Source organism: Burkholderia sp. Ac-20384, assembly GCF_017104605.1.
Taxonomy (GTDB): domain Bacteria; phylum Pseudomonadota; class Gammaproteobacteria; order Burkholderiales; family Burkholderiaceae; genus Burkholderia; species Burkholderia lata.
The window spans coordinates 1-57,321 of the sequence record NZ_JAAGPE010000020.1 but is presented as its reverse complement, the minus strand read 5'-3'; the positions used below and the strand labels follow the sequence as shown (position 1 = coordinate 57,321).

Sequence of the window (57,321 nt, the reverse complement as noted above, 5' to 3'; positions counted from 1 at the left end):
AGCGCCGGAAGCGGAACGGGGAGCGGCGCTCCCCTGCCGGCTACGCGCCGTGGATGCCGTCGTGCACGAGCGTATGGAAGTGGTGCACGAGATGCTCGCTTTCGTTGCTGCGCTGCGCATCGATCACGTAGCGGCCCTGGTTGTAGCCCACCGAATGCAATCCCTTCTGCACCGAGATGTTCAGGCGGATGTCTTCCGGGCCGAGATCGGTGTTCATCCAGTCCATGCACGCCTTGGTCACCTCGGGCACCGCGTCGTGCGTCGAGTAGTAGCCGAAGCGCAGCAGCGTCTTCTCCGGTTCCAGCGGGATGATCAGGAACGTGGCGAGGAATTCCGAGTACGGGAACGTATAGAACGTGTTGTGCGGCCAGATGCCGATGTTGAAGAAGCACTCGTCGGGGTTCTTGTCGCCGAGCGGTACGCCGTAGGCGGCGGTCGCGTCGCGGTTGGCCGGCGCGATGTAGGTCCACCACTTGTCGTGCTGCGTGAGCCGGTAGCCGGCGAAATCGATCAGGCCGGCCAGTTCGACGTGATGCGGGCCCGACAGCGAGAAGTGATAGCCCTCGATCGAGTTGTCCATGATGACCTTCCAGTTCGCCGGCACGATCACGTCCTTCTCCTCGATCAGCCGGTATGCGTCCAGCTTCGGGAACACGCGTTTCATCTCCGCGTCGGCGCCGGGGAACAGGTCGCGCATCGACGGCGCATCCGGATCGAGATTGAAGTAGTAGAAGCCACCGAATTCCTCGACGCGCAACTTCGGGATGTTGTAAGCCGCGAGGTCGAAGTCTTCGATGCGATCGGTGCGCGGCGCGCCGCGCAGGCTGCCGTCTGCGCCGTAGCACCACGAGTGGTACGCGCAGCGGAACAGGCCCTTCTGCTCGCCGCGCCGCGCTTCCACGAGGCGATTGCCGCGATGCTGGCACACGTTGTGGAAGGCATGGACCTTGCCGTCGCGGCCGCACGCGGCGATCACGCTCTGGTCGAACACATCGGTCATCACGAATTGCCCTGGCGTGCTCAGCTCCGAGGTGTGTCCGATCACGTGCCATGCCGACATGAAAATGCGATCGCGCTCGGCCGCGAATACCGCGTCGTCATAGAAATAGCGCGACGGCAGCGTAAGCGCGCGTTCCGGCCGTTGCTGCATCCAGCGGTCGGCAGCGACGATGTCTTGCTTCTTCACAACGGAGATCGGTTGCATGGGCGGGGTTCCTGTTTCTGTCGTTCGTCGAAGGAGCGGCGGCCCGGTTTGCCGGCCGTCCGCCTTGAAGCGAACTTTATGGGGCCCCGCCGGCCCGCACTTGATGGTTCGCGACGTCGCGACGTCGCTGCCGCCGTCGCCGCGATCCGTCACGATTCAACGGCCCGAAGATTTTTTTGCGTGATGTCGATTTCGTCGCCGCCCGCCCGTCGTATCGTTGCAAGCCCGAGAAGGCCACGTTGCACGGCCGGCATGCCCCTCAACCATTCATCGAAGGAGAAACGACCATGCGCGTCCTCGTCATCGTCAAAGCCACCACCGATTCCGAATCCGGCCGGATGCCCGACCCCGAAATGATTGCCGCGATGGGCCGGTTCAACGAAGAACTGGCGCAAGCCGGCATCCTGCTCGCCGCCGACGGGCTGCACCCGAGCATGCGCGGCAAGCGTGTGCACTTCGCCGGCAAGAACCGCACCGTCGTCGACGGCCCGTTCGCCGAAACGAAGGAACTCGTCGCCGGCTTCTGGCTGTGGAAGGTGAAATCGATGGAAGAAGCGGTCGAATGGGTCAAGCGCTGCCCGAACCCGATGCCGGGCGATTCCGACATCGAGATCCGCCCGCTGTTCGAGGCTGAAGACTTCGGCCCGGCCTTCACGGAGGCATTGCAAGAGCAAAAGGCACGGCTGAGCGCGCAAGCCGAGGCCGGGAAGCACGCGTAAACCGGAGCGGCGCCGGACGGTTGCAAGACCGCCAGGCGCCGCCCCTACCCGCTGCCGCGTGCGGGGCTTACGCGCGTTTGCGCGGCACCGCGAGCCGCTCGACCGCGCCGCCGGTCACGTCCCTGAACATCCCGGCATTGCCGTACGCCCGCGCGGCGAGCATCGCGCCGTAGACCAGCGAGACGAACGTCGCGGCCTCGGTCTGCACCGACACGCCCGGCTGCACGATGCCGTCTTTCACCCCTGCCTCGAGCACACGCACCAGCCACGCGGCGAGGTCGTCGAAATGCGCCTTCACCGCCCGCGCGACTTCGTCGGGCAGCGCCGGCAGCTCCGCGCCGAGCATGCCGGCGACGCAGAACGGCGCGCTGTCGTCCGCGATGCAGCGTTCCCAGTAGCCGATGTACGCGCGCATCTGCACCAGCGCGTCGGCGCCGCTCGACTCGAGTAGCGACATATCCGCATCGAAATTCGCCTGTGACTGCTGCAGCACCGCGACCGCCAGATCCGCCTTCGTCGGGAAATGGTGGTGGATGCTCGCCTTCCGGATGTCGATCGCGTCGGCGATGTCGGCATAGCTGAACCCGCTGTAGCCGCGCCGCATGATCAGTTGCCGCCCGGCTTCGAGAATGCGGCCCGCGGTACTGTCCCCCGTTATCGTCATATCTACCTACCATCTAGTCGGATGAAAAACAGGGATAGTTTACCGCCCTGAGATAGTCTTTTCCAGCCGCGGTTTCTCCTTGCCGCTCACCCTACCTACTAGTAGGATGATCACATCGACAGAACAAGACGCCTGTCGATATCCGACGGTTTCCTACCCTGTCTTCCTTCTGGAGAATGAAAATGAAGCGCTCGTCCCAACTTCGCCGCATCGCTGCCGCACTCGCCATTTCCGCCGCCGCATTCGGCTCGCACGCCGCCGTCGCCGCCCCCGTCAAGAACGTCGTGCTGGTCCACGGCTACTTCGCCGACGGCTCGGGCTGGCAAGCCGTCTCGAACATCCTGACGCGCGACGGCTACAAGGTTTCCGTCGTCCAGCAGCCGGAAACGTCGTTCGACGACGACGTGAAGGCGACCCGGCGCGCCATCGACGCGCAGGACGGCCCGAGCATCCTCGTCGGCCACAGCTACGGCGGCGCGGTGATCACCGAAGCCGGCAACGACGACAAGGTTGCAGGCCTCGTCTACGTGGCCGCGTTCCAGCCCGATACCGGCGAAAGCCCGCTCGACCTGACCAAGAAGACGCCGCCCGCGACGAAGGCGATCAAGGCCACCGAAGACGGCCACCTGTACTTCGACGAAGCGTCGTTCCACGCCGACTTCGCGGCCGACGTGCCGGCCGCCGAAGCGAAATTCATGGCGATCTCGCAGGTGACGCCGGCCGCGCAGTCGTTCGGCGTGCCAATCACGCACGCCGCTTGGCGGACCAAGCCGAGCTGGGCCGTGGTCGCCATCGCCGACCGCGCGATCAACCCCGAGCTCGAACGCTTCATGACGCAACGGGCCGGCAGCAAGACGATCGAACTGAAGTCGAGCCACGTTGCGTACATCTCGCATCCGGCCGACGTGGCGAAGCTGATCGAACAGGCCGCCAAGGGCGCCGGTAAGGAGTGATCCAACGGATTGCCCGATTCCGCCTGTTGACGTCCTCCCTCCGAGTAACGTATCGTTTTGACACGTTACTTGGAGAATTCTTGCCGTCATGCATTCCCGTTTCGACCGTTTCCGCACCACGCCCCTTGGCGTCCAGCTCGAAGCGCTGATCGTGCAACCCGCGCACTACGTCGAATTCGCGGCGCTGTCGCGCGTCGGCGTCGCCGCGATCGGCGCGATTCAGCACGAGATCGCACTGAAATTCCCCGAAATCGAAACCGACACGACCGCCCGCCAGTTCTGCGGCGCGATGGTCGCGGAAGTCATGCGCCGCCACGGCCACGACGTCGTGCAAGCACGCGGGCGGCTCGGCGGCACGCTGTTCAGCTACGGCGCGGTGTTCAGCGCGTATCCGCAGTTGCTGCCGTTCGCCGACGTCGTCGCCGCGCTGGCCCGCCTGCCCGATCGGCTCGCCGCGTATGCGGCGCACGTGCCAGCCGCGCTGTGGACACGCCGCCCCGACGGCACGGGCTTCTCGCTCGTCGAGCATGCGTGCCACCTGCGCGATCTCGACGCGGTGTTCGCCGAACGCATCGACGCCGTGCGCACGCTCGAACTGCCGGTGATCGCATCGGTCGACGGCACCGTGCTCGCCACGCAACGCGACTATCTCGCACAGCCGCTTGACGTTGCCGTCACTGCATTCCGCAAGGGCCGCGCGGCGCTGTGCGCGACCGCGGCCGCGCTGGCGCCCGCGCAACTCGCCCGCTGCGGGTTACGGGACGGCATCCGCCGCATGTCGCTCGACGAACTCGTGCGCGAGCTGCTCGACCACGATCGCACGCACGTGCTCGAACTCGACGAACTGCTCGCCGAACTCGAATTGCCGCCCCTTCCTTCCGCGCCCGCCCCATGACCCAGCCCACGCCCGTCGTCTTCATTCACGGTTTCATCGGCACGCTCGACGTGCGCGGGTGGAACGGCCCGCATCTCGCCCCCGACCTGCTCGGCTACGGCGCGCATCGCGCGGTACCGTTCGATGCGATCACGCTCGCCGCGCAGGTCGAGCACCTTCGCCGCACCGTCGATACGCACTTCGGCGCGCAGCCGGTCGATGTCGTCGGCCACTCGGTCGGCGGCGCGATCGCGATGCTGTTCGCGCATGCGCACCCCGGACGCGTGCGGCGGATCGTCAACGTCGAAGGGAACTTCACGCTCGACGATGCGTTCTGGTCGGCGTCGGTCGGCCGCATGACGCCCGCCGAAGCGGACACCATGCTCGACGGCCTGCGCGCCGATCCGCACGGCTGGCTGCGCGGTGCGATCGACGCGCCGTCGCCGGGCCTGCTCGACGATGCCCGCCGCTGGCTTGCGCATCAGCCCGCATCGACGCTGCGCGCGATGGGCCGCTCGGTGGTCGCAACGACGGGCGAGTCCGGCTATCTGCAGCAGCTCGCACAGGTGTTCGAGCGTCACCCGGTCTGGCTGATGGCCGGCGAACGCTCGCGCGCGGGCTGGCACGTGCCCGACTGGGCGCTCGCGCAGTGCGCCGGCTTCGACACGATCGAACGCTGCGGGCACTTGATCCCGGCCGAGCAGCCCGATGTGTTTCGCGCGGCGCTCGAGCGCATCGTGTCCGCGCCGCCCGCCTGACAACCCGTAGGATTCGCCGAAATATGGTTGAAAGGCACGGTTGCTAGAGTCGCCCGAACAGGGTTTCCCGGCGCCCGGCGCCGGATGGGGTCGACACATGCGAGGATCGATGTACCTGGCACGCGCCTTCTGGCTGCTTCTGCTGGTCGCCATTTCAGGCCCTGCTCTCGCATTCCATGCGCGGGTCGTCGCGATTCCCAGCGCCGCGATGAACGAGACGCTCAAGGCAACCGTCGTGCTGCCCGACGCTTATGCGCGCGGCACCCGCGACGGCGACCGCTATCCGGTCGTCTATCTGCTGCACGGCTCCGGCGGCGACCACACCGACTGGACGTCGAACACGCACATCGCCGCGCTGGCCGACCGTTACCACGTGATCCTCGTGATGCCCGACGGCGGGCACGAGAGCTGGTACATCGACAGCCCGTTCGACTCGGGCAGCCGCTACGAAACCTTCATCGGCGACGAAGTCGTGTCCTACGTCGATCTGCACTTCCGCACGATCGCAACGCAGCGTGCCCGCGCGATCACCGGGCTCAGCATGGGCGGCTTCGGCGCGCTGCGCATCGCGCTCGACCGGCCCGACACGTTCGGCGCGGTCGGCAGCATCAGCGGCGCGGTCGATCCGCGCTGCTGCGCGGACGAGCCCGGCATCGACCACGTATTCGGCGACCCCGGCCGCCACCCGTCGTTCTGGAACCGCAACGTGATCGTTGCCGGCGCCAGCGCGTTCGTGCGCGCGCATCTCGACCTGACGATCGATTGCGGCCGCGACGACGCGTTCGTCGGCTCGAACCGCACGCTGCACGAACGGCTCGTCGCGCTCGGCGTACCGCACGACTATGCGGAGCGACCGGGCGGCCACACGTGGGATTACTGGTCGAATGCGATCCGCTACCAGATGCGGTTCTTCGCGACGTCGTTCCAGCACGGCGGCTATGCGTACCATCCCGCGCCCCATGCGCCGGGAATGACACGCGCGGGCTGATGCGCGCCCCATCGCCGCGCCGCAACGCGGCCCGGCGAACCCGGTGGTACGATGCGCTGGCATCGACCACCCGACACCTTCCATGCCGCGCGACAACTTTGCGGACCTCCTCGCCTTCATCGCCGTCGCGCGCGAACGCAGTTTCACGCGTGCGGCCGCGCAGCTCGGCGTCTCGCAATCCGCGCTCAGCCATACGATCCGCTCGCTCGAAACGCGCCTCGGCGTGCGGCTGCTCACGCGCACGACACGCAGCGTGGCGCCGACCGAAGCCGGCGAACGACTGCTGCTGAACCTCGCACCACGCTTCGACGAAATCGAGGCCGAACTGACGGCGCTCGCGGAACTGCGCGACCAGCCCGCGGGCACCGTGCGCATCAACGCGACCGACTTCGTGATCCGTACGCTGCTGTGGCCGAAGCTTGCGCCGGTCCTGCGCGACTACCGCGACCTGAAGGTCGAGTTCGTGAACGACTACGGGCTGTCCGACATCGTCGCGGAACGCTTCGACGTGGGCGTGCGGCTCGGCGACCAGGTGGCGAAGGACATGATCGCCGTGCGCATCTCCGCCGACATGAAAATGGCGATCGTCGGCGCGCCCGCGTATTTCGCGGAACGCGCACGCCCCGTGTTGCCGCAGGATCTGGTCGCGCACGACTGCATCAACCTGCGCCTGCCGACGCACGGCGCGCTGTACGCGTGGGAACTCGCGCGCGGCGGCGACTCGCTGCAGGTGCGCGTCGACGGGCAGGTCACGTTCAACGGCACCTACGAGACGCTCGATGCGGCGCTCGCGGGCTACGGGCTCGCCTATGTGCCCGCCGAACTCGCGGCACCGCATGTCGCCGCCGGCCGCCTCGACAGCGTGCTCGACGACTGGTGCCCGACATTCCCCGGCCATCACCTGTACTACGCGAGCCGGCGGCAGTCGTCGCGCGCGCTCGCCGTGATCGTCGATGCGCTGCGCTATCGCGCATGAGTCGACGAGGCGCCGCCCATGCGCCGCGATTCATGAATCGGGTCGATAAGTGCATGCGGATTGCCGGGGATTATCGATAGACGCATCGCTGGCTACCATCGACGGTGTTCCCCACCTACCCCGGAGCCCTCGATGTCCGAACCGACTTCCCCTGCACGCAAGGCATTCGGCGCCATCGCCCCCGCCCTCGCCGACTACACCGACAACGTGCTGTTCGGCGACGTCTGGCAGCGCCCCGGCCTGTCGCCGCGCGACCGCAGCCTCGTCACGGTCGCGAGCCTCGTGTCGCTGTATCGCGTCAACGAACTGCCGTTCCACCTGAAGAAGGCGCTCGACAACGGCCTCACGCGCGACGAGCTGGTCGAAGCAATCACGCACCTCGCGTTCTACTCGGGCTGGCCGACCGCAAGCTCGGCGCTGACGATCGCGCAGCGCGTGTTCGACGAAGCCGGCGTGTAAGCGCAGCGTCCCCTCATTCAACCGGCGGGCACGCGCCCGCATGGAGCGTTCATGGATTACCGCTATCTCGGGCGCAGCGCGCTCAAGGTGTCGCCGCTGTGTCTCGGCGCAATGATGTTCGGCGGCGAGACCGACGAAGCGACGTCCTCACGGATCATCGACAAGGCGTTCGACCAGGGCATCAATTTCATCGACACGGCCGACGTCTATCACGCCGGCCGTTCGGAAGAAGTCGTCGGCCGCGCGATTGCGTCGCGTCGCGACAGTTGGGTCGTCGCGACGAAGTTCGGCTTTCCGGCCGGGCCGGACGCAGAGCCGAACCGGCAGGGCCAGTCGCGCAAATGGATCGTCGAATCGGTTAACGCGAGCCTGAAGCGGCTCGGCACCGACTACATCGACATCCTCTATTTCCATCGCGCGCTGACCGATGCGCCGCTCGACGAAGGGATGCGCGCGATCGCCGACCTGATCCGGCAAGGCAAGGTGCGCTACTTCGGGCTATCGAACTTCAAGGGCTGGCGCATCGCCGAGGTCGTGCGGCTCGCCGACCAGCTCGGCATCGATCGCCCGGTCGCAAGCGAACCGCTGTACAACCTCGTCGATCGCACGGCCGAGGTCGAACAGCTTCCGGCCGCCGCGCACTACGGGATCGGCGTCGTGCCGTACAGCCCGCTCGCACGCGGTGTGCTGACCGGCAAATACGCGGTGAATGCGCAGCCGCCCGCCGATTCGCGCGCGGGCCGCGGTGACCGTCGTATCCAGCAAACGGAATGGCGACCCGAATCGTTGCACATCGCGCAGCAGGTAGCCGCGCATGCTGCCGCGCGCGGCACGACGTCGGTTGCGTTTGCACTCGCGTGGGTGATGAAGAACCGCATCATCAGCTCGACGATCGCGGGGCCGCGCACCGAAGCGCACTGGGACAGCTACATCGATGCGCTGAAGCTCGAACTCGGCCCGGACGACGAACGGTTCGTCGATTCGCTCGTGCCGCCCGGGCATGCATCGACGCACGGCTATACCGATCCCGGCTATCCGGTCGAAGGCCGCAAGATCTGAAGTCGGAACGGGATGAGTGAATGAGATGCCGGGCGCGATGCCCGGCATGAAGATGAACGCGCGTCGCCCGACGCGCGAAGATGTGGAGAAGCGGCGGGATCAGTTGTCTTGCGCGGTTGCGTCGGCGCTGACGACGCGATCGAAGCATTCCTGTGCACGCGCCAATTCGTCGAGCGCGCGATCGAGGCGCGACATCGCGCGTGCGTATTCGGCCGACGAAACGTCGTCGTCGCTTTCGCCGCGCACGGCGCGAAAGGCCTGATCGACATTGCGCGTGGCTTCGACGAAGCGCTGCGCGGCCCGGGCTTCCCGCGAACAGATGTGGGTCGACATCGACACTTCTCCCTCAGGGTTGCAGTGTGAAGCACGCCGACGCTCAGTGTGCGTGGTGCGCATGTCGGCGGCGTGAACCACGACCCATCGAGTATCGATGCATCGGCCGCCGCGCAGCGCGCTTCGTGCCGATTGTCTCTCTGCGCTCGCCGCTCCGCTATGGCGAGATTGCAACAAATTCTTGCGCGAGCTGCTGCGCGCGTTTCGTCACGCGCGCCCGATACGCGGATGCGCGAGGCCCGTGAACGCGGCCGCTTCACCCGGCGACAGGTCGAACAGGTCGCCAGTGAGGTCACGCGGATGCTCGGCGGCCGGCCGATTGCGCAAACGCGCCACGTGCGTGGGCGCAACATACGCGGCCGCCGTTTCGATCGGCGGCACATCGAACAGATCGCGCGTGACGCCGCGCACGTCGTCCGTCGGCGAACGGCCGCGCAAGCGCGCGACGAGCTCGACGAAGCGATCGAAATCGCCCGCGCGCGTCGCCTTGTTCACTTCCGCGAGATCGCGCGCCTTCAACACGCACGGCTGCGCGAGCCGCACGAAATACGGTGCTTCGAGTTCGACCGACAGCGCAAGCGGATAGCTCTTGCCCGTCTGCTCCTTCGCACGCCCGACACAATCGACCACGGCCGCCCCCTGTGCGGCGCCGAGCGACTTGCCGGTGCTCACGCTGCGCAGGTGATCGGGAAACACGCGCAATTGCGTGCCGACCGTCAGCGCGGTGGATGACGCGCACACGAGCGCGTAGTGCTGTTCGCGGCGCCGGCCCGACGGCAACGTCGAGCGGCTGGCGATGAACGTGTGCGGCGGCAATGGCCGCACCTGCCCGCTCGCGTCGACCCATGCATTCCACAGCAGCATGTCTTTCCGCTCGCCTGGGCGCGGGCGCGACGCGACCGGCGAAAACAGCGCGAGCAGCGAGCCCGTGCGATGCGCGGCGACTTGCGCGCTGCTGCCGAGCGGCTGGTTGATGCCCCACAGAAAACGCCCGCCCCCGAGCCGGCGCTCCCATTCCTTGCGGAGCACGACGGTCGGCAGTTCCTCGCCGGACTCGGTACCGATCTTGGTCCAGCAGAACGTGGGTGGGAGGTGTTTCAGTGTCATCAACTATCTCGGGATACAGCCTCGCTGGTGACAGCAAGCCCATTCAACAGCCGTAACTGTATAGGTATAATGCATCGCATGGAAGCCCCGGACCAAGATTTTCCCGTTCAAGACCTGTTGCGCCGCTTGATGGCAGATACACGCTCGTCCAGCGAAATAGCGCGACTCTCCGGGGTCAGCCAGCCGACCGTATCGCGCCTGAGGCTGTCGAACGGGCACCGGCTGCGCCGCAGTGCACCATTCAATAAGCTATGCAGTTTCTATGGTATCGATACCGGGCCGTCGCGCCGCCAGTACAACGACCTGCTGCGCGACGCGATCGTCGACGCGTGGGATGGGTCGGACGAGCACGGGCGCGCGCTGCTGGTCGTGATCCAGGGGTTGAAAGGGCTGCAGGCGAAGGCGGATGATGGGTGATGGGGTGGGCGGGGGTGCTCCGCGCCCGCGGCTACGGCAAGCGCCGGAAGAGACGGCGCGTCGGAAATTGCGACGGATGTTGCCTGACGCCCCGCAAGCGACACGCAGAATTCTCGAAAGCCGCCACTCAACCGAACCATGCGTTGGCTTCGATGTGCAGCATCAGCAATCGACGCAGGCTGAATCGGTGCTGCCATCCCGGCCCGCAAACCAGGCAACTTGCGCCCTCTCGTCAATCGAGATACTTGCCGAAATATTCCTTCACGGCAGCTTCGTTGTATTTGTCCTCTCCACGCCAGTGCTCCATGAAATGCCAATCGTGCCTGCCTCGCGAGGGCCTGTCGTAAGACGACGGTCGCAGAATATCAACGCAAGCCAGAATTTCCATCAACACGTCGCGTTCGCTTTTCGTCGATTTGATGACCGGCGCCAGGTTGTCCCTCAGCGCACTCGGGTGGTCACCTGGCTGGCTTTGAGCGATCACTGACAGCATCGATTTGAGAATGTCGATGTCGGCCCGCGTGGGCTCCGAAATTTCTTCGCGCAGGAATTGCTGCAAATCGAACAGCGTATATATCCGGCCGCCGAGACGCACGCCGCCCCATTTGATGCGCTCGAAATTCAGTACGTTCAAGTCCACCTCTTCATACTCCCGGGATCCATCGCAGACGCCGCAACGATAGGAGGTGTGGGTGATGACACCGTTCGTGTAACCGTGTCCGCTCACTTTCGGAACGTATTCATGTGGCGGCGACAATCGTTGCGCGCACACGAAAGAAGCCAACGCCGAACGCCATTCCAGCCGTCGCGTCGAGAGGCTGCTCAAAAATGCCCTGGCTACGGCATCCTGCGCAACCTTGGGCAGGATTTCCTTGATCGCCGAAATGCTCTGGTCGTGCGTCAGCGTGACGGGGGAGAACATCACGCCTTGTTCCTTCGCATAGGCAAAATCGGCGTCGCTGATGCGCCTGTCCTTTCTGTCTACCCACCCCTTGCCGCTCCAGTAGGTTCTGACCAGGATGTTTCTTGCCTTTTTATCCATAAGACGCCTCACAAGTGGACTGCATGAATCAGCACCAGTGGACTGGATAGCTCTCGTCCGGATGACCGCAACTGGCCGAATGCAGCCCCGCGCAATCTGCGCAAGTAACCCGTTCCCGCACACGACTCACCCCAGCACCGACTCCCTCAACCACTCGCGCGCCATCGCCGTACATAGCGACGGCCGCTCCAGCGTCGGGAAATGACCACATCCGTCGATCGCTTCAAATCGGGCATGTGGCATCACGCCGGCGATACGCCGGCCGACGTCGACGGGTACGAAGCGATCCGCGGCACCCCAGACGAGCAACGTAGGTACCTTGCTCGATGCAAGCGTCGACCAATGATCCACGCGCGTCAGCGTGGCGTCGGACTGCCGGGCAAACACATCCGCGCCGGCATCGCGGGCCATCTGCACGAATGCGGCCCGTGACGCGCCGTCGTGTGCCGGGATCGCCTGCTCGGCAAACTCCTCAATGACTCGTTCGTGCTCTCCGGCGCGAATTCGTCGGCTAGTGGCACGAGCGGCGTCCGGATCCGGATGAACGCCGGGCTGACAGTTCATCAGCCAGAGCCCGCGAACACGGTCCGGCGCTCTCGCGAGCACTTCCATCGCGAGACACCCGCCATATGCCGTACCAACGAGAATGAACGCACCGCTTGTCGATGCCAGGAGCTGATCGGCACTCTCGGTGAAGGTTGCATGCGCAAGTACCTTCACGGTCGGCGAAGCAAGATCCTTCAGTGCTTCGACCTGATGCGCATACATGCGGCCGTCGCACGGCATCGCGGGTAGAAATATGAGCGGTAGCAACATCAGGATGATTCAGGCAGGTAGTGGATCGCGTTTCGAAACCATCCAGCGTAATCTCAGTCGACTTCAAGTTTCTGAGCGCAAGCTCATCAACAACGACATGTACTGTGCAGAAGAAAATCGACTTCACTGTACATTTCATCCCGCTTTTACCTAAAACACAATGCCCATCAGGCTCGGGATCGGAAAATCCGGAAAGGCCTTCTGCATGCCATAGATGGGTACAAGACGATCAAAGAAATCCGGCCCGCTCGAGGCATCACGGCGGCGATAAAAACTGGACGCCAATTCGATGAACACATCCGCTGACCAGCTTCCGTCGTCGCTTGGCGCTGCCACGTTTGCTCCATTCCTCATCGCAAGTATCGCGCTCGCAGCCGCATACGGTGCCAGCTTCCTCCTTTCCGAGCATCTGCGTCAAAGCGGCCTGGATTCTTCAATGGCAGGCGCGGTGATCTCGACCGGCATCCTGACCATGATCGTCAGTTCTCTCGTCGCCGGATGGGTAGCACAACGAATCGGCTTGATGTCGACCATCGTGGCGGCGGCTGCCGTCATGGCGCTTTCCATGCTCGCGTTCAGCCTGGCAGCGCACGACTTGAGGATCGCGTTTATCGGCGGCCTGCTTCTGGGAATGGGATGGTCGGCCTTTTACATACTCGCGCCGCTTCAGATCATTCATCACCTCAGGCCCTCAGCGCGAATCAAATACCTGACCTTGCTCTCGGGCGGTCAGATGGTCGGCCTGGGTCTCGCGTCACCGATCGGCCATTTCGTCGCCAGCCGCTTCGGGTCGTACGCCATCGTCTACGCAGGCCTGGCGTGTCTCTGCGTGATCGCCGCCGTCGCATTTTCGATTGTCCGACAACGGACGGAACGCATACCCCATCCGCAGGCGGATGCAACCGGACTGACCGCCGCGCGGGTCGCCGAGATCCTGCGCCATGTCACCCGGCTGCCGATCATCATGATCGGACTCGCCGCCTGCGTCTTCTCCGCGTTGTCGAATTTTCAGGCGATCTACGCGGAATCGCGACACCTGTCGCCCGATACCTTCTTTGTGACATTCACGCTGACGACCGTCTTCTGCCGATTCACGCTGGCGCAGACGATCAGCCGATTGCCGGTCCGGAAGCTCGCATTCACGCTGTTCGCGCTGACGCTCGTGGCGCTGGTTCTCTTCGTGTCCAATCCGGGCAGCGAAATCCTGTACGTAATCGGCTCGTTCATCTTCGCGATCGGCTACGGACTCAGCTATTCCACCTTGAACGGCATGGCGGTCAATCTCGCCAGCGAAAAGGGATTGTCCGCATCGGCGAGCTCGCAAGTCTTCACGATCGCCTACTTCACGGGCCTGTTCGGGTTTCCGTATGTAGCCAGCGTATTGGTGACCCACGGCGGCGTGAACTGGATGATCGTCGCAACGATCGCCGTCGTCGTCGTCAACTTGCTGATGCTCACTCACACGAGCCTTCGCCGCGACACCGCGCAGATCGCGGCACGCTGACCGCGAACGCGCGCTACGAATACAGATGCTGCGCCTGTTGCTCCAATCCGATCGCCAGCGGCCGCCGATCGATATGCCCGCGATATGGGTCGGACGCGCACGGGCGCGCGCTGCCGGTCGTGATTCAGGGGTTGAAGGGGCTGCAGGCGAAGGCGGATGATGGGTGACGGAGTGGGCCGGGGCGCAGCGCGCCTGACCGTCCGCTTCGACCGGCGATGTTTCCTGCCGAGCGGCATGACGAGCGTGTTCGAAACCGCGCCGATGTACACGAAAGACGCGCGCGCGATCGCGATCGATCGCGTGTTTGAGGTGACGTCGCTCGAGTTGCGGTGAAGTGTGAGCACGCAAAGACGGGATACCGGTTCCGTCGGATGAGCTACCACCCCGTTTCCGTGATCGAGAAACGCAGAGATCCGCCGTTCACGGCACCGACACGACCCTCACCTCGACTCGGTAGCAAAGGATTCCCGCTCGACCTGCGAGACACATTGCCTGGCGGCATCTGCAACGCGGCTCTTCTGTTGCGCCGATTTTTTGCACCAATACAGAGCCGCGGCCTTGTCCCTGACCAGGCCCGATTCGCCCCATTCGTAGGATTCGCCCATGATCAGTTGCGCGGTGGCATCGCCCTGATCCGCCTCTTTGCGCGTGTGCGCTACCGATTTTCCATACCAGTATGCCGCCTGCTCAGAATCCTGACGCACGCCAATGCCGAGTTCATAGTCCGTCCCCAGTCGCCGTTCGGCAAGCGCATCCCCCATCTCCGCACCGCGTCTATGCCAGGCGACCGCCTCGACGTGGTCCCTTGGTATGCCAAACAAGCCGTTACGATAGAGTTCTCCGATCTGATTTGCACACCCTGCATTTCCGTGATCAACGGCCTTCTTCATCAGTGCCACGCCCCAAGAAACATCCTGAGGCTGGCCGTGTGTACCTATCACATATCCCAGCCCGACGATGCATTCGCCTTCGGCGTCGCCTTGATTGGCGGCTTTCTGAAACCAGACGTTGGCTTGCGCCTGATCTTTGGGCATGGCGAGTCCCGACTCATAGAGTTTGCCGAGACCGATTTCCGCACGTGAGTTGCCTTGTTCGGCAAGCGGACGCCAAAGTGCGAGCGCGGTTGCGTAGTCCGTACGCTGAAACGCCCTAGCGGCATCTTCAACCGGATCCGCAACGGCAGTGCCGGCGACTCCCAGGATCAGTGCGGTCGACACGATCGACCGCGTGTGCCGTGAAAAGCGGCGCAGGGATTGCAAATCAAGGTGCGTCATGGTCACTCCGACATCGCTGAAACGGAAAACCGGAAAAGACGGCAGCAACGGAGACATTGCCTGCCCCTACTGCTCCAACCCGACCACCAACGGCCGCTGATCGCTCCGCCCGTGATCGTCGACCACCCGCACCGTGTAGTTGCCGGCCGTCCGCGGCTGCCAGAACAGCGCATCGCCCGGCGCACTGCGCCCGACAAACGCATCGTTGACGAACCAGTACAGCGCATGCGCGCTCGCATCGGCCGTCGCGTTGAACGCGATGCGCGTCTCCTCGGTACGCGTCACGCGCATCGCATACGTACTGCCGCGCAGCGGCGACGTGATGCGCGGCGGATCGCCCTCGACCTGCCCGGCGTCGCGGCAGTCCGCGTTCTGCGGCGGCCGCCGGCGCGGAATGCCGGCCTGCACGAACACCTGTTGCAGATCCGACGGCCAGAACTCGAAGATCTCCGTATGCGTGCGCTTGCCGTCGTACGGCGGGCACGCGGCCTTCCCTGTCGCATCGTCGATCACGACCGGCCGGTGCACGGTACTCACGCGGATCGGCGACGTGCCCGGCATGAACCACGTCCAGCCCTGCTGCGGGCACCACTCGTTCGGCAAGTCGCCGCTCGCGAGGCAGATCCGCACGCGCTTCAGCTTCGGCGGCACCGCACGCGGCGGCTCGACGAGCGTGCGCTCGGCATTCAGCGCATCGACAACCTGAAAGAACAGCGGTGCGGCCGCATCGACGCCGACGAACGCCGTGTTGGTCGAGTTGTCGAAATTGCCGACCCACACGACCAGCACGTACGGGCCGAACACGCCAGCCGTCCACGCATCGCGGAACGACCACGACGTGCCGGTCTTCCAGTAGACCGGCACGCTCGATGGCTGCGCGCCGCTCGTCTCGTCGGGGCGCAGATGCTGGCGCAGCATGTCCATCGTCATGTAGCTCGCCTCGGCGCTGAGCAGACGCCGGCCGGGCAGCGCCGGTTCGTCCGCGCGCAACCGCAGCGGCCGGAACTCGCCGCGATTCGCGAGCATCGCATAGAGCGCCGCAAGATCCTGCATCGTCACTTCGCCGCCGCCGAGCACGAGTGCAAGCCCGTAGTGCTGCGCGCTCGCGAGCCGGCGCACGCCGGCTTCCTGCAGGAACCGGTACAGATCCGGCGACTTGAGCTGCGACGCGACCCACACGGCCGGCACGTTGCGGCTGCGGTTCAGCGCATCTGTCGCGGTGATCGGCCCGAGGAAGTGGCCGTCGAAATTCTCCGGCGCATACGGGCCGAATGCGGTCGGCACGTCGCGCAGTACCGTCTGCGGGTGCAGCACGCCCTGATCGAAGCCGAGCGCATAGATGAACGGCTTGAGCGTCGAGCCGGGTGAACGCCGCGCGAGCGTGCCGTTCACCTGCCCGTCGATCGTGCGGTCGAAGAAGTTCGCGGAGCCTACGAGCGCCTTCACCCCCATGTCGCGCGTATCGACGAGGATCGCCGCCGCGTTGCGCACGCCGCGCGTATCGTTGCGTGCGACATAGCGTGCGATCTGCCGTTCGAGCGTGTGCTGCAGGTCAAGATCGAGCGTCGTCACGAGCCGCGCGTCGGCGTCGCTGTCGTTCGCCGCCGCGCTCGAGGTCGTACGCCACGCGCTGCGCGCGGCGAGTGCCTGGTCGACCGCATGCGGTGCATCGAACGGCAGCGCGGACAACGGCCGCATCGCAAGCGGCAACGCGAACAGCGGCTTGAACGATGCATCGCCCGGATGCTTCGTCAGCCAGCGCGCATACAGCCGGTTGCGCGACGCGGCCAGCGCGCGGTTGATTTCATCCTGCCCGCCGCGCACACGCCGCGCCGGGTCCTGCGGAATCACCGCGAGCGCGAGCGCCTCCGGCAGGGTGAGCGCGTCGGGCATCCGGTCGAAATAGACGACGCTCGCGGTGCCCGCGCCTTCGACGTTGCGGCCGTACGGCGCATCGTTCAGATACGCTTCGAGGATCTGCCGCTTCGAATAGAAGAGTTCGAGCTGCACCGCGCGCGCAACCTGCTCGAGCTTGCCGGCCGGCGTGCGCGTGTTCAGCCGCCACAGCGAGCGTGCGAGCTGCATCGTCAGCGTCGAGCCGCCCTGCGGATTGCCGCCGCGCACGTACGTGATCCACGCGCCGCGCGCGAGCCCGTACGGGTTGAAGCCGGGATGCCACCAGAACCAGCGGTCCTCGTGCAGCATCACGGCTTCGACGAGTTGCGGCGACATCCGGTCGAGCGGCACCCACAGCCGGTAGCGGTCGTCCTTCGCGAGCGTGAGCCGCAGCACGCGACCCTGTGTGTCGGTTACCGCGACCGACGACGGCTTCCAGTCGCGCAGCGGCGGATGCGGCCACAGCCGGCACGCGGCCAGCGCCACGAACACGAGCAGCGCGCCGGCGATCCAGTTCTGCCAGCGATGCAGCCAGCGGCCGGCGCCGTGCAGCACGCGCCGGCGCACCGAAACGTCGTCAGTCACGCGCGGGCGCTCCTCGCACCCGGCGCGGCCGGTAACGACGTTGCAGCCTCATCGTCATCGCACGCGCTCCACCGTCAGTGTCGTACCGCCGGGCGCCTGGGCCTGCAAGCGGCGGTCGTACATCGACTCGCCGTATGCCGGCGGCGCGATGAAGCGGCCCGCGTTGCTCGCCTTGATCCGGTAGACGAACTCGTGCACGTCGGTCGTCGCGGTGCCGTAGATCACCACACGATCCTCGCGCACGTCCGCGAACTGCGGCTGCCACGTGGAACCCTTCACGCCGATCGGCGAACGCCACGGTGCATCGGCCACCGGCGCCGACGCGCCGCCGTCGCCATTGCTGTCGCCATCCTGCGCGTCGGTGACAGGCGGCGGCGCGATCACCGGATCGAAGCCGCCCGGCAACAGGTCGACGATCGCGATGTTGCCGACGCTCGCCGAGCCCGTCGCCCGGATCTTCAGGTGCACGTCGATCTCCTGGCCGACCGTGATCTTGTCGAGCGGCTTGCCGTCCGTGTCGGTGTAGTCGCGCACGATCTCCAGCCCGTTCTTGATCGCCTTCGTCGACGTGCCGCGATCGTAGCCCGACTGGCTCGTGACCCACCATGCCGGCAACGTGCTGCCGTTCACGAAATCGACGCGCGACGCACCGGCCGACCACGTGCCCGAGCGCACGAGGTTCGCCTGGATCGACGATACGTCCTTTGCCGCGGCGCCCGCGCGCACCTCGTCGATCGCGAGCTGGTCGAGCTGGCCCGCGCTCGACGCCGCATACGCATCGAGCGCGAGGATCGTCATCGCCGACGACAGCGTGTTGTAGCGGTTGTCGACGAGCGGCGCGGCGAGGTTGTCCATCGCGCGCGGCGACAGCTTGCTCACACGGTCCGGGAAGTGCTTCGCGATCAGGTACAGCACGCTCGCGTCGCGCGTCAGCGGATCGAGGTAGTAGCCGGTCACGTAGCCGCCGTCGGATGCACGCTTGCGCTCGAGTAGCGCCTGCGGGCCCGCGATCAGCGTCGCGGCCTCCTTGTCCTGCTTCAGCAGCTGGTACGACGCGGCGAGCCACGCGGCCGCGAGATCGTTCTTCCAGTCGTTCGGATACGCATCCTGCAGCCGCTTCTGCACGGCCGCGAGGCTGTTGGTCGTCACGTTGCCCTGGCGCGTCAGCAGATACACCGCGTACGCGCGCTGCCGCAGCAGGTCGAGCGAGCCGAGCGAATCGTTCGCCGCGAGCTTCTGCAGATACTGGTTGCCCGCGTCGAGCATGTCCTTCGGTACCGCGATGCCGCGCTCGCGCGCGTCGAGCAGCACGTGCATCGCGTACGCGGACACAAACGGATCCGCATCGGGTGTCGCGCTCCACAGCCCGAACCCGCCCTGCGCGTTCTGCCGGCTGCGCAGCACACCGAGGAACTGCGTGATCGCCGCCGCATTCGTCGCGTCGGCGCCGGCGTCGGTCGCATGCATCGCGCTCGTCAGCGCGCGCACCGACAGCCACTTCGCCGCGAACACGCGCGGCACCGACGCGCTCACCATCTGCTCGCTGCAGTAGTGCTCGAAGTTGACGAGATACGACGACAACCCTTCGGACAGCACGAGCGGCGCGGTCGAGATGCTCGCATCGCGTGACGCATACGCGTCGTACATCGACCGCAGGTTCGGCACGCTTGCCTTCTTGCCCGGATCGAGCCGCGCGATGTCGAGCTGCGTGCGGAACGCGGCGGCCGGCCGCACCGACACGTCGACCCGCTGCTGCGCCCCTTTCGCGCCATAGCGCGCGCCGAACGACAGCGATCCCGAGCCGAGCGTATCGGTCGCCTTCACGCGGAACATGGCGACACCCTCGTGCTGCGGCGCGAGCGCGACGTTCTGCGTGGCCGGCCCGATCACCTGCAATTGCGGGCCCGTCTTCAGCGTGACCGCGACCGGCACCGGCTGGTTGCCGACACCCGTCAGGTTGTTCGCGACACCGACGCTGACGTCGGCTTCGTCTCCCGGCGCGAGCGTCGTCGGCACGTTCGGCGACAGCACGAAATCGCCGCGCACGGTCGTCGCGCCTTCGAACGTGCCGACCAGGTCCGGCGATACCGACACGGCCATCACGCGCAGCTTGCCGTTGAAATAGTCGGGCACGGTGTAGCTCAGGCGCGTGTCGCCGTTCACGTCGACGATCCCCGACCAGTAGACGACCGGCTTGTCGCGCTTGCGCTTGAACGGGTTCAGCTGGCGGCCGATCGCATCGTCGGCGTCGCCGCCCGGCGCGGCCATCGCCATCAGCTTCTCGAAGTCCGGCAGGATCAGGTCGAGGATCTGCGACGTGCCGACTTCGAGCATCCGCTTGCGGAAGAAGAACTTCAGCGGATCGCCGAGCTTGTAGCGCGCAACCTGCAGGATGCCCTCGTCGACCGCGAACACGACGACCTTCGCGGGCTTCGCCGAATGCACGGTGAAATTCACCGGGTCGCCGGGCTTCACAAGCGCCGGCGCATCGACCGATACCGCATTGCGGCGCGCGTCGAGGTTCACCGAGAACGGCACGACGCCATAGCTCAGCGGGCTCATGAAGATTTCATCGGACGACGGATCGCGAATGTACTGCACGTTGATGTAGCCATTGCCCTCGAAGCCGGCCGGCACGGTGATGTGCTGGATCGAGCTCGTCGTGTCCGCATGGAACCACGCGTGCGCATACACCTTGTCGCGCTCGATCGTGATCAGGCCGCTGCCCGCGTAAGGCGCGCGGATCGCGATCTCGACCTGCTCGCCCGGCTTGTAGTCGTGCTTCGCGAGCGTCACCTGCAGCTCCGCGTTGCGGTCGAGCGAGCGCGTGACGTTCGCGTCGCCCGTGACCGAATACTCGATCCGGTTCACCGCGGCGCCGTCCGCGTTGCGGATCACGAGCGCATAGCTGCCCGGCTTGTCGGTACGCAGCGCGAAGTCGAGCCCGGCTGCCGGAATCGCCAGCGGCTTCTCGTCGACCGGCACCTCCTTCAGCCGCGAATCGTATTTGTACGCGCCGGAATCCTGCTTGGTCAGCACCGACACGTAGCGTTCCTCGACAAGCTGTGCGCGCAGGTCCTTCACGTCGATCGCCTTCGCGTTCGGATCGATCGCGACGAGCCGCACCGTGCGCGGGCTGCCGCGCTTCACGTAGCCGAGATCGTCGACCGACTTGTAGCCGACGAGCCAGTCGTTGTTCGACACGAGCGTCTGCGCGTTCGCGGCGACGTTGCGCCCGCCTTCCGCTTCATAGGCCTTCGCCTGGAAGTAGAGCTGGTAGGTCGCGTCCGCGTACTTGTCGAGATCGAGATCGAACTCGGCATGGCCCTTGTCGTCGGTCGTGCCGTCCTGCAGCGTCGTCGTATAGCCCTCCTTCGCGCGGCGTGCATCGAAGAAGTGATAGCCCTGCCAGCTGCGGAACGACGGCCACACCGGGCGCAGCGTCAGCGTCGCCGCGACGCGGCGCTTCTCCGCCGGCGTGCCGAACAGGTTCTGCGCATCGACGATGCCCTTCAGCCCCTTCGGCTTCACCCACCCTTCGACGACCTGCTGCGACAGCTTCGCGTCGACCTTCATCCGGTCGGGCAGGAACTCCTTCACCTGCACCGTCGTGCTGCCGATCGGCTCGGCGCCGGGCTGGCCGTCCTTGACGATGTACAGGTTGACCGTCCACGTGCCGGTCGGCGCGGTTTCGGCGGTCGTATAGCCGAGCTCGGTGAAGCCCGTCGCATCGACCGTCACCGGCTTGCGTTCGACGGTGATCCCGCGCGGGTCGACGATCTCCGCCTGCAGCGGCACGCCGGCCGGGCTGCGCGCCCAGCTCGCCGCGCGCACGATCAGGCCGATGTGGAACGGATCGCCGGGGCGATACAGGCCGCGATCCGAGAACAGATAGGCGGACAGTTGCCCCTGGCCCGTCGCATTGCGCTCGCCGTCGACGTCGAAACGCGAGAAGTCGAGCTGGCGATCGCGGCCGGCCACCGGCAGGAACGACAGGTCGGTGTCCTTCTTCACGACATACAGTTGCGGCCGCTTCTCGCGGTCGAGCCCCTTGAACGCGGGGAAATGCACGATGCCGTCGGCGTTCGTGGTCTGCGTGAACAGCGCCTGGCCGTTCACCGCGAGCACCGACACGGTTGCGCCCGCAACCGGGCGGCCATTGCGGATCGACTGGACGAACACGTCCTGGCTGCCGTCGAGCGCCTTCTTGACCAGCATCCCGAGATCGGTCACGACGATCAGGCGCGTGTCGCCGAGCGCGTTGTCGCTGTCGTCGCCGTTGCTGTTGCCGTTGCTGTCGCTCGAATCGGCGTTGTCGGACTGATCCTGGCTGCCGTCGCCGGACGATGCATCGCTATCCTTCGCATCGTCGGCCTTCTTCTTCTCGGCCGCCGGGTCGTACTTCGTCAGGTGCAGCAGGAACACGCCGCGCTTGCCGCCTTTCAGGTACTGGCCGAGATCGATGCCTTCGTAATGCGCCTTGCCGGGGTCGCCGGCCGGGAACGCGCGGGTCTGCACGAAGCGCTCGACGATGTGATCCTCGCTGAACGAATACGACAGCTCGGGCCGCGCGTACGTGCCGTTGTTGAAGCTCACCAGATGCTGGAGCTGGTCGGGCAGCACGCGGCCGATCTCGACCTTCATCCCCGGCAGGTTGCGCGACACGACCGACAGCCGCTTGCTGCCGCTCATCGACAACAGCGAACCGTCGGCCATGAAGCGCAGCAGCTTCGGATAGTCGGGCACCGTGAAGGCGGTCGTCACCGGCTCGGCGAGCAGGTAGCCGCCCGCCGATTTCAGGTCGCCCGCGAAACGCACGACGATGCGATCGCCCGGCGTCGCGTGGTACTTGAAGCTTTGCAGCGTCGCGTAGTCGTTCTCGGTCGGCACCGCGTCGAGCGGCAGCGGCTTCGACTGCTTGAGCACCGCATCGCTGATGTCGGCCACGTTCCATTCGTACGGCGGATCGTCGTCCGACTGGTCGACGCCCGGCTTGCGCTTCGGCAACACCCACGCCTTGGCGCGCGCGGCCAGGTCGGCGCTGCGCACGCCGTCCGACGCTTCCGCGACGAGTACCTGCTCGGGCTCGTAGCGCTCGTTGTCGACGAGCGTCGGCGCGATGTTGGCGATCGACAGGCTGTAGAGCCCCGGCACGTTGACCGACGCATGCAGCACGTCCGGCGTGCCGTTGCCGCCGCGCGAACTCTTCACGCCCTTGTCGACGTCGAGCCGGGCCACCAGCGGATCGCGCGGAATCTCGAGCGGCTGCGAGTAGACCCACGCGCTCGTCTTCATCTTGTCGTAGTTGACCGTGTAGCGCAGCGGCGTCGAATTCTTGCCGTCGCGGCCAACCAGCACGAGGCCGATGCGCTTCTCGAATTCGGCCGGATCGACCGGGTAGTTGAAGCGCAACTGCAGCAGCGCCTGCTTCTCTGCCGGATTGTCGGGGTTCTGGTAGAACTCATTGTTGCCGAACGTCGCGGCGAACGCGGGCAGGTCGAAGGCGAAGCGGTCGTCGTGCATCGTCACCTGCGGCGCGAACACCCGGTGCACCGCGAAACGCACCTCGACGTGCGCACCGACCGGCCAGTCGGCCGCCGGCGTGAAGCGCAGCGTCTTGTCGTCGGCCCACTCCCATGCGCCTTTCAGCGCGGGCGTCATCTCGATGCCGTCGCCGGCCGGCTTGCCGACCTGTTCGATCGGCGCCGCCGATTGCGCGAACACGACTTCGAGCGGATGCACGGTGATCTTCGGCTTGTCGGTGTCGTCCACCTCATAGGTGGTGATCGCCGGCGCCTTCACGGGGAAGCTGACGGGCTCGGGCGCCGGCGGCTTCGGGCGGTGCTTGAACCAGTACCCGCCGTAGCCGAGCGCGGCCGCGAGCAGCACGAGGCCGCCGGCATGCCACGGGCGGCGGCGCACGGCCGCGACGGTGACGCCCATCCACGCGGGCGCCGTCCACGACACGTCGCCGACCAGCGGCCGCAGCGCGCAGCCGAGGAGCCACCAGACGAAGCCCGCCACGCGAATCGGCAGGAGCAACAGGAAGCGCAGCAAATCCATTGTTATTTCCTTGTCAAGGACATGCTGCCTGGTGCGGCAACCTTCCCCGAATTGTTATGGGTCTGTGACGGCGCGGCCCGGTTGCGCCGTAATTGCTTGGTATGTTCGACCGGATGCTGGGCGCCATTATCGATCAGACCCGAAACGATGGAAATATCGGTGTGCCGCCGCGCAACGCTGCCGGATAACCGGCCGGTCGGGCGGATTTCGGCTCGCCGGCCGACCGCTGCGCGCGGTCACGCCGGGTTCGCTAGAATGCGCGGCTCGGCATGATTCGAATCAAAATGAAAGGAAACCGCTTGAAACTCCCGTTCGAATGGCAGATCGGGCTGCGCTATGCGCGCGGCGGCCGGCGCGCGGCCGGCGACGGCTTCGTGTCGTTCATTGCCGGCGCCGCGATGGCCGGCATCGCGCTCGGCGTCGCCGCGCTGATCGTCGTCTTGTCGGTGATGAACGGATTCCGGACCGAAGTGCGCGACCGGATGCTGTCGGTACTCGCGCACGTGGAAATCTTCTCGCCGACCGGCGCGATGCCCGACTGGCGGCTCACCGCGCACGAATCGCTGCAGAATCCGGCGGTGCGCGCCGTCGCGCCCTATGTCGACGCGCAGGCGCTGCTGACGAATGCGGGCAGCGTGACGGGCGTCGCGCTGCGCGGCATCGATCCCGTGCTGGAGCCGCGGGTGTCCGAGATCGCTCGCAAGCTGAAAACCGGGCGGCTCGACGCGCTCGTGCCGGGCGAGATGGGCATCGTGCTCGGTTCGGCGCTGGCCGACGCGCTGCACGTGAAGATCGGCGACCGCATCACGTTCTTCGCGCCCGGCAACCGCGCGCGCATCGGCGACGCGCTGCCGCAGTTCCGGCAGTTCAACGTGGTCGGCACGTTCGAGTCGGGCCACTACCAGTACGACAGCGCGCTCGCCTACATCCATCTCCGCGACGCGCAGACGCTGTTCAACGTACGCGCGCCGACCGGCATCCGGCTGCGCCTCGACGATCTGCAGCGCGCGCCGGACGTCGCCCTGGAACTGTCGCGCACGCTGTCGGGCGACCTCTATATCCGCGACTGGACGCGGCAGAACCGCACGTGGTTCGAAGCCGAGCGGCTGCAAAAGCGCATGCTGTCGCTGATCCTGATGCTGATCGTCGCGGTCGCCGCGTTCAACCTCGTGTCGTCGCTCGTGATGACCGTCACGCAGAAGCAGGGCGATATCGCGATCCTGCGCACGCTCGGCGCGCCGCCCGGGTCGATCATGAAGATCTTCGCGATCCAGGGGATGACGATCGGCCTCGCCGGCACGCTGGCGGGCGTCGCGCTCGGCTGCGCAATCGCGGTGAGCATCCCGTGGGTGCTGCCGGCGATCGAGCAGTTGCTCGGCATCCGCTTCCTGACGCCGTCCGTGTACTTCCTCAGCTCGCTGCCGTCGAAGCTCGCGGCGACCGACGTGATCGAGATCGCCGCGGCCGCGTTCCTGATGTCGTGCGTCGCGACGCTGTACCCGAGCTGGCGCGCCGCGCGGGTACGGCCGGCCGAGGCGCTGCGCGACGAATAGGCGCGCGGCGTCCGGCGCCGGGCTCCGCGACGCGCGTCGTCAGGCGATCTCGTGGAAACCGATGCTGTTGCGGCCGTTCAGGATGTCCTCGAAGGCTGCCCCGAAGCCGACGTCGATCAGGCCCGCGCGTCGGCCGTAGGTCTTCTGCCCCGTATCGTCGACGAAGATCGCCGCGCCCGACGACAGTTGACGGTCGGTATCCAGCAACGCCAGCGTGCCGCGCGCGCTGCCGGCCGACTGGTCGAACTTCAGCGGTGTGCCGTCCTGCGCGGTGAAATGCCCGCCGACCTCTTCGAACTTCTGGTTGCGCGCGACGGACGCATTCATCTCCTTCATGAAAAGGAAGTCGGCGTCGGCGCGCTGGCTGGCCACCTTGCGATCGTCGTCCGTGAACGTCTCGCCGACGGCCGCCGCGCCCTGCCCGGCGAAGTCGACGGCCTGCTGGTGAAACGCGCGCGTCGCGAGCACGAGGCCCGCGTTCGCGTTCAGCGTCGACTCCACCCACGCGCGATCGCTTTCCGTCATCGTCTTCGACACGACCTGGATCCGGCCGTCGTCGGTCTTGAAGTCGAACTGCGCGTCGGCCAGGTCCGGACGCTTCGCGATGATCTCGTGCAGGCTCGTCGCGAGCTGGCTGGTGACGTCGTGCAGCTTCGTCGACAGGTCGCCCAGCATCGACATCTGCTTCATGCGCGCCGCCTGCATCGCGTTCAGGTCCAGCGCCCGGATGGTAATCGGCGTGTCCTGCGCTTGCCCGGACGCCGCGTCCGTCTGCTGGCGCCCGTCGAGCGCCGCTTCCTGCGCCATCTGCGCGAGCGAAAGGCCGCTCGCTGCCGTGACAGAAATCGTCATGCCCTCTCTCTCCTTTCAACGTGTTTTTTACCGTTTACGGACAGATTTCACGGAAATTTAGACCGATCGCAGGTCGATCGCTCGGCGTGCTTCAAAACTTTGTTTGACTCAAACTAAAAAAGTTTGACACCGAGATTTCACTGAGATAAGTTTTGCGCAAGCTTCCGGAAAGCAATCCGGCCAGCCCCGCCGACTCACGTCGCGCTTTCCTGCCGTTGCAGCACCGCCGTTCGCTCCATCCCCGCCTCATCGCATCGTGCCGTTCCGTTTCGTCTGAAACCTGAAGGAAGATCGGGCATGCCCGCATTTGATTCGCACTCCTGCATTCATTTCGTGCCGCGTGCCTCGTATCGACCGCGCGACCCGAATCAGCCGCCGCACTGACGCTTTCCATTCGGGGCGATGCAGTCGCCCCGATGCTCGCCGGGTGGCGCGATGCGTGACGCGCATCGACACCGGCCGTGACACCCGGGCATCGTGCCCGGCGCTTTCGCAGGTGCAGTTCCGTTTCATCCGATGCAGCACCCGGCCGGGCCGCAGGGGGCATATCGCGGGCCGTCCGGTTCCAGACAATCAAAAGAAGAGGTCGACAATGGACATTCATCGAACCGGATTGCGTCGCGCGTGGCTTCCCGCGCTCGTTGCAGCCGCGACGCTCGCCGCGTGCGGCGGCGACGACGGCGGCAGCGTGGCGGGCGTCTCCGCGCTCGCGCAGGGCCAACAGGAGGGGGCCGCCGCATCGGCGGCCGACAAGCAGTCGCTCGCATCACGCATTTCGCCGTCCGGCGTGCCCTACGCCAATCCGGCGAGCGGCGGCCGCTACCGGCCCGTGATCACGAACGGCCAGGTGCAGCCGTCGCTCTCGGGCGGCACGATCGAGGAGAACGCGTGGGTCGACACGCCGGTCGATTCCGACGGCGACGGCACGCGCGACCGCATCCACGTGCGCATCGTGCGCCCGACCGAAACCGCGAACGGCGCCCGCACGCCCGTCATCGTGCTCGCGAGCCCGTACTACGCGGGCCTCGCCGACAGCCCCGACCACAACGTCGACGTCGAACTCGACGGCACGCCGCATCCGGCCGCGACTGCGGCCACGGCAGCGACCGGCGCCTCCGCGCGCATCATGGCCGCCGCGCCGCAGGTGCGGATGCTGCAGCAGGTCGAAGCGGCCGCCGCCGGACGCTCGTGGATCGAGAGCTACTTCATCCCGCGCGGCTTCACGATCGTCTACGCGGATTCGCTCGGCACCGCCGGCTCGGACGGCTGCCCGACGATCCTCACGCGCGACGAATCGGTCGCGATGGCATCGGTGATCCGCTGGCTCGGCCGCGACGCGACCGCGAAAGACGCGAACGGCAAGACGGTCGTCGCGAACTGGTCGACGGGCCACGTCGGCATGTACGGCGTGTCGTACGACGGCACGCTGCCGAAGATGGTCGCGAGCCTGCGCACGCGCGGGCTCGACGCGATCGTGCCGGTGGCCGGGCTGACGAACATGTACGGCTACTACCGTTCGGGCGGCCTCGTGCGCGCGCCGGAAGGCTATCAGGGCGAAGACGTCGACGTGTACATCAAGGCGCTGCTGACGAACGCGCATCCGGAGCGCTGCACGCACCTGATCGACGAGGCGCTGCAGCAGGAAGACCGCAAGACCGGCGACTATTCGCCGTTCTGGGCCGCGCGCGACATTCCCACCGCGTACGCGGTCGCACCGGCGCTCGTCGCGCAGGGGCTGACCGACGACAACGTGCGGGTCGACCAGTCGACGCTGTGGCATCTCGCGATGCGACGCCAGGGCGTGCCGACGCAGCTGTGGCTGCATCGCCTGAAGCACACCGACCCGACCCGCGTGCCGGCGATGGCCGATGCGTGGACCGCGGAAGTGAACCGCTGGTTTACGCGCTACCTGATCGGTTTCGACAACGGCGTCGAACGCGATCCGCGCGCGGTGATCGAGCAGGCGGACGGCACGCTGCTGAAGGAAGCGGACTGGGCCGCACGCCACGCCACGCCGGTCACGTACTTCGCGGGCGGCGACGGCGCGGGCACCGGCACGCTGCTGCGGCTGCCGACCGGCGTCCCGCTCGCCCGCTTCACCGACGACGCGCGCATTACCGCGCTCACGCTGGCGAACGCGCCGACCGGCGAGAACCGCAGCCGGTTCGAGACCGCGCCGCTCACGGCCGCGACACGCCTGTCCGGTTCAGCGACCGCACGCGTCAGGCTGACCTTCACGGCGGTGGCCAACGTGACCGCCCTGCTGGTCGATCGCGCGCCGGACGGTACGGCCACGATCGTCACGCGCGCGTGGACCGACCCGCGCAACCGGTGGTCCGAATGGCGCTCGGAGCCCGTGCTGCCCGGCATGCCGTACGACCTGAAGCTGACGTTCATGCCGCGTGACTACAAGCTGGAAGCCGGCCACCGGCTGGGGCTCGTCGTGCTGTCCAGCGACAACGAGGCCACGCTGCGGCCGACACCGGGCACGGGCCTGACGCTCGATCCGGCCGGTACGTCGGTGACGGTGCCGCTGGCTTCGTCCTGAGCAGGCGTGCGGCGCGCGGAACGCACGTCAGCCGGCCCGCGTAGCCGACACAGCCGAACGTCCGGCCAGCCTTCAATCGTTGCGAGTTGCAAGGCTGGCCGGGCGACCTGCCCGGCCGGTCGCCGCTGGACATGGGTCAGGCCCGCCGCCCGTTCGGATCGCCCTGGCGACTCCAATAATCGATTAGCCACTGTGCAGCCGGACCGATCGCGCGATCCGCACGCCGGATCAGCGACAGCCCGTAGCGAAACGTGCGTCGGTCGGCCAGTTGCACCGGCACGAGACGGCCCGACTGCAGATCGTCCTCGATCAGATGCATGGGCATCGATCCCCAGCCAAGCCCCGCGAGCAGCAATCGATGCTTCGCGCCGAGGTCGGCCACCTTCCAGGTGCGGGTCGCATAGATTCCGAACGACTGCCCGTCGGTGACCTTGCTGCGGTCGGTGAGCACGATCTGCGTATGCTCGCGCGCCTCAGAGAGCGGTATGGGCGCGTCGCGCAGCGCGAGCGGATGCATGGGCGCCGCAACGGTCAGCAACTCGAGCGCCCCCATCGATGTCGCGTCGATCGCATCCGGCCAGTTCGGGATCGGGCCACTGATGCCGAGCACACACCCGCCGTCGAGCACCAGCTTCAGGACGCCGCCGAGCGCCTCGATCGCCAGGTTGAGCGCGACTGTCGGGAACGCCTCGGCAAACGCCTGCATGCCTTCGACCAGCTTCGGCAACGGAAACATCACGTCGACGGCCAGCGACAGTTCGGCTTCCACGCCGCCCCGCAAACCGGCCGTCTTCGCCTGCAACTGCCCCATCAGCATGTCGAGCCGACGTGCATCGGCGAGCACGACCTCGCCTGCCGCCGTCAGTTGCGGACGACGTCTGCCACGCTCGAACAACGGCATACCCAACTGCGCTTCAAGGCTGGCGACCGCATAACTCACCACCGATTGCGCCCTGCCGAGCCGTCGCGCCGCCCCCGAAAAGCTGCCTGCCTCGACGACGGCGACGAACGCACGAAGCTGATCCAGATTGGGGCTGCGATCCACGATCTATCCAGAAAATTGATTTTAACGATCCATTTTAGCCAATTGTTTTGATCGAAACGATCCCCTACATTCCTGTCACGCCATGTCGATCGCGCCCCCCTCGCGTCGACAGTCCCCCGTCAATGTCACAGGAACATGGAACCATGACTACCGACAGCTTTCTCTCGCCGCCCCGGGCGCCTGCGCGTCCGACACTGTTCGATCCGATCGAACTCGGGCGCATCACGCTCAGGAATCGCATCGTGATGGCGCCGATGACGCGCAGCCGTGCCGGTGCCGGCGACGCCCCCGGCCCGATGAACGCGACCTACTACGCACAACGGGCCTCGGCCGGCCTGATCGTCACCGAGGGAACGCAGATCTCGCCACCGGGCAAAGGCTATCCGTTCACGCCAGGCATCTACAGCGATGCGCAGATCGCGGGCTGGAAACAGGTGACCGACGCGGTGCACCGTGAAGGCGGCCGCATTTTCGTGCAACTGGCCCATGTCGGCCGCATCGGTCACCCGGACCTGCAGCCGGACGGCGCACTGCCGGTCGCGCCGTCACCGATCCGGCCCGACGGCGACGCCTATACGCCGACCGGCCCGCAGCCCTACCCGGTACCGCGCGCACTCGAAACCGCCGAATTGCCTGCCATCGTCGGCCAATATGTGCTGGCAACTCGTGCCGCATTTCAGGCCGGGTTCGACGGCGTGGAGATTCATGCCGGCAACGGCTATCTGCTCGACCAGTTCCTGCGTGACGGCACGAATCGACGGACCGACGACTACGGCGGCACGATCGACAACCGGCTCCGACTGCCAATCGAGGTCGCGCGCGCAGTCAGTCTCGTTTCTGGCCCCGATCGATTAGGTGTCCGTATCTCACCTGTCACGCCGCATTTCGGCGGAATTGCGGATAGCGATCCGCAAGCGCTGTTCGAACGCTTCGCCGACCGGCTGAGCGGCCTCGCGGTCTATCTCCATGTCGTCGAAGGCATCCCTCAGGTCGCGCCGGACGCGGCGCCCGCATTCGACTACGACGCGCTGCGTCACGCCTTCGCCGGGCATTACATCGCGAACAACGGCTACACGAAAACACGTGCGGAAACGGCGCTTTCCGATGGCCATGCCGATCTCGTGTCGTTCGGCTACCCGTTCATCGCGAACCCGGATTTCGCTGAACGCCTCCGGCACGACCGGCCGCTCGCGCATGCGGACATGTCCATGGCCTACGGCGGCGGCGAAGCCGGCTATACCGACTACCCGCCGTTCCGCGCATGAGCGCGCCCCTGAACCCGAACCGCTGAACCCAGCACCGGATCGCCGATCCGCCCCCCCTCGAACAAGGAGTCACCATGATTCGATCGCTCAACCACGCACTGTACCGAACCGCTGCGCAGACGCCCGCCGTCAACGCCATCCTGTCCGTCCTCGTGCGCATCCTCATCGCCGGCGTCTACGTCGGCGCGGGCATCAGCAAGATCTTCAACTACGCAGGCACCCAGCAATACATGGCCCACATGGGTGTACCGGGCACACTGCTGCCGCTCGTGATCTTCGTCGAGGTCGCCGGCGGCCTCGCGCTGATCGCCGGCTTCATGACGCGACTCGCCGCGCTCGGGCTCGCGATCTTTTCGGTCATCGCCGCGGTGATCTTCCATGGCGGCGGCGACCAGACGCAACAGACCTTCTTCATGATGAACCTGTCGATGACGGGCGGCCTGCTCGCGCTCGTGCTGAACGGCGCGGGGCGCGCCTCGTTCGATCGCGACAATCGGGTGTCCCTGCCGGATTGATCCGGCCGACGCCGCGCCCTGCCCGACACCTCACACACCCCGGGGGCAACGCCCCCGCATCCAGCGAGACTTTCCCGTGAACACCATGAATGCCATTCAGATCGATCGTTTCGGCGATCCCTCCGTACTCCGTCCGGTCATGATCGAGCGCCCGACACCGGCTCCCGACGAAGTCCTCGTGCGCGTGACGCGCGTCGGACTGAACTTCGCGGAAACGCTGCAACGCGCCGGTCTCTATCCGGGGCCGGCACCGACTTTGCCGGCGATATTGGGATCGGAAACGGTCGGCACCGTCGAAGCCGTCGGCGCAAACGTACAGGACTTCCGGATCGGCGAGCGCGTGGCCGCGGCGCTGTTCGGCGCCATGAGCGGAACCGGCGGCTATGCCGAATACGTGACGGTACGCGCGCCGCTGATCGTCGCGATTCCCGACGCGGTGTCGGACGACGACGCCGTGGCCGTCATGCTGCAGGGCCTGGTCGCCCGCGTGCTGCTGCGCGAGACGCCGGTGGCCGCAAGATCCGTCGCCATCACCGCGGCAGCCGGGGGCGTCGGTTCGATGCTCATCCAGCTGGCGAGACTCGACGGCGCACGGACGATCGTCGGCCTGGCCGGTTCCACGGAGAAGCTATCGACGGTGCGGGCACTCGGTGCCGATCAGGCCGTCAGCTATCGCGACGAGGCGTGGGTCGATCGACTGGGCGCCGCAACCGGCGGCACGGGCCCCGACGTCGTCTTCGATTCGATCGGTGGTACCGTGGCCCGCACGCTCGTGTCCAGCCTTGCGCCGCACGGTCGTTTCGTCGGCTATGGCGCGGCAAGCGGCCACATGCTTACGGTCGATGAAAGCCTGATGAACGCGCTCATCTTCGGCTGCCGCTCCCTGTCCGGTTTCGCTTTGCATGCGTTCCTCGCCGATCACGTCGTGCGGCAAACGCTCGGCGAGCTGTTCGGTCTGCTGGCCACCGGTGCGCTGAAGCCGTTGATCGGCGGCAGCTATGCGTTCGACGCGATCGCCGACGCGCATGCAACGCTCGAGTCGGGCGGGACGACCGGCAAGCTCGTGCTGCGTATCGATCGATAGCACTTCTTGTCCGCCTGCGACAGTCACGGGACCCGTCGCACGCGGGCATCGATCACGGACGAAACGGTTGGCGGCGAATCGTTGTCCGGGCGCCGCTCACACCGGCGTGAGCACCGGCTGCCCCGCGAAGTGCCGCGCGGCGTTGTCGATGAACTGCTGCACCGAGCGATCGAGCGCCTCGGGCGACCAGCCGCCCATGTGCGGCGTCAGCACGACATTGCCGAGATCCGTCAGCGCGCGCGGCGGCGCCGGTTCCCCTTCATACACGTCGAGCCCCGCGCCCGCGATGCGCCCTTCGTGCAACGCCTCTGCCAAAGCAGCGGTATCGACAACACTGCCGCGTGACACGTTGACGACGAACCCACCGGGGCCGAGCGCATCGAGCACCGCGCGATCGATCAGGTGCCGCGTGCCCGCGCCGCCCGGTGTCGCGACGATCAGGAAATCGGCCCACTTCGCGAGTGCATCGACACGATCGAAATAGCGGTAGGGGACATCTTTCACCGAACGGTTGTGATAACCGATCTCGATGTCGAAGCCGGCCGCGCGGCGCGCGCACTTCTCGCCGATCTTGCCGAGCCCGACGATGCCGAGCTTCTTGCCCGACACGTTCGGCGGCATCGCCAGGCCGTCGCGCCACACGCCCGCGCGGGTTTTCGCATCGAGCTGCACGACGTTGCGCACGGCCGCGAGCAGCAGCGCGAACGCGTGATCGGCGACGCAATCGTCGTTGGTGCCGGCGCCCGTGACCACGGTAATGCCGCGCGCCTTGGCATGCGCGACGTCGATATTCTCGTAGCCGGCGCCGAGCGCGCTGACGAACGTGAGTTGCGGAAGACGATCGATCTCGGCGGCAGTGAGCCCCGTGCTGCCGTTGGTCAGCACCGCGCGTATCGTGCCGCCGTGTTCGGCGATCGCACGTTCGCGTTCTTCGGATGTCGGGGCGTAGCGCACGTCGAACGACGTGGAGATATCGCGATGCGCATCGCCGCGCAATGCGATCAGAACCAGCAACTCGGGCTTCATGTCAGGAAGTGTCGGCAAGGCGGGAACGGATTTCAGTGTAACAAGCCTGCAACACGGATGCGGGTTATCCCCACACGGGCTGTGGACACGCTGCCTCACCTGGTTTGCCAAAGCCGGCTCAGTCAAGTAACTTTCGGCGTACGCCCCCGTCCTGGAGAATGGCCCGTATGAAGCTCGCCCTGCCCGCCCGGATCCTGGGCCTCGCGTTCGCCGCCGCCATCGTCGCGCCCGGCGCGCATGCCGACACGCCCGTCGTGGTGTCGTCGAAGATCGACACCGAAGGCAACCTGCTCGGCAACCTCATCTCGCAGGTGCTGAAGGCGCACGGCATCGCCGTCACCGAAAAGATCGCGCTCGGCACCACGCCGATCGTGCGCAAGGCGCTCACGAGCGGCGAGATCGACATCTACCCCGAATACACGGGCAATGCCGCGTTCTTCTTCAACAAGGCCGACGATCCGCTGTGGAAGAACGCGAGCCAGGGCTACGACACCGCGAAGCAACTCGACTACGCGGCGAACCATCTCGTCTGGCTCACCCCGGCACCCGCGAACAACACGTGGGGCGTCGCCGTGCTCGCGCCCGTCGCGCAGTCGCAGCACCTGAAGACCTTCTCCGATTTCGGCAAGTGGGTCGCGGGTGGCGGCAAGGTGAAGCTCGCGGCGTCGGCCGAATTCGTGAACAGTGCGTCCGCACTGCCGTCGTTCGAGAAAGCATACGGCTTCAAGCTGAAGCCCGACCAGCTCGTCGTGCTGTCCGGCGGCGACACGGCCGCAACCATCAAGGCCGCCGCGAACCAGACCGACGGCGTGAATGCCGCGATGGTCTACGGCACCGACGGCGGGATCGCATCGAGCGGCCTCGCGGTGCTCGACGACGACAAGCACGTACAGCCCGTCTACGCGCCCGCGCCGGTGATCCGCGAAGCCGTGCTGAAAGCGCATCCGCAAATCGCGGACTACCTGAAGCCCGTGTTCGCGAGCCTCGACCTGAAGACGCTGCAGACGCTGAACGCGCGCATCCAGATCAACGGCGAACCGGCCGCCGGCGTCGCAAAAAGCTACCTGAAATCGAAGGGCTTCGTTAAATGACGGGTCGCGCGGCAGCGTCCGCGCGACGCATCACGGCGGACAAGGTCGGCATCCTGATCGGTGTCCTGACGATCGTCGCCGTGCTCGGCCTGCCGTTCGCGGTACTGCGGCCGAACCGCATCGCGGCCGGCACCGACCTGTCGGTGTTCGCCGCGCTGCCGGCCCTGCAGGGCGCCGTGCTCGCCGCGCTGTGGATCGTCGGCGCGCTATGGGCGATGACGGCAAGCCGCCCCGCCTGGCGGCTCGTGGCCGGCTGCGCGTGGCTCGCGACGCTCGCGTACGCGGTCGGTGCGGCCGCGACGCACGTCGTTGCACCTGACGACACGCTCGCCCGCGTGTCGCCCTCCTCCGGCGTCTGGCTGTTGCTGTTCGCGTGGGCCGTGCTCGTCGCGGACGCGCTCGCACGGCTCGCATTCGGCCCGTGGCGGCGCCTCGCCGCGCTCGTCGTCGCGATAGCAGCGATTTCGGTGCCGCTCGCGAGCGGCTGGTGGGACGGTCTCTCCGTGATGCGCGAATACGCGGTGCGCAGCGACGACTTCTGGATCGAGGCGATCCGGCACGTGTCGCTCGCAGGCGGCTCGGTGGCCGCCGCACTCATCGCGGGCGTGCCGCTCGGCATCGCCTGTGCGCGCATCGCTGCGGTGCGTACCGTCGCGATGCCCGTGCTCAACATCGTGCAGACGATCCCCAGCATCGCGATGTACGGGCTGATGATGGCGCCGCTCGGTCTGCTCGCCGCACACGTGCCGCTCGCGGCTGCGCTCGGCATCCGCGGCATCGGCGTGGCTCCTGCCGTGCTCGCGCTGTTCCTGTATTCGTTGCTGCCGATCGCGTCGAGCGTCGTGGTCGGGCTCGGCCAAGTGCCGCCGCACGTCACCGAAGCGGCGCGCGCGATGGGCATGACGCGCGCGCAGCGGCTGCTGCGCGTCGATCTCGTGCTCGCGCTGCCGGTGATCCTGAGCGGCGTGCGCATCGTGCTCGTGCAGAACATCGGGCTGACCGCGGTCGCCGCGCTGATCGGCGGCGGCGGCTTCGGCACCTTCATCTTCCAGGGGATCGGGCAATCGGCCGCCGATCTCGTGCTGCTCGGCGCGATCCCGACGATCGCGCTCGCGCTGGTGGCGGCCGTCATATTCGAAGCCGCGACCACGCTCGCGAAGGGGCGTGCAGGATGATCGAGATCGAACGTGCGGGCAAACGCTTCGGCGATATCGTCGCCGTCGACGACGTCTCGCTGACGATGAAACGCGGCACGATCACCGCGCTCGTCGGTGCATCGGGCAGCGGCAAGTCGACGCTGCTGCGCATGATCAACCGGCTGATCGCGCCCACCAGCGGCACGATCCGCATCGACGGCGTCGATACGGCCACCGTTGCGCCCGAACAGTTGCGTCGCGGCATCGGCTATGCGATCCAGGGGCACGGGCTGTTTCCGCACTGGAGCGTCGCGCGCAACATCGCGACCGTGCCGCGCCTGCTCGGCTGGCCGGCCGATCGCATCGATGCGCGCGTGAACGAATTGCTCGACCTGTTTCATCTCGCACCGGCCGAGTTCGCGGACAAGCTGCCGCACGAACTGTCGGGCGGCCAGCAACAACGCGTCGGCGTTGCGCGCGCGCTCGCGGCCGAGCCCGCGATGCTGCTGATGGACGAGCCGTTCGGCGCGCTCGATCCGATCATCCGCAACAAGGCGCAGGACGACCTGTTCGCGCTGCAGCGCCGCCTCGGCATCACCGTCGTGATCGTCACGCACGATATCGAGGAAGCGCTGAAGCTCGGCGACACGATCGCGGTGATGGACGGCGGCCGGCTGCTGCAGGTCGCTTCGCCGGCCGAGATTCTCGGCAAGCCGGCGGCCGGCGTCGTCGAGCAGCTCGTCGCAGGCGTCGACCGGCCACTGCGCCTGCTCGCGCTGACGCCGATCGACGCGGTGGCCGAACCCGGCCATGCCGACGGCGAACCGATTGCCGCGACGCGCACGCTGCGCGATGCCGTGTCCGAGCTGCTGTGGCGCGGTGTCGATGTGCTGCCGGTCGAAGCTGGCGACGGCCACAACACGCGTCGCATCACGCTCGACGCGATCCGCGCGCACGCAAGGAAGCCCGCATGACGACGCGCAGCAGCGTGCAGCCCAAGCGATTGACGCTTCTTGCGACTGTCGCGCGCGCGGCGGCGCTCGCGCTGCTGCTCGTGTTGCTATTGCGCCCCGCATGGCTGCAAGGCTTGTTCGCGCCGTTCGCGGACAACGGCGCACCGGTCATCTACGATCGCGCGAGCCTGCTCGACCTCACGCTCGCGCATCTCGGCACGGTCGCGTTGTCGAGCGTGATCGGCACGATCGTTGCGGTCGCGGCCGGCATCGCGGTCACGCGGCCGTGGGGTGCGGATTTCCTGCCGGTCGCGCGCAGCGTCGTCGACATCGGCCAGACCTTCCCGCCCGTCGCGGTGCTCGCGCTCGCGGTGCCGGCCGTCGGCTTCGGCTTGAAGCCCGTGCTGATTGCGCTCGTGCTGTACGGCCTCCTGCCCGTGTTCGAAAGCACGATCGCCGGGCTCGAGGACGTGCCGCGCGACGTCGTCGATGCCGCGCGCGGGATGGGGATGAGCGGCTGGCAGCAACTGGTGTCGGTCGAGCTGCCGCTCGCGTTTCCGGTGATCGTCAACGGGGTGCGGCTCGCGGTCGTGATCAATCTCGGCACTGCCACGATCGGCTCGACGGTCGCCGCGCGCGGGCTCGGCGACGTGATCATCGCGGGCCTGCAGACGTCGAACACCGCGTTCGTGCTGCAGGGCGGCGTGATCGTCGGGCTGCTCGCGGTGCTCGTCAGCGATGCGATCGGCGCGATTGCACGGGTGGCGGCCGCACGGCGTGCGTAATGGGCGTCGTGCGCGCGGGGCCACATCCTGTCGCGCACAGGTGCATGTAAAAACGACCGAAACGCAGCGCTCGGCGACGTTCATCCGGACTCCGATGCGTGTCCGCGCAACGATCGGCTCGCCGCCCGACGCGAGTCGACACAAGCCTACATGCCGCTTTCATTCGAACCGGCACTCGACCACCCGCCGCGATTGGCCGATATACTAGGCGCCTTCCAATTCCCTCACTCCACCATGCGACGGTTTCTCTGGCTGATCGTGCTTTCGCTCGGTATCGCGCAACAGGCATCGGCGCAGCAGGCGTCCGCACTGCCTGCGTCCGCGCCCGAAGCGGCCGCATCGGCGCCGTCCGTCGCATCCGCGCCGCTCGCCGACACCAACGATCAGCCGAACGAAGCAAACCGCCGCATCACGTCCTACCTGACGAAGAAATTCGGTGTCGCGAAGGAGCGGGCCGCGAAGCTTGCCGATATCGTGAGCGTCACTGCGACGAAATATTCGCTGCCTCCCGCCCTCGTTTACGCCATTATTTCGATCGAATCGCGCTTCCAGGAAAAGGCACGTGGCCAGCATGGCGCGACCGGGCTGATGCAGGTCGTGCCGGCCGCGCACCGCGGCCTGGTGCGCAACGTGAAGGACCTGACCGAACCGAACGCGAACGTCGAAGTCGGGTCGGCGATCCTGTCGGGCTACGTAAGGGCGGCCGGCGGCGACGTGCGGGCCGGACTGAGGAGCTACAGCGGCGGTTCGAGCGCGTATGCGGCGAAGGTGATGCAGCGCGTCGATTCGTTCCGCTTCGTGCTCGAACCGGACGACGACGCGAAACCCGCGAACCCCTCGAATGATACGAACGGCCGCATGGTGCCGGTCAGCGACAAGACGAGCCCGACAGCGGCCCGCAACAACTGATCCCGGTTTCGTTCGACGCGCATGCGCCACGCCCCCCGCTTCCTTGCCGTCGCCGCGCTGGCGATCGGCCACACCACCACGTTTGCCGCCGTCGATTGCGAGCAACACGGCCCGACGATGAGCAACGTGCGGATCTGCATACTCGACCAGAACAACCAGGCCGTCGAACGCGCATACCGGTCGCTCGAGCGCAAGCTCAAGCAGCGCAACCCCGATGCCGCCAGCGCGCTCGCGAAGTCGCAGGCAAGCTGGACCCGCTTCGCCGACGACACCTGCGACTACGTGAAAGCCGCCAATCCGCAGCAGATGATCCCGGAAGACGCGCGGATGAGCTGCTGGGTCGATTTCAGCCAGGCACGCGTGCGCATCCTGAAGAAATGGGAAGCGCAGCTGGACGCGCCGCAACCGGCGCAGAACTGAACGACGAACGGATACCCGCCCGTCATGCCTGTGCGAAACGCTCCCGCAGAAACTCGATGAAATGCTGCGTCTTCGCGGGCAGCAGCCGCGTTTCCGTCATCGCATAGACCGGAATCGGCTCGCCTTCCCAATCGGGCATCACGCGGCGCAGCCGGCCGGCGGCCAGATCGTCCGCGACGATCGCCTCGGACAGCACGATGATGCCCGCGTCGAGCGTGGCCAGGCGCCGCAGCATGCCGACGCTGTTCGCACCGAAACGGCTGCTCACCGGCACCGCAACGGAACGCGTGCCATCGTGCAGCGTCCATGACCCGCTCCGCTGCAGGCCGAGGCACGCGTGCGTGGCGAGGTCTTCCGGTTGTTGCGGCTCGCCCGCGCGAGCAAGATAGCCGGGCGATGCATACAGGTAGTTCCGGAGCGTTGCGATCCGCCGCGCGATCAGTTGCGAATCCTCGGATGGGCCCATGCGGATCGCCACGTCGAACGGTTCGCTCACCAGGTCGACGCGCCGCGACGTCAGTTCGTAATCGAAGCTCAGCTTCGGATGGCGGTTCGCAAATTCGACGAGCAGCGGCGCCAGAATGACCACCGCGAAATCGACCGGAAACGACGCGCGCAGCACGCCGGTCGGCTCCGCCAGCAGGCCGCCGAGCTGCTCATGCGCGAGCCGCGCCTCATCGACGATGCGCTTGCAGCGCTCGAAGTAAAGCTGGCCGGCCTCGGTCAGTTCGATCCGGCGCGTCGTGCGATGCAGCAGCCGCAACCCGATCGCCTTCTCCAGCGCGCCGATGCGCCGCGACAACGTCGAGTTCGGCATCCCCAGCGTCTCGGCCGCGCTGCGAAAGCCCTTTGCTTTCACGACTTCGACGAACAGCGCCATGTCGTTCAGCAGTTCCATGCTCATTGCCCCGCTAATGGATCAATGTTATCCAGATTACCCGGTTTATCCCGAAAAGGAAGCAATGGATGATGGATGCGTGGAGGCGAGGTCGGCACACCCGTGCGCGGCCGGCGCCCGAGGCGGCACCGACCCGGCGCCGCTATCCCGAATCTCGAGGAGCAACGCATCATGAGCCAGCTGTTCACCCCGGCCCGCGTGGGCCGCTATACGCTGCAAAACCGCCTCGTCATGGCGCCGATGACGCGCAGCCGCGCCGCCTTCGACGGCACGCCCGGCGAATGGGCCGCCGAATACTATGCCCAGCGCGCGAGCCTCGGCCTGATCGTCACCGAGGGCACGCAGCCTTCCGACGACGGGCAGGGCTATCTCACCACGCCCGGCATCTACACCGACGCGCACGTCGCCGGCTGGAAGGCCATCAGCGACGCCGTGCATGCGCGCGGCAGCCGCCTCTTCATCCAGCTGATGCACGTCGGGCGCATGTCGCATCCGGACAATACGCCGCATCACCGGCAGGGCGTCGCGCCTTCGGCGATCGCACCGGGTGCGCAGATGTTCACGGTGAAGGGCATGCAGGACATCCCGGTGCCGCGCGCATTGACGACCGAGGAAGTGCGCGCGACCGTCGAGGACTTCCGCACCGCGGCACGCCGCGCGATCGAGGCCGGTGCCGACGGCGTCGAGATCCACGGCGCGAACGGGTATCTTGTCCAGCAGTTCTTCTCGCCGAATGCGAACACACGCACCGACGTGTACGGCGGATCGATCGAGAACCGCGCCCGCTTCGCGATCGAGGTCGCGACGGCGATCGCCGACGAGATCGGCGCCGACCGCACGGCGATCCGCTTGTCTCCTCGCGCGACGCTGGGTGGTGTCGATGAAGGCGAGCAAGGGCCGGACCTGAATCGCTATCTGGTAACGGAACTCGACCGGCTCGGCCTCGCGTACCTGCACGTGATGCATCACGGCGACGAGGCGCTGCTGGCCGACCTGCGCGCGCGCTGGAGCGGCATGCTGATCCTGAACCGCCCGGGCCGCCCGCGCGACGCGATCGGCGACGACCTGAAGTCGGGGCTGGCCGATCTCGAAGCGTACGGGCAGATGGTGCTGGCGAATCCGGATTTCGTGACGCGGGTGAAGACCGGCGCGCCGATGAACGACGCGCGGCGCGAAACGTTCTTTGGTGGCGATGCGCGCGGGTATGTCGACTATCCGGCGTTGGGTGGGGTAGCTGCGGCTTGAGGCTGTCGCGCGGGGCGATAGCTGCGACACGCCTGAACGGCATCGCAGCTATCGCAGGTGATCCGCGCGATGTCCGCCAAAGACTGAACCTCTCATTGCTCACCACCTGTCACTTCGAACGGAACGGGGGAAGGGCGAAGCGGAGGCAACGGATCAATCGGTATTTCGCATGGCATCCGGTATCCGGTACGTGCCATCGCGATAGTCGAGTGTCATGTTGCGGCGTTGAGCGGGTGACGTGTGACCCGAGCATCTATCGACTTCGAGCCGGTTCACGCGCTCGACGTACTTTTCGCTGACCCGCAAAACGGCATAGCCTTGCGTGCCTGCCGGGCCGAGTGCGAGTGTGCGTGACGTCTCTGAAGTGCTTGTACAAGGGCCATCACGGTCGCCCGTCCAATCGCTCACGATTAGTCGATCCAACACGGTGCGCAAATGCTGCCCATCGATCAAATAGAGACTCAGCGTTGCAATACCTGACATATCCGCGGGCGGCCCGCCAGACGACTTGAGGCGCACGCCGAAGGCACGTTGAGTGGGGGTCAGCTGATAGCGCGCCGTGTCGAGTTCGATGCCCTCAAAATAGTGGTCCTCGGCGTAGTGAATCGCCGATCGCTGAAACCGATGCGCGACTATCGCACCCGTAGCCGTGTCGGCAACCACTACTTCGATGTCAACGACGTTCGGCCCGTCGCTGCCGTCTTTCTGCATCAGGGGTAACGCCCCGATCGTCAGCGCCTCGTTCGCGGGCCAGACCTTGCAAACCGCGTGCGTAGCATCCAGCGTACGGCCGGGATGGAGTTGCGCCGACCAGTTCTGGAGGTTCTCACTGCACCCTGCATGCGCGACAAGCGGCGCCAAAGCGGCAACAGCGCACATCACAGCGCGTTTCATCATCGCCTTCCCGATGGTCTTCGTGAATTTTTCCCAATGCCGAATAGTACGTGGGAAACATCGAAAAGCGGTCAGCGGAAGTTCGACGGGGATTGGCACAGGCCGTGCCGGCAATGGTATTGCCGCCGGCATGGCGTGTAGAGGACGGCACCGCGAACATGGGCCGGCAAGGCCAGCGCAAGCTGCTGGAGCGGGTCCGAAGCTGGTCGCCCAAGAGCGCTCGCGTTATACGTGACGGGGGGGTGAACGTCTCATTGTTCCGATATTTCAGGAACAAAGCCGATTACATTCACCGCACACCCATTGTTCTCATATTTCAGGAACAAAGAGATTCGCTCGGCAAACCAGACGCACCGGCTTGCCGTGGCATCCCGCATCAAAACTGCCCCGCCGCCCCCGTCCACCGCAAATAATCCCCACGCGTCCAGTCGAGCGACACACCGACGCGCTTCGTGCCGGGCCGGATCTTCGGCTTGTACACCGACAGCGTCAGCGACTCCAGCGCCGGCCACTCACGGAACGACAGCACCGCGATATCGGCAACGAGCGTCTCGAGCAACCGCGTATGCGGCTTGTGCGACAAGAAAGCCGCAAGGCGCGCGCAATAGCCGTCGTAATCGATCCACTCGCCCTGCTCACTCGGCTCGCACCGATAGCCGAGCCTTGCATCGATCACGATCGGCTGCGGCGCTTCATGCTCGTGCGCATGAATGCCGATCCGCGCGGGCACCTTCAGTTCGTCGACGAACACGCTCCAGCCGCGCCCGCGCAGGCGCGGCGTGTCGATCGCCACGAACGGTTCGTCGAACGGCTTCATGATGCGAGCGGCGCGGCCGCGTCGAGCATGATGCGCACGAAATAGTCGGCGAAGCTGCGACGCAGGACGATCTCGAATGCATCGTCACCGGTCGGGATCAGCACGATCGACGACTTGAAGTAGTGCGACTGCGCACACTGGCCCGGCTTGAACGCACGCGGATGGAGATCAAGCGGACAGCCGCGCGAGAGCACGTCGCGCACGCGTTCGCCGCTGATCTCGACCACCGTATAGCCGCTGCCGACATCGACGGCCGCCGCGTACGAACCCTGCACGGCCTCCGCGAGCTGCGCCTCCAGCACGCCGGCCTGCACGGGCCCGTTCGAGCGCACGAGCCACTCGTCCGGGCCGAGCCAAAGCACGTCGTACTCGGCACCGCGCGCGACCGTGTTCGGCGCCGCGGGCGGCCGGCAGCCGACCACGCGCTCGAACGCGCTGACGAACGCCGGATCGCTCAACTCGCCGCGCACGTTGACGAGATCGAGGAACGGCCGCTCGCGCAGCGTGAACTTCTTCGAGGCGCGCGCCTGGTGCGGCTTCAGCACGTCGGCCGCGCCGACGAACGGCGATTCAAGCGTCACGCCGCCTGCGCCCGCCACCTGCGTCTGGTTTCTGGTTTCATTCCACATGCTGACGCACCCCTTCGGTATCGTAGAAAACCGGGCTCGAGATCTTCGCGGTGATGCGCTTGCCGTTGGCCAGCGGAATCACGACACTCTCGCCCATCTTGTTCAGGCCGCCCTTCACCACTGCAAGCGCGATCGAGCGCTTGAGGATCGGGCTGTAGTAGCTCGACGTCACGTGGCCGATCATCGGCGTCGGATCGACCGCCGACACCTGCGTGTCCTTCGCGATGATCTGCGCGCCTTCCGGCAGCACGAACTGTTCGTCCTCGGTCAGCAGGCCGACGAACTGCTTGCGGCCTTCCTTGGTGGTGTCCGAGCGCGCGAGCGAACGCTTGCCGAGGAAGTCCTTCGACTTCGCGACGACGCCGCCCATCCCGAGGTCGTACGGCGTGATCGAGCCGTCGGTATCCTGGCCGACGATGATGTAGCCCTTCTCCGCGCGCAGCACGTGCATCGTCTCGGTGCCGTACGGCGTGATGTCGAACTCGGCACCGGCCGCCATCAGCGCTTCCCACACCGCGCGGCCCGCATTCGCCGGCACGTTCACTTCATAGGCGAGCTCGCCGGAGAAGCTGATCCGCATCACGCGCGCCTTCGCGCCCGCGACGGTGCCGTTCCGGTAGCTCATGAACGGGAATGCTTCATTACCGAAGTCGATGTCCTGGCACACCTTCTGCACGACCTTGCGGCTCTTCGGGCCGACCACCGCGAACGTCGCCCAGTGATCGGTGACCGACGACAGCCGTACCTTCATGTCGGGCCATTCGGTCTGCAGCCAGCGTTCGAGCCACGTGAGCACGCGCGCCGCGCCGCCCGTCGTGGTCGTCATCATGAAATGCTGGTCGGCGAGGCGCACCGTCACGCCGTCGTCGAACACCATCCCGTTCTCGTCGAGCATCAGCCCGTAGCGGCACTTGCCCACTTCGAGCTTGTTCCACGGGTTCGTGTACATCCAGTTCAGCAGCTTCACGGCGTCCGGGCCCTGGATGTCGATCTTGCCGAGCGTCGATGCATCGAGGATGCCGACGCTGTTGCGCACCGCCAGGCATTCGCGCTTCACGGCCGCATGGAGATCCTCGCCGTTCTTCGGGAAGTACCACGGCCGCTTCCAGTTGCCGACGTCCTCGAACAGCGCACCGTGCTCGACGTGCCACTCGTGCACGCAGGTCTTGCGGATCGGGTCGAGGAAATCGCCGAGCTCGCGGCCCGCGAACGTGCCGAACGACACCGGCGTGTAGTTCGGGCGGAACGTCGTCGTGCCCGTTTCCGGAATCGTCTTGCCGAGCGCCCCCGCGAGGATCGCCATCCCGTTGATGTTGCCGAGCTTGCCCTGGTCGGTGCCGAAGCCCATCGCCGTGTAGCGCTTCACGTGCTCGACCGACTCGAAGCCTTCGCGTGCGGCCAGCAGGATGTCCGCGGCCGACACGTCGTTCTGGAAGTCGACGAACTGCTTCGGCCCGCGCGCCGCGGCTTCGCGGCTGCCGACCAGCCACAGCGGCTGCAGTGCGCCTTCGACGGCTTCCGCGACCTGCGGCGCGACCGCGCGCTGCGCAGCCGTGAAGCCCGCCGCTTTCGCGGCTTCCACGCCTGCATCGACCGCGAGTCGCAGCGCGCGCGCCAGGCCGAATTCGCCGGCCGCGGCACCAATGCTCGCTTCCGCCTGCACGGGCTTGCCCGGCAGGAAGCACGCCTTCTCGTCGTTCCAGCAGGCCTTGCCGCCCGACTGCGCGAACAGGTGCAGCACGGGGCTGAAGCCACCCGACATCGCGACGAGGTCGCACGGCAGCGTCTGCAGCTTGCCGCCCACCTGGCCGTTCGAGATCGACGCGACGTCGACCGACGATACGCGCCACTTGCCCGATGCACCCGTCACGACCGCGCCGCTCATCACCGTCACGCCCTGCCGCTTCGCGGCGGCCGGCAGCGCGCCGTTCGACGATGCGCGAGAATCGACGACCGTCACCTTCGCGCCGCACGCCTTCAGGTCGAGCGCGGTCTGGTACGCGCGATCGTTGTTCGTGAACACGACCGCGTCGCGGCCCGGCAGCACGCCGAAGCGATGCACGTAGGTGGACACCGCGCCCGCGAGCATCACGCCCGGCAGGTCGTTGTTGCCGAACACGATCGGCCGCTCGTGCGCGCCGGTCGCGAGGATCACGCGCTTCGCGCGGACTTTCCACAGCAGTTCGCGCGTACCCTTGCGCATCGACACCGGCAGGTGATCGGTCAGGCGCTGCGTGACCGTCACGAGGTTGTGGTCCTGGTAGCCGAACGCGGTGCTGCGCGACAGGATCGTCACGTCGGGCAGCTTGCGCAGTTCGGCCTCGATCTTCTCGACCCACTGCAGCGCGGGCTTCGCGTCGATCTCGGCGCGGCACGACAGCAGGCTGCCGCCGAGTTCGCGCTGGTCGTCGACGAGGATCACGCGCGCGCCGGCCGTGGCCGCCGCATGCGCAGCCGCGAGGCCCGACGGGCCACCGCCGACCACGAGCACGTCGCAATGCGCGTAGCACTTGTCGTAGCGATCGGCGTCGAGCGCTTCCGGCGCCTTGCCGAGGCCGGCTGCTTCGCGGATCTTCTCTTCGTACTTCGGCCACATGTTGCGCGGCCACATGAACGTCTTGTAGTAGAAGCCGGCCGGCAGGAAGCGCGACAGCTTCTGGTTGATCGCGTACTTGTCGTTCTCGAGCGTCGGCTCCGCGTTCACGCTGGACGCGACGAGCCCCTGGTACAGCTCGATCTCGGTCGCGCGTGCGTTCGGCACCGTGTACGGGCCCGATTCGAGCTGCACGACGGCATTCGGTTCCGCGACGTCGGCCGTCACGATCCCGCGCGGACGGTGGTACTTGAAGCTGCGCGCGACGAAGTGCACGCCGTTCGCGAGCAGCGCGGACGCGAGCGTGTCGCCCTGGAAGCCTTGATACGTGCGGCCGTTGAACGTGAAAGTCAACGGGATCGCGCGATTGATGCGGCCACCGGTGCCGAGGCGGTCTTTCTGGCTCATTTGCTCGTGCCCTCTTCGTGTGCGTTGCCGGCAGCGTCGCCGCCGAACTTTTCGTAGCCCTTGATATCGTAGGTCACCGTGTCGCGCGTGGCCTTGAACCAGCGGCGGCAGCCCTGCGCGTGCAGCCATTGCTCCTTGTGCAGCCCGCGCTTGTTCTCGCGCATGAACACGTATTCGCCCCATTCGCGGTCGGTCATGTTCTCGTTGTTCACGGGGCGCACGATGTCGGCCTCACCGCCGCACGAGAACTCGGATTCGGCGCGCGGCCCGCACCACGGACATTCGATCAGCAACATGTTTCTTTCTCCTCGTTCAGTGCGCGACGGCGGCGGCGCCGTGCTCGTCGATCAGGTGGCCCGTGTAGAAACGGTCGAGCGCGAACGGCGCGTTCAGCGGATGCGGTTCGTCGCGGGCGATCGTGTGTGCGAACACCCAGCCCGAGCCGGGCGTCGCCTTGAAGCCGCCGGTGCCCCAGCCGCAGTTGAAATAGAGGCCCTTCACGTCGGTCTTGGTGATGATCGGGCACGCGTCCGGCGACACGTCGACGATGCCACCCCACTGGCGGTTCATCCGCACGCGCGAGAACACCGGGAACATCTCGACGATCGCCTGCAGCGTGCTTTCGATGATGTGGAAGCTGCCGCGCTGGCCGAAGCCCGTGTACTGGTCGATGCCGGCGCCGATCACGAGGTCGCCCTTGTCGGACTGGCTGATGTACGCGTGCACCGCGTTCGACATGATCACCGAGTTGACGACCGGCTTGATCGGCTCGGACACCAGCGCCTGCAGCGGGTGGCTTTCGATCGGCAGGCGCACGCCGGCCATGTCGGCGAGCGTCGTCGTGTTGCCGGCCGCGACCACCGCCACCTTCTTCGCCTTGATGAAGCCCTTCACCGTATCAACACCGACGACTGCGCCGCCTTCGCGGCGAATGCCCGTCACCTGGCAGTTCTGGATGATGTCGACACCCGCGCGGTCCGCGCCGCGTGCGAAGCCCCAGGCCACCGCGTCGTGGCGGGCCACACCCGCGCGGCGCTGGATCGATGCGCCGAGCACCGGGTAGCGGCTGTTCAGGTTGATGGTCGGCTCGATTTCCTTGATCTGCGCGGGCGTCAGGAATTCGGCGTCGACGCCGTTCAGCCGGTTCGCGTTCACGCGGCGCTCGGTGTCACGCACGTCCTGCAGCGTGTGGGCCAGGTTCATCACGCCGCGCTGGCTGAACATCACGTTGTAGTTCAGGTCCTGCGACAGCCCTTCCCACAGCTTCATCGCCTTCTCGTACAGCGCGGCCGATTCGTCCCACAGATAGTTCGAGCGCACGATCGTCGTGTTGCGCGCGGTGTTGCCGCCGCCGATCCAGCCCTTCTCGAGGATCGCGACGTTCGTGATCCCGTGCTCTTTCGCGAGGTAGTACGCGGTCGCGAGGCCGTGGCCGCCGCCGCCGACGATCACGACGTCGTATTCCTTCTTCGGTTCCGGGCTCTTCCACTGCTTTTCCCAGTTCTCGTGATACGAGAGGCCGTTGCGGAACAGGCTGAATATCGAGTAGCGGCTCATGTTAGCGATCCTTCGTTTAGCATTCGATGACGTTCACGGCCAGACCGCCGCGCGACGTTTCCTTGTATTTCGTCTTCATGTCGGCGCCCGTCTCGCGCATCGTCTTGATGACCGAATCGAGCGACACGTAGTGCTGGCCATTGCCCTTCAGCGCCATGCGTGATGCGTTCAGCGCCTTGATCGCACCCATCGCGTTGCGCTCGATGCACGGGATCTGCACGAGCCCGCCGACCGGGTCGCAGGTCATCCCGAGGTTGTGCTCCATGCCGATCTCGGCCGCGTTCTCGACCTGGTCGGGCGTGCCGCCCATCACGGCGGCGAGCGCGGCGGCCGCCATCGAGCACGCGACGCCCACTTCGCCCTGGCAACCGACTTCCGCGCCGGAGATCGACGCCGTTTCCTTGTAGATGATCCCGATCGCCGCAGCCGTCATCAGGAATTCGACGATGCCGGCTTCGTTCGAGCCCGGCACGAACTTCACGTAGTAGTGCAGCACGGCGGGAATCACGCCGGCCGCGCCGTTGGTCGGCGCGGTGACGACCCGGCCGCCCGCCGCGTTCTCCTCGTTGACGGCCATCGCATACAGGTTGACCCAGTCGAGCATCGACAGCGGGTCGCGCAGCGACTCTTCCGAACGCTCGCGCAGGCGGGCGTTCAGCTCGGCCGCGCGGCGCTTCACGCGCATCGGGCCCGGCAGGTCGCCCTCGACCTTGCAGCCGCGCTCGACGCAGGCGGCCATCGTGCGCCAGATCGCGAGCAGCCCGGCGCGCACTTCGTCGGCGGGGCGCAGCGCGGATTCGTTGCGCATCATCAGCTCGGCGATCGACAGCCCGTGCTCGCGGCACTGGCGCATCAGGTCGTCGCCGGTGCGGAACGGATACGGCACCTCGACCGCCGCGCGCACGCCGTTCACGCGATCGCCGTCGCGGTTCACGACGAAGCCGCCGCCGACCGAGTAATACTCTTTCTCGACGAGCAGCTGGCCGTGCTCGTCGAAGGCCTGGAAGCGCATTCCGTTCGGATGCACGATGCTCGTGCCGCTCATCAGCTTGCGATAGAAGCCGATGTGCTCCTTTTCCTCGAAGCGGACGGTCTGCTTGCCGAGCAGCGACAGCGATTTCTCCGCGCGGATCGCGGCGAGCCGCGGCTCGATCAGGTCCGGATCGATCGTGTCGGGCAGGTGGCCCTCGAGACCGAGCAGCACGGCCTTGTCGGTGCCGTGGCCCTTGCCGGTCGCGCCGAGCGAGCCGTATAGTTCGACCCGCACGCGGCGCACGAAACCGAGCAGGTTCGCGTCCTCCACGTGCGACGCGAAGCGGCACGCGGCGATCATCGGGCCGACCGTATGCGAACTGGACGGGCCGATGCCGATCTTGAACAGGTCGAAGACGCTGACGTTCATCTGGCTTCCTCTGGGTGGGACACACGTGAAATGACGTTGGCGTCAGTACATCAAAGCGTAAAATCGGCCGATAGAACAAAAACGGCATCGACGTGGGATACCGCCGCCAAGCACCACTTCGGCGGCCCCGAAAGTGCGTTTTGGCGATGGTTCGCGACGGAAAACCACAAGTCGGGCCGGAACCGATCAGCGACGCTGGCTACATCCGCGCCGCCCGGCCGCGCCCGACTGCCGTACCCGCATCACCCGTATCAACAGACTGAGTGAGACCGCCCGCCCGGCGTGAAGAGATTGGCCGCGATGACAACCGACGTACCCGCTTCCCCCCTCGCAGAACCCGCGCCGCGGCGTATCCGCTTCGGCATCGTGCTCCTGCCGAACTTCACGCTGACGGCCTTCTCGGGCTTCGTCGACATGCTGCGGCTGTCGGCGGACGACGGCGACTACAGCAAGCCCGTGCGCTGCGCGTGGAGCGTGATCGGCGAAACCCTCGCACCGGTGCGCGCGAGCTGCGGGATCCAGATCACGCCGTGGGAAACGTTCGACGGCGCCGAGCCGTTCGACTATGTGGTGGTGGTGGGCGGGCTGTTGCATTCGGGGCCGCAGGCGGGCCCCGAGACGCTCGACTTCATCCGCCGCTCGGCGGCGGGCGGCGCGACAGTCGTCGGCATCTGCACCGGCGTGTTCACGCTGATGCGCGCCGCCGTGCTCGACGGCTACCGCACCTGCGTGAGCTGGTTCCACTACTGGGATTTCATCGAGCGCTTTCCGGCCGCCGACCCCGACCTGCTGATCGCCGACCGGCTGTTCGTGATCGACCGGCGCCGCATCACCTGTTCGGGCGGCCGTGCGTCGATCGACGTCGCCGCCGCGATCCTGCTGCGCCACTTCGATCACGCGACCGTGCAGAAGGCGCTGCGCATCCTGCTGGTCGGCGAGATGCAGAAAGGCAACGCGCCGCAGCCGCATCCGCCGGGCCTCGAGCCGGCGACGCACCCGAAGGTCAAGCGCGCGATTCTTCTGATGGAACAGCATGTCGGGCGTGCGCTGTCGCTCGACGAGCTCGCGAGCAAGCTCGATTTGTCGACGCGGCAGCTCGAGCGGCTGTTCAAGGCCGAAACGGGCAAGAGCCCGCAGGCGTTCGCGAAGCAGGTGCGGCTGCGCACGGCCGCGTGGCTGCTGACGAGCTCGGACCGCACGGTGGCCGATATCGCGTCGAGCTGCGGGTTCGCCGATGCGTCGCACCTCGGGCGCGAGTTCCGCAAGCAGTTCGGCGTGCCGCCGGCGACCTACCGGGAACGCGGCGGGGACGCGGCGGAAGGCGGCACCGCGGCAGAAGCGGCGGCGCCGGCCGAGGACACGATCGACTGACACGCGCCGACCGGCCTGGCCGCGTCACTTCGTCAGGCGTGCGCCCTGAATTGAAACTGCAGCCTGCCGTCCTTGAACGGCAGGCTCGACAGGTCGTCCTGACCGACTTCCTCCCGGATCAGCCGATTGAGTTTGGCATTCATCTCCACCATCAACGCGCCGTGCAGGTCCGGACGCATCGCCAGGTTGTGCATCTCGTCCGGATCGGTATGAAGATCGAACAGCTCGAGGTCATTGGCGGCCGTCAGATCGGCGAGCGTATCCGGCTCGTTGAAATTCGATAGCGCAAAGTAGCGGCTGAACCGATACCGGCCGTCGAACACGCTGCGGATCGCGCCGCGCTGCGCCAGATCCGGTTGCAACGCGGCCGCCCGCCGGTGCATCTCGTCGGGCGGCACGCCCCGGTCCCGCATCGTCCTGAACTCGGCGAGCATCCATTCGCTGTCGTAGTAAAGCAGCATCGCGTAATTGAACAGCGCCGCGTCGCGGATCGCATGCACGCTCGCCCGTTCCGGCTGCGCGAGCAGATGAGCGAAGCTGGACCCTTTCGCATCGGGGCCGACGACACTCGCAACCTTGTCGGCCGGCGCGCCGGTCAACGCGACGAGCGTCGGCGCGACATCGAGATGCGAAGTGAGCGCGCGGCACGACTTCCCGCCGCGAAATGCCGGATGCCGGACGATCATCGGCACGTGATTCTGTTGCCGATACGCGTTCGCACCCTTGTCGATCATCTGGTGATGGCCTGCCAGATCGCCGTGATCGGACGTCAGCACGACGATCGTCTTGTCGGCGATGCCGAGATCGTCCAGTTCGTCGAGCAGGCGCTCGACGTGCCGATCGCAGTCGCGTATGCAATTCAGGTAGTAATCCTGATAACGCTTGACCGTCGCATCGTCGAATTCGATCTTGCCGATCAGCGCCTCGTGGGCGGCGGAATACATCGCGTGCGCCTTCGGCCGATCCGGCGCGGCGAGCGGCTGGCGGCGCGACACCGGCAGCGGCACCTTGTCCCAGTGCGCACCGTATAGCTGCGTATCCGGCGCCGGACGCGTCGGAATCAACCCGGACCCGTTCGGCCGCCCCGACGGGTCGGTGTTGAGCCACATCACGTCATGAGGATTCACGAGGTTGACCGCGAGCATCCACGGCTTCGCGCCGGCCGCATTGCGCCGCTGCTCGCGCATCCAGCTGATGGCGGCCTGGGTGGTCACGCCGTCGAAGTTGTAGCCGCCATGCGCGGAGCCAACGAGGTCGCCGACGCCAAAGTAATCGTCGAAGCCGTACGCGCGCATCGCTTTGTTGTAGTCGGCCACCGGCGCGTTGTACGGCGAATTCGATTCATGCATCGTCGCGCTCAGATGCCACTTGCCGACGTACACGGCCTGATAACCGGCGTCCTTCATCATGTGACCGACGGTCCGGATCGACGTCGGCATGTCCGGTTGCCACGGCAGCCCCGCGTTGTCGAACACGCCCGTGCGCTGCATGTGCTGGCCCGTATAGATGGTCGAGCGCGACGGCGAGCACACGCAGGCGGCAATCTGGTGGTTGATGAAACTGATGCCGCTCCTGGCGAGACGCTCCCGCCCCGGCACGCTGATCGGCCATGCGTCGAAATAGCGCTCCTGGTCGACGAGCACGAACAGGATGTTGTAGCCGGCCGGCAGATCGAATCGCGCGGACGGCACAGGGTTCGACTCGTTCGCCACGGGCTTCGCCGCCGATCCGCCGGCCATCGCCACGGACGGCGCGAGGGCCGCCGTCATCGCGACGGCACCGGACGTCTTGAGAAACACGCGACGCTGGCTGTCGGGAAGCGCCCGATTCGCTTCCGGTGAACCTGCGGGATTGATCAGCTCAGGCATGACTCGTTCCAATGACAAAGGACCTGCGACAACATCCGGGGGTGTTCAAATTTGTTCCATGTGCGGAACATTGATTCGTGGACGGCATTGTTGCATAGAGCATTTTCAAACAAAAGCGGTTTTCATCATCGTCGTTTTATCCGCGAAATTTCGGTAAAAACCATGAGTTCTAGGCCAATTGGTTTGATGTTCTAATGTTCCGCACACGCCACAATGTTCCATGTATGGAACAATAAAACTCAAACCAACCAACCTGATCCCCACCGCCCCTGAACAAAAATGAACAGAACATGTTTGGTAGGACTGCTTGTCATTTCCGTCAGCGGCGCCGCTTCGGCGCAAAGCAGCGTGACGCTGTACGGCAGCCTCGATTCCGGCGTCGCCTACGTCAACAACAGCGGCGGGCACGCGCTGTTCAAGGCGAACCAGAGCAACATGCAGCCGGATCGCTGGGGCATCACCGGCGCCGAGGATCTGGGCGGCGGATTGCGTTCGGTGTTCCGTCTGGAAAACGGCTTCTTCACGAATACCGGCGCATTCGTGAACCCGGGCACCGAGTTCAACCGGCGCGCCTACGTCGGCCTCGATTCCGACCGGCTGGGGACCTTGACGCTCGGCCATCAGAGCGCGCTGTCGTTCGATTTCCTCACGCCGTTCGCCAATGCGTACGCGGGAAACTCGTGGAACATGTTCCATCCGGGCAACGTCGACGGGCTCGCCAATTCCGCGACGTCGGTGATCGACAACGCGGTCAAGTACCGCTCGCCGAGCTACGGCGGCGTCAGCGTCGCCGGGCTGTTCGGGTTCGGCAACACGACCAACTTCGGCCACGGCAACACGTGGAGCGCCGCGCTGATGTATGACCACGGCCCGTTGCAGGTCGCGGCGTTCTACCAGCGCCAGCACAACCAGGCGTTCGCGCTGGCACCGCTGGCGCTGGGCACGTTCCAGGGGCAAACCGCCGCGAGCTATGTGGCCGACCGGGCGGAATTCTGGGGCGCCGGCGGCGCCTATACGCTGGGGCCCGTCAAACTGCATGCGCTCTATACGCGGGTCAAGCTGGAGTCGAAACAACACGCGGACATCTACCAGGCCTACGATTCCGGCGCCGAATGGTCGGTCACGCCATTCACGACGTTGACGGCCGGCGCCAACACCACGACGCTGGATGCGCATCGCTGGACCCAGGTCGGTCTCGGATGCCTCTACGCACTGTCGAAGCAGACCCAGCTCTACTTGCAGGGCATTGTCGAGCACACCAACCCGGGAGGATTCGCCGCGTTGTCCGTCGCCGGCATTTCGAGCACGAACAACCAGGTGATGGTGCTGACCGGGATTCATCACAGCTTCTGACGGGCGCGAGCGCCCCGCCCGCAACCTTCTTCCGTTCCGGGTAACGAGCGTCCGCGACGACGACGCGCAGTCGCGCAGTCGCACGATCGCCTCATTGCCGCCCCACCGTAAAACCGACGCGCCCCCGACGCCACGCCCGGCATCGGGGGTATCGCCATTTCTCCCCCCTTTCCGCCCTCCCTTCATCGCGTCGCCGACGGCGCGCGCAACCGCGCTCGGGGTTTTACCTCAGCAGCTTTTCCTTGCGATCCGGAGCAATCGGTAGCAGCATGTTCGTTCATTTTAGATCTATATGTTCATTTTTGAACATTTCAAAGGTAACGTGCAGGAGACAACATGCTGAAGATCGGAATCGTGGGTGGCGGCATCGGCGGGCTTGCGGCTGCAATCGCGCTGCGTCGCGCGGGCCACCAGCCCGTCGTGTTCGAACAGGCCGCGCGCTTCGGGCGCGTCGGCGCCGACATCAACCTGACGCCCAACGCGGTGCGCGCACTGGACGGCCTCGGCATCGGCGCGAAGCTGCGCGAAACGGCCGCGCGGCCGAACGCACGCATCAGCCGCATGTGGGACACCGGCGAGGTCACGTCGCGACTCGCGATGTCGGATGAAGCGGAACGCCAATACGGCGCGCCGCAACTGACCATGCATCGTGCGGATGTGATGGCGGCGCTGGAGCAGGTGCTGCTCCCCGGCGAGCTTCACCTCGGCAAGCGCACCGTTGCCGTCGACCAGACCGCCGACGGCGCGACGGTGACACTCGACGACGGCGCCACGCACACGTTCGATCTGCTGCTGGGCGCGGACGGCATCCATTCCGGCGTGCGCCGGTTCCTGTTCGGCGAAGAACACCCGCAATTCACCGGCATCGTGTCGTACCGGGCGGTCGTGCCGGCCGAGCGCCTCCAGGGCGGCGATCTTGGCGCCTTCGTCAAATGGTGGGGACCCACCGACGATCTGCAGATCGTCACGTTCCCGCTGAATCTCGGCCGCGACATCTTCATCTTCGCCACCACGTCGCAGCCGGACTGGACCCACGAATCGTGGACCATGCCCGGCGACCCCGACGCGCTGCGGCGCGCGTATGCCGATTTCCATCCTGACGCGCGTGCGCTGCTCGACGCATGCGATACGGTGCTGGCTTCCGCGTTGTATATTCGCGATCCGTTGCCGAAATGGACCGGCCCGCGCATGGCGCTGCTCGGCGACGCGTGCCATCCGATGATGCCGTTCATGGCGCAAGGCGCCGGCATGGCGATCGAGGATGCGGTCGTGCTGTCGCGCGCGTTGGCCGGCGCCGGGCCGGACACGCTCGCCGCGGCGCTGGCGCGATATGAACGCGCCCGCCAGGAACGGACGGCGCGCATCCAGATCGGCTCGCGCGGCAACAACTGGCTGAAGACCGGGGGCAACGCCGACTGGGTCTACGGATACGATGCCTGGTCGGTTCCACTGGCCTGAACCCCGCACACGCTTTCAACGACAAAGATGACAACGGACAAACCTGACGCCTCGCGATCAGCCGATGCCTCGCCGTCACCGGTCGAGCGCGCCTTTCGCCTGCTGCGATTCATCGCGGAAGGCGGCTCGACCGCCAATCTCAGCGACATCGCGCGGCAAATCGACGTCAACCGCGTGACGGTAAAACGCTTGCTCGACTCGCTCGAGGCAGCGGAATTGATCGAACCGCATCCATCGGGCGGATCGTACCGGCTCGGCATGTCGTTCCTGACGCTCGCCGCCGGCGCGCTGGGCAATGCCGATCTCACCGCACGCGCGCGGCAGGTTCTTCCCGGCCTCGTCGAAAAGACCGGCCTCTCCGCGTACCTCGTGGTGCTCGAAGGCGCGGAGATCGTTTATCTGCTGCGCGAGACGCCCGATACGCCGCTCGTCAGCCGCATTCGCGTCGGCAGCCGGATTCCCGCGCACCGCGCGACGCCCGGGCTGGCCATGCTCGCCCACCTCGACGGCCCCGCGCTTCGCGCCCGCTACGCGAACCGCGCGGACGAGCGCGACGCGCCCGACTGGACGACGCTGGACGCCACGCTCGAAGCGGTGCGCGGCAACGGCTGCGCATGGAGTTTTTCAGGCCTCGAAGCCGGCATCGATTCCTGTGCGGCAGCGGTTCGGGACAGCCGGGGCGCCGTGATTGCGGCACTCAGCATCGCCGGCCCGGACAGCGCGTTTTCGGCCAATCCTTCGCTGCGGCAGATCGTCGAGACCAGCATCAAGGCCGCGGCTCAGGCGCTGTCCCGCTCGAGTCTTTGACGCGTCCGCCGTGTCCCGCCGCCGGCAGCAGCCGGCGGACGCGAGGCAGGCGATCGCCCGGCGACGCCCACATGTGGCGTCTGCCTGTCCCGCCACCACGTCGGCCGGACCCCTCAGCGAGCCGGAATCCCCGAATCTGGAACCGGTTTCAATCAATTTAACCGACGTTGCCTTCCGTTAACCGAGGGTTATCCCGGATGCTGTCGTACATTCAAATTTGTATGATGACCACATAACCTGACAAACCAGAGCACCATGTTCGAGAAAATTCCCGCCCGTGCGATGAGCGACCATGTCGCGCAGCAACTGCTCAAGCAGATCGAAGTCGGCAGTTTCTCCGCCACCGGCAAGCTGCCGACGGAGGCCGTGCTCGCACAGGAATTCGGCGTGAGCCGCACCGTGATCCGCGAGGCGATCTCGCGGCTGAAGAACGAAGGCGTGGTCGAGCCGCGCCAGGGCAGCGGCGTGTACGTGAACCAGCACGGCGCGATCCGGCCGCTGCGGATCGACTACGCGGAGGCAGTCGAGGCCACTTCGCTGCCGCACCTGCTCGCGGTGCGCCGCGCGATCGAGGCCGAGGTCGCGGCCGAAGCCGCGTTGAATCACACCGATGAAGACATGGCCGACATCGACGAGGCGCTGCGCAAGATCGACGATGCGGTGGCCGAAGGGCGCGACGGCGTCGCGGAAGACGTCGCGTTCCACCGCACGATCGCGGCCGTCACCGGCAACCCGTATTTCCTGAAGACGCTGCAGTTCCTGAACCAGTACCTCGAAGCCGGCGTGAAGGTCACGCGGCGCAACGAAGCGACGCGCGAGGACTTCTCGCGCCAGGTGCGCGAGGAGCACGCAGCGATCGCCGACGCGATCCGCGCGCGCGACCCGATGGCCGCACGCAACGCGGCACGCACGCACATGTACAACGCCGCCCGCCGTCTCGCGGAAGCCGGCATTTGCTGAAGCCCGCGGCCGCAGCCTCCGCAGGCGCCGCCGCTGTCACGAACCTCTCCCGAATCGATCAAGGTTGACCATGTCACGAAATGTTGGAGTCATCGGCCTCGGCGCGATGGGCCTCGGCGTCGCCCGCTCGCTGCTGCGCGCCGGCCTGCGCGTGCACGCATGCGACGTGCGCGACACCGTGCTGCAGG

At 66.4% G+C, this 57,321-nt stretch carries 49 protein-coding genes and 2 pseudogenes; 30 read left to right on the top strand and 21 right to left on the bottom strand.

What is annotated here, in order from left to right; translation table 11 throughout:
* Positions 1-40: 40 nt before the first annotated feature.
* Positions 41-1,204, bottom strand: coding sequence for an aromatic ring-hydroxylating dioxygenase subunit alpha (locus tag G3O00_RS06390; RefSeq protein ID WP_206142464.1), 1,164 nt, complete (start codon positions 1,202-1,204; stop codon positions 41-43).
* Between the two features lie 287 nt (positions 1,205-1,491).
* Here G3O00_RS06390 and G3O00_RS06385 point away from each other — a divergent pair, with 287 nt between their 5' ends.
* On the top strand, positions 1,492-1,923 hold the full coding sequence (locus G3O00_RS06385; protein WP_206142469.1) for a YciI family protein: 432 nt from the start codon (positions 1,492-1,494) through the stop codon (positions 1,921-1,923).
* A 67-nt stretch (positions 1,924-1,990) separates the two neighbouring features.
* Here G3O00_RS06385 and G3O00_RS06380 read toward each other — a convergent pair whose 3' ends face one another.
* Positions 1,991-2,587 carry a TetR/AcrR family transcriptional regulator gene (locus tag G3O00_RS06380; protein WP_206142463.1) on the bottom strand — a complete coding sequence of 199 codons (597 nt, stop codon included), beginning with the start codon at positions 2,585-2,587 and terminating at the stop codon, positions 1,991-1,993.
* 182 nt (positions 2,588-2,769) lie between these two features.
* Between G3O00_RS06380 and G3O00_RS06375 the strand changes: the two genes are divergently transcribed.
* The 7 genes from G3O00_RS06375 to G3O00_RS06345 all read left to right on the top strand — a co-directional run bounded on the left by G3O00_RS06375 (position 2,770) and on the right by G3O00_RS06345 (position 8,654).
* The gene (locus tag G3O00_RS06375) at positions 2,770-3,540 is read left to right on the top strand and encodes an alpha/beta hydrolase (RefSeq protein ID WP_206142462.1); all 771 of its coding nucleotides are present in this window, start codon (positions 2,770-2,772) and stop codon (positions 3,538-3,540) included.
* A gap of 88 nt (positions 3,541-3,628) precedes the next feature.
* The gene (locus G3O00_RS06370) at positions 3,629-4,435 is read left to right on the top strand and encodes a DinB family protein (protein ID WP_206142461.1); all 807 of its coding nucleotides are present in this window, start codon (positions 3,629-3,631) and stop codon (positions 4,433-4,435) included.
* Positions 4,432-5,172 carry an alpha/beta hydrolase gene (locus G3O00_RS06365; protein ID WP_206142460.1) on the top strand — a complete coding sequence of 247 codons (741 nt, stop codon included), beginning with the start codon at positions 4,432-4,434 and terminating at the stop codon, positions 5,170-5,172. The genes G3O00_RS06370 and G3O00_RS06365 overlap by 4 nt, the downstream gene beginning before the upstream one ends.
* 109 nt (positions 5,173-5,281) lie before the next feature.
* A complete protein-coding gene (locus G3O00_RS06360) occupies positions 5,282-6,160 on the top strand; it encodes an alpha/beta hydrolase family protein (protein WP_174931231.1) in 879 nt (292 codons plus the stop codon).
* A gap of 82 nt (positions 6,161-6,242) precedes the next feature.
* Complete coding sequence (locus G3O00_RS06355; protein ID WP_206142459.1) at positions 6,243-7,136, top strand: LysR family transcriptional regulator; 894 nt, start codon at positions 6,243-6,245, stop codon at positions 7,134-7,136.
* A 132-nt stretch (positions 7,137-7,268) separates the two neighbouring features.
* Positions 7,269-7,595, top strand: a complete 327-nt coding sequence (locus G3O00_RS06350) for a carboxymuconolactone decarboxylase family protein (protein WP_011354130.1) — start codon at positions 7,269-7,271, stop codon at positions 7,593-7,595.
* Positions 7,596-7,646: 51 nt separating this feature from the next.
* Entirely contained in the window at positions 7,647-8,654 is a 1,008-nt protein-coding gene (locus tag G3O00_RS06345; protein ID WP_206142458.1) for an aldo/keto reductase, read from the top strand.
* A gap of 99 nt (positions 8,655-8,753) precedes the next feature.
* On the opposite strand, the gene G3O00_RS06340 is transcribed toward G3O00_RS06345, so the two are convergent.
* Together G3O00_RS06340 and G3O00_RS06335 are read right to left on the bottom strand one after the other, a co-directional pair.
* A complete protein-coding gene (locus tag G3O00_RS06340) occupies positions 8,754-8,987 on the bottom strand; it encodes a hypothetical protein (RefSeq protein ID WP_011354128.1) in 234 nt (77 codons plus the stop codon).
* A 207-nt stretch (positions 8,988-9,194) separates the two neighbouring features.
* A complete protein-coding gene (locus tag G3O00_RS06335; protein ID WP_174931228.1) occupies positions 9,195-10,094 on the bottom strand; it encodes a hypothetical protein in 900 nt (299 codons plus the stop codon).
* Positions 10,095-10,172: 78 nt separating this feature from the next.
* On the opposite strand from G3O00_RS06335, the gene G3O00_RS06330 reads away from it, so the two are divergent.
* Complete coding sequence (locus tag G3O00_RS06330; RefSeq protein ID WP_206142457.1) at positions 10,173-10,511, top strand: helix-turn-helix transcriptional regulator; 339 nt, start codon at positions 10,173-10,175, stop codon at positions 10,509-10,511.
* Between the two features lie 232 nt (positions 10,512-10,743).
* Here G3O00_RS06330 and G3O00_RS06325 read toward each other — a convergent pair whose 3' ends face one another.
* On the bottom strand, positions 10,744-11,553 hold the full coding sequence (locus G3O00_RS06325) for a hypothetical protein (protein WP_206142456.1): 810 nt from the start codon (positions 11,551-11,553) through the stop codon (positions 10,744-10,746).
* A 126-nt stretch (positions 11,554-11,679) separates the two neighbouring features.
* On the bottom strand, positions 11,680-12,369 hold the full coding sequence (locus G3O00_RS06320) for an alpha/beta fold hydrolase (protein WP_206142455.1): 690 nt from the start codon (positions 12,367-12,369) through the stop codon (positions 11,680-11,682).
* A gap of 289 nt (positions 12,370-12,658) precedes the next feature.
* Here G3O00_RS06320 and G3O00_RS06315 point away from each other — a divergent pair, with 289 nt between their 5' ends.
* From G3O00_RS06315 to G3O00_RS06310, 3 genes and pseudogenes are all read left to right on the top strand, one after another.
* The gene (locus G3O00_RS06315; RefSeq protein ID WP_206142454.1) at positions 12,659-13,873 is read left to right on the top strand and encodes an MFS transporter; all 1,215 of its coding nucleotides are present in this window, start codon (positions 12,659-12,661) and stop codon (positions 13,871-13,873) included.
* An 83-nt stretch (positions 13,874-13,956) separates the two neighbouring features.
* Positions 13,957-14,040: pseudogene (locus G3O00_RS43270) on the top strand (XRE family transcriptional regulator); the annotation flags it as partial.
* A 64-nt stretch (positions 14,041-14,104) separates the two neighbouring features.
* Positions 14,105-14,206 (top strand): annotated as a pseudogene (locus tag G3O00_RS06310) (GNAT family N-acetyltransferase); the annotation flags it as partial.
* Between the two features lie 107 nt (positions 14,207-14,313).
* On the opposite strand, the gene G3O00_RS06305 reads toward G3O00_RS06310, so the two are convergent.
* From G3O00_RS06305 to G3O00_RS06295, 3 genes are read right to left on the bottom strand one after another with little or no spacing between them, the layout of a single operon-like run.
* The gene (locus G3O00_RS06305) at positions 14,314-15,204 is read right to left on the bottom strand and encodes a tetratricopeptide repeat protein (protein WP_206142453.1); all 891 of its coding nucleotides are present in this window, start codon (positions 15,202-15,204) and stop codon (positions 14,314-14,316) included.
* Between the two features lie 9 nt (positions 15,205-15,213).
* Positions 15,214-17,628 carry a penicillin-binding protein 1C gene (gene pbpC, locus G3O00_RS06300; protein WP_206142452.1) on the bottom strand — a complete coding sequence of 805 codons (2,415 nt, stop codon included), beginning with the start codon at positions 17,626-17,628 and terminating at the stop codon, positions 15,214-15,216.
* Positions 17,629-17,682: 54 nt separating this feature from the next.
* Complete coding sequence (locus G3O00_RS06295; RefSeq protein ID WP_206142451.1) at positions 17,683-23,691, bottom strand: alpha-2-macroglobulin; 6,009 nt, start codon at positions 23,689-23,691, stop codon at positions 17,683-17,685.
* Positions 23,692-23,975: 284 nt separating this feature from the next.
* Here G3O00_RS06295 and G3O00_RS06290 point away from each other — a divergent pair, with 284 nt between their 5' ends.
* Positions 23,976-25,244: a lipoprotein-releasing ABC transporter permease subunit gene (locus G3O00_RS06290; RefSeq protein ID WP_206142450.1), complete on the top strand. Its 1,269-nt coding sequence runs from the start codon at positions 23,976-23,978 to the stop codon at positions 25,242-25,244.
* Between the two features lie 39 nt (positions 25,245-25,283).
* On the opposite strand, the gene G3O00_RS06285 is transcribed toward G3O00_RS06290, so the two are convergent.
* Positions 25,284-26,096, bottom strand: coding sequence for a hypothetical protein (locus G3O00_RS06285; protein WP_206142449.1), 813 nt, complete (start codon positions 26,094-26,096; stop codon positions 25,284-25,286).
* A 592-nt stretch (positions 26,097-26,688) separates the two neighbouring features.
* Here G3O00_RS06285 and G3O00_RS06280 point away from each other — a divergent pair.
* Positions 26,689-28,644: a Xaa-Pro dipeptidyl-peptidase gene (locus G3O00_RS06280; RefSeq protein ID WP_206142448.1), complete on the top strand. Its 1,956-nt coding sequence runs from the start codon at positions 26,689-26,691 to the stop codon at positions 28,642-28,644.
* A 136-nt stretch (positions 28,645-28,780) separates the two neighbouring features.
* Here G3O00_RS06280 and G3O00_RS06275 read toward each other — a convergent pair whose 3' ends face one another.
* On the bottom strand, positions 28,781-29,689 hold the full coding sequence (locus G3O00_RS06275) for a LysR family transcriptional regulator (RefSeq protein WP_206142447.1): 909 nt from the start codon (positions 29,687-29,689) through the stop codon (positions 28,781-28,783).
* Between the two features lie 143 nt (positions 29,690-29,832).
* Between G3O00_RS06275 and G3O00_RS06270 the strand changes: the two genes are divergently transcribed.
* From G3O00_RS06270 to G3O00_RS06260, 3 genes are all read left to right on the top strand, one after another.
* A complete protein-coding gene (locus tag G3O00_RS06270; protein ID WP_206142446.1) occupies positions 29,833-30,954 on the top strand; it encodes an alkene reductase in 1,122 nt (373 codons plus the stop codon).
* A 74-nt stretch (positions 30,955-31,028) separates the two neighbouring features.
* On the top strand, positions 31,029-31,469 hold the full coding sequence (locus tag G3O00_RS06265; protein WP_206142445.1) for a DoxX family protein: 441 nt from the start codon (positions 31,029-31,031) through the stop codon (positions 31,467-31,469).
* Between the two features lie 76 nt (positions 31,470-31,545).
* Positions 31,546-32,553, top strand: a complete 1,008-nt coding sequence (locus G3O00_RS06260; protein WP_206142444.1) for a zinc-binding dehydrogenase — start codon at positions 31,546-31,548, stop codon at positions 32,551-32,553.
* A gap of 96 nt (positions 32,554-32,649) precedes the next feature.
* Here the strand turns inward: G3O00_RS06260 and G3O00_RS06255 are convergent, their stop codons facing one another.
* A complete protein-coding gene (locus tag G3O00_RS06255; protein ID WP_206142443.1) occupies positions 32,650-33,579 on the bottom strand; it encodes a 2-hydroxyacid dehydrogenase in 930 nt (309 codons plus the stop codon).
* Between the two features lie 167 nt (positions 33,580-33,746).
* Here G3O00_RS06255 and G3O00_RS06250 point away from each other — a divergent pair, with 167 nt between their 5' ends.
* From G3O00_RS06250 to G3O00_RS06225, 6 genes are all read left to right on the top strand, one after another.
* Positions 33,747-34,670 (top strand): ABC transporter substrate-binding protein, encoded by a 924-nt coding sequence (locus G3O00_RS06250; RefSeq protein ID WP_174931212.1) that lies wholly within the window; start codon positions 33,747-33,749, stop codon positions 34,668-34,670.
* Positions 34,667-35,845, top strand: coding sequence for an ABC transporter permease (locus tag G3O00_RS06245; RefSeq protein ID WP_174931211.1), 1,179 nt, complete (start codon positions 34,667-34,669; stop codon positions 35,843-35,845). The genes G3O00_RS06250 and G3O00_RS06245 overlap by 4 nt, the downstream gene beginning before the upstream one ends.
* On the top strand, positions 35,842-36,780 hold the full coding sequence (locus G3O00_RS06240; RefSeq protein ID WP_174931210.1) for an ABC transporter ATP-binding protein: 939 nt from the start codon (positions 35,842-35,844) through the stop codon (positions 36,778-36,780). The genes G3O00_RS06245 and G3O00_RS06240 overlap by 4 nt, the downstream gene beginning before the upstream one ends.
* Positions 36,777-37,544, top strand: a complete 768-nt coding sequence (locus tag G3O00_RS06235; protein ID WP_174931209.1) for an ABC transporter permease — start codon at positions 36,777-36,779, stop codon at positions 37,542-37,544. The genes G3O00_RS06240 and G3O00_RS06235 overlap by 4 nt, the downstream gene beginning before the upstream one ends.
* 234 nt (positions 37,545-37,778) lie before the next feature.
* Positions 37,779-38,453 carry a lytic transglycosylase domain-containing protein gene (locus G3O00_RS06230; protein WP_041493187.1) on the top strand — a complete coding sequence of 225 codons (675 nt, stop codon included), beginning with the start codon at positions 37,779-37,781 and terminating at the stop codon, positions 38,451-38,453.
* A gap of 21 nt (positions 38,454-38,474) precedes the next feature.
* Positions 38,475-38,873, top strand: a complete 399-nt coding sequence (locus tag G3O00_RS06225) for a lysozyme inhibitor LprI family protein (RefSeq protein ID WP_206142442.1) — start codon at positions 38,475-38,477, stop codon at positions 38,871-38,873.
* Between the two features lie 22 nt (positions 38,874-38,895).
* Here the strand turns inward: G3O00_RS06225 and G3O00_RS06220 are convergent, their stop codons facing one another.
* The gene (locus G3O00_RS06220; protein WP_206142441.1) at positions 38,896-39,771 is read right to left on the bottom strand and encodes a LysR family transcriptional regulator; all 876 of its coding nucleotides are present in this window, start codon (positions 39,769-39,771) and stop codon (positions 38,896-38,898) included.
* Positions 39,772-39,942: 171 nt separating this feature from the next.
* On the opposite strand from G3O00_RS06220, the gene G3O00_RS06215 reads away from it, so the two are divergent.
* Entirely contained in the window at positions 39,943-41,016 is a 1,074-nt protein-coding gene (locus tag G3O00_RS06215) for an alkene reductase (protein ID WP_206137543.1), read from the top strand.
* 153 nt (positions 41,017-41,169) lie between these two features.
* On the opposite strand, the gene G3O00_RS06210 is transcribed toward G3O00_RS06215, so the two are convergent.
* The 7 genes from G3O00_RS06210 to G3O00_RS06180 all read right to left on the bottom strand — a co-directional run bounded on the left by G3O00_RS06210 (position 41,170) and on the right by G3O00_RS06180 (position 49,316).
* A complete protein-coding gene (locus G3O00_RS06210; RefSeq protein WP_206142440.1) occupies positions 41,170-41,913 on the bottom strand; it encodes a hypothetical protein in 744 nt (247 codons plus the stop codon).
* A 373-nt stretch (positions 41,914-42,286) separates the two neighbouring features.
* Positions 42,287-42,727, bottom strand: coding sequence for a dihydroneopterin aldolase (locus G3O00_RS06205; RefSeq protein WP_206142439.1), 441 nt, complete (start codon positions 42,725-42,727; stop codon positions 42,287-42,289).
* Positions 42,724-43,356 (bottom strand): sarcosine oxidase subunit gamma, encoded by a 633-nt coding sequence (locus G3O00_RS06200; protein WP_011354098.1) that lies wholly within the window; start codon positions 43,354-43,356, stop codon positions 42,724-42,726. The genes G3O00_RS06205 and G3O00_RS06200 overlap by 4 nt, the downstream gene beginning before the upstream one ends.
* A complete protein-coding gene (locus tag G3O00_RS06195) occupies positions 43,346-46,357 on the bottom strand; it encodes a sarcosine oxidase subunit alpha family protein (RefSeq protein ID WP_206142438.1) in 3,012 nt (1,003 codons plus the stop codon). Before G3O00_RS06195 ends, G3O00_RS06200 begins: the two co-directional genes overlap by 11 nt.
* Positions 46,354-46,653, bottom strand: coding sequence for a sarcosine oxidase subunit delta (locus G3O00_RS06190; protein ID WP_027790629.1), 300 nt, complete (start codon positions 46,651-46,653; stop codon positions 46,354-46,356). Before G3O00_RS06190 ends, G3O00_RS06195 begins: the two co-directional genes overlap by 4 nt.
* Positions 46,654-46,669: 16 nt before the next feature.
* Positions 46,670-47,914, bottom strand: a complete 1,245-nt coding sequence (locus G3O00_RS06185) for a sarcosine oxidase subunit beta family protein (RefSeq protein WP_006480591.1) — start codon at positions 47,912-47,914, stop codon at positions 46,670-46,672.
* A 16-nt stretch (positions 47,915-47,930) separates the two neighbouring features.
* Positions 47,931-49,316, bottom strand: coding sequence for an L-serine ammonia-lyase (locus G3O00_RS06180; protein WP_011354095.1), 1,386 nt, complete (start codon positions 49,314-49,316; stop codon positions 47,931-47,933).
* 300 nt (positions 49,317-49,616) lie between these two features.
* Here G3O00_RS06180 and G3O00_RS06175 point away from each other — a divergent pair, with 300 nt between their 5' ends.
* Entirely contained in the window at positions 49,617-50,687 is a 1,071-nt protein-coding gene (locus G3O00_RS06175) for a GlxA family transcriptional regulator (RefSeq protein ID WP_206142437.1), read from the top strand.
* Positions 50,688-50,719: 32 nt separating this feature from the next.
* Here the strand turns inward: G3O00_RS06175 and G3O00_RS06170 are convergent, their stop codons facing one another.
* Positions 50,720-52,555, bottom strand: coding sequence for a sulfatase-like hydrolase/transferase (locus G3O00_RS06170; protein ID WP_206142436.1), 1,836 nt, complete (start codon positions 52,553-52,555; stop codon positions 50,720-50,722).
* 279 nt (positions 52,556-52,834) lie between these two features.
* Between G3O00_RS06170 and G3O00_RS06165 the strand changes: the two genes are divergently transcribed.
* The 5 genes from G3O00_RS06165 to G3O00_RS06145 form a co-directional block, all read left to right on the top strand.
* On the top strand, positions 52,835-53,908 hold the full coding sequence (locus G3O00_RS06165; RefSeq protein WP_206142435.1) for a porin: 1,074 nt from the start codon (positions 52,835-52,837) through the stop codon (positions 53,906-53,908).
* Between the two features lie 336 nt (positions 53,909-54,244).
* A complete protein-coding gene (locus G3O00_RS06160; protein ID WP_206142434.1) occupies positions 54,245-55,366 on the top strand; it encodes an FAD-dependent monooxygenase in 1,122 nt (373 codons plus the stop codon).
* 27 nt (positions 55,367-55,393) lie between these two features.
* Complete coding sequence (locus tag G3O00_RS06155; protein WP_011354090.1) at positions 55,394-56,173, top strand: IclR family transcriptional regulator; 780 nt, start codon at positions 55,394-55,396, stop codon at positions 56,171-56,173.
* 255 nt (positions 56,174-56,428) lie between these two features.
* On the top strand, positions 56,429-57,133 hold the full coding sequence (locus G3O00_RS06150; protein ID WP_174936274.1) for a FadR/GntR family transcriptional regulator: 705 nt from the start codon (positions 56,429-56,431) through the stop codon (positions 57,131-57,133).
* A 70-nt stretch (positions 57,134-57,203) separates the two neighbouring features.
* On the top strand, positions 57,204-57,321 hold a 118-nt coding region (locus G3O00_RS06145; RefSeq protein WP_241024991.1), incomplete at its 3' end, for a 3-hydroxyacyl-CoA dehydrogenase NAD-binding domain-containing protein.

Bases quoted from the DNA above. Each gene is read 5' to 3' on its own strand.
- G3O00_RS06390 (WP_206142464.1), bottom strand. From the start codon at position 1,204: ATGCAACCGATCTCCGTTGTGAAGAAGCAAGACATCGTCGCTGCCGAC.
- G3O00_RS06385 (WP_206142469.1), top strand. From the start codon at position 1,492: ATGCGCGTCCTCGTCATCGTCAAAGCCACCACCGATTCCGAATCCGGC.
- G3O00_RS06380 (WP_206142463.1), bottom strand. From the start codon at position 2,587: ATGACGATAACGGGGGACAGTACCGCGGGCCGCATTCTCGAAGCCGGG.
- G3O00_RS06375 (WP_206142462.1), top strand. From the start codon at position 2,770: ATGAAGCGCTCGTCCCAACTTCGCCGCATCGCTGCCGCACTCGCCATT.
- G3O00_RS06370 (WP_206142461.1), top strand. From the start codon at position 3,629: ATGCATTCCCGTTTCGACCGTTTCCGCACCACGCCCCTTGGCGTCCAG.
- G3O00_RS06365 (WP_206142460.1), top strand. From the start codon at position 4,432: ATGACCCAGCCCACGCCCGTCGTCTTCATTCACGGTTTCATCGGCACG.
- G3O00_RS06360 (WP_174931231.1), top strand. From the start codon at position 5,282: ATGTACCTGGCACGCGCCTTCTGGCTGCTTCTGCTGGTCGCCATTTCA.
- G3O00_RS06355 (WP_206142459.1), top strand. From the start codon at position 6,243: ATGCCGCGCGACAACTTTGCGGACCTCCTCGCCTTCATCGCCGTCGCG.
- G3O00_RS06350 (WP_011354130.1), top strand. From the start codon at position 7,269: ATGTCCGAACCGACTTCCCCTGCACGCAAGGCATTCGGCGCCATCGCC.
- G3O00_RS06345 (WP_206142458.1), top strand. From the start codon at position 7,647: ATGGATTACCGCTATCTCGGGCGCAGCGCGCTCAAGGTGTCGCCGCTG.
- G3O00_RS06340 (WP_011354128.1), bottom strand. From the start codon at position 8,987: ATGTCGACCCACATCTGTTCGCGGGAAGCCCGGGCCGCGCAGCGCTTC.
- G3O00_RS06335 (WP_174931228.1), bottom strand. From the start codon at position 10,094: ATGACACTGAAACACCTCCCACCCACGTTCTGCTGGACCAAGATCGGT.
- G3O00_RS06330 (WP_206142457.1), top strand. From the start codon at position 10,173: ATGGAAGCCCCGGACCAAGATTTTCCCGTTCAAGACCTGTTGCGCCGC.
- G3O00_RS06325 (WP_206142456.1), bottom strand. From the start codon at position 11,553: ATGGATAAAAAGGCAAGAAACATCCTGGTCAGAACCTACTGGAGCGGC.
- G3O00_RS06320 (WP_206142455.1), bottom strand. From the start codon at position 12,369: ATGTTGCTACCGCTCATATTTCTACCCGCGATGCCGTGCGACGGCCGC.
- G3O00_RS06315 (WP_206142454.1), top strand. From the start codon at position 12,659: ATGAACACATCCGCTGACCAGCTTCCGTCGTCGCTTGGCGCTGCCACG.
- G3O00_RS06305 (WP_206142453.1), bottom strand. From the start codon at position 15,204: ATGTCTCCGTTGCTGCCGTCTTTTCCGGTTTTCCGTTTCAGCGATGTC.
- G3O00_RS06295 (WP_206142451.1), bottom strand. From the start codon at position 23,691: ATGGATTTGCTGCGCTTCCTGTTGCTCCTGCCGATTCGCGTGGCGGGC.
- G3O00_RS06290 (WP_206142450.1), top strand. From the start codon at position 23,976: ATGAAAGGAAACCGCTTGAAACTCCCGTTCGAATGGCAGATCGGGCTG.
- G3O00_RS06285 (WP_206142449.1), bottom strand. From the start codon at position 26,096: ATGACGATTTCTGTCACGGCAGCGAGCGGCCTTTCGCTCGCGCAGATG.
- G3O00_RS06280 (WP_206142448.1), top strand. From the start codon at position 26,689: ATGGACATTCATCGAACCGGATTGCGTCGCGCGTGGCTTCCCGCGCTC.
- G3O00_RS06270 (WP_206142446.1), top strand. From the start codon at position 29,833: ATGACTACCGACAGCTTTCTCTCGCCGCCCCGGGCGCCTGCGCGTCCG.
- G3O00_RS06265 (WP_206142445.1), top strand. From the start codon at position 31,029: ATGATTCGATCGCTCAACCACGCACTGTACCGAACCGCTGCGCAGACG.
- G3O00_RS06255 (WP_206142443.1), bottom strand. From the start codon at position 33,579: ATGAAGCCCGAGTTGCTGGTTCTGATCGCATTGCGCGGCGATGCGCAT.
- G3O00_RS06250 (WP_174931212.1), top strand. From the start codon at position 33,747: ATGAAGCTCGCCCTGCCCGCCCGGATCCTGGGCCTCGCGTTCGCCGCC.
- G3O00_RS06245 (WP_174931211.1), top strand. From the start codon at position 34,667: ATGACGGGTCGCGCGGCAGCGTCCGCGCGACGCATCACGGCGGACAAG.
- G3O00_RS06240 (WP_174931210.1), top strand. From the start codon at position 35,842: ATGATCGAGATCGAACGTGCGGGCAAACGCTTCGGCGATATCGTCGCC.
- G3O00_RS06235 (WP_174931209.1), top strand. From the start codon at position 36,777: ATGACGACGCGCAGCAGCGTGCAGCCCAAGCGATTGACGCTTCTTGCG.
- G3O00_RS06230 (WP_041493187.1), top strand. From the start codon at position 37,779: ATGCGACGGTTTCTCTGGCTGATCGTGCTTTCGCTCGGTATCGCGCAA.
- G3O00_RS06225 (WP_206142442.1), top strand. From the start codon at position 38,475: ATGCGCCACGCCCCCCGCTTCCTTGCCGTCGCCGCGCTGGCGATCGGC.
- G3O00_RS06220 (WP_206142441.1), bottom strand. From the start codon at position 39,771: ATGGAACTGCTGAACGACATGGCGCTGTTCGTCGAAGTCGTGAAAGCA.
- G3O00_RS06215 (WP_206137543.1), top strand. From the start codon at position 39,943: ATGAGCCAGCTGTTCACCCCGGCCCGCGTGGGCCGCTATACGCTGCAA.
- G3O00_RS06210 (WP_206142440.1), bottom strand. From the start codon at position 41,913: ATGATGAAACGCGCTGTGATGTGCGCTGTTGCCGCTTTGGCGCCGCTT.
- G3O00_RS06205 (WP_206142439.1), bottom strand. From the start codon at position 42,727: ATGAAGCCGTTCGACGAACCGTTCGTGGCGATCGACACGCCGCGCCTG.
- G3O00_RS06200 (WP_011354098.1), bottom strand. From the start codon at position 43,356: ATGTGGAATGAAACCAGAAACCAGACGCAGGTGGCGGGCGCAGGCGGC.
- G3O00_RS06195 (WP_206142438.1), bottom strand. From the start codon at position 46,357: ATGAGCCAGAAAGACCGCCTCGGCACCGGTGGCCGCATCAATCGCGCG.
- G3O00_RS06190 (WP_027790629.1), bottom strand. From the start codon at position 46,653: ATGTTGCTGATCGAATGTCCGTGGTGCGGGCCGCGCGCCGAATCCGAG.
- G3O00_RS06185 (WP_006480591.1), bottom strand. From the start codon at position 47,914: ATGAGCCGCTACTCGATATTCAGCCTGTTCCGCAACGGCCTCTCGTAT.
- G3O00_RS06180 (WP_011354095.1), bottom strand. From the start codon at position 49,316: ATGAACGTCAGCGTCTTCGACCTGTTCAAGATCGGCATCGGCCCGTCC.
- G3O00_RS06175 (WP_206142437.1), top strand. From the start codon at position 49,617: ATGACAACCGACGTACCCGCTTCCCCCCTCGCAGAACCCGCGCCGCGG.
- G3O00_RS06170 (WP_206142436.1), bottom strand. From the start codon at position 52,555: ATGCCTGAGCTGATCAATCCCGCAGGTTCACCGGAAGCGAATCGGGCG.
- G3O00_RS06165 (WP_206142435.1), top strand. From the start codon at position 52,835: ATGAACAGAACATGTTTGGTAGGACTGCTTGTCATTTCCGTCAGCGGC.
- G3O00_RS06160 (WP_206142434.1), top strand. From the start codon at position 54,245: ATGCTGAAGATCGGAATCGTGGGTGGCGGCATCGGCGGGCTTGCGGCT.
- G3O00_RS06155 (WP_011354090.1), top strand. From the start codon at position 55,394: ATGACAACGGACAAACCTGACGCCTCGCGATCAGCCGATGCCTCGCCG.
- G3O00_RS06150 (WP_174936274.1), top strand. From the start codon at position 56,429: ATGTTCGAGAAAATTCCCGCCCGTGCGATGAGCGACCATGTCGCGCAG.